General features: G+C 61.6%; 55 protein-coding genes (1 of these 55 only partly in view). 25 read left to right on the top strand and 30 right to left on the bottom strand.

All coding sequences use genetic code 11. The features are described from left to right. On the top strand, window positions 1-328 hold a 328-nt coding region (locus ACWTU7_RS17425), incomplete at its 5' end, for a hypothetical protein (protein ID WP_455846529.1). A 692-nt stretch (window positions 329-1,020) separates the two neighbouring features. Here the strand turns inward: ACWTU7_RS17425 and ACWTU7_RS17430 are convergent. Continuing rightward, window positions 1,021-1,320, bottom strand: a complete 300-nt coding sequence (locus ACWTU7_RS17430; protein WP_455839320.1) for a DUF1236 domain-containing protein — start codon at window positions 1,318-1,320, stop codon at window positions 1,021-1,023. A gap of 566 nt (window positions 1,321-1,886) precedes the next feature. Here ACWTU7_RS17430 and ACWTU7_RS17435 point away from each other — a divergent pair. After that, window positions 1,887-2,405 (top strand): hypothetical protein, encoded by a 519-nt coding sequence (locus ACWTU7_RS17435; RefSeq protein ID WP_455839321.1) that lies wholly within the window; start codon window positions 1,887-1,889, stop codon window positions 2,403-2,405. Between the two features lie 1,694 nt (window positions 2,406-4,099). Here the strand turns inward: ACWTU7_RS17435 and ACWTU7_RS17440 are convergent. Both ACWTU7_RS17440 and ACWTU7_RS17445 read right to left on the bottom strand, forming a co-directional pair. Beyond that, complete coding sequence (locus ACWTU7_RS17440; protein WP_455839322.1) at window positions 4,100-4,402, bottom strand: DUF982 domain-containing protein; 303 nt, start codon at window positions 4,400-4,402, stop codon at window positions 4,100-4,102. Between the two features lie 436 nt (window positions 4,403-4,838). Then, on the bottom strand, window positions 4,839-5,135 hold the full coding sequence (locus ACWTU7_RS17445) for a hypothetical protein (RefSeq protein ID WP_455839323.1): 297 nt from the start codon (window positions 5,133-5,135) through the stop codon (window positions 4,839-4,841). Between the two features lie 816 nt (window positions 5,136-5,951). Here ACWTU7_RS17445 and ACWTU7_RS17450 point away from each other — a divergent pair. Then, window positions 5,952-6,701, top strand: coding sequence for a DUF1236 domain-containing protein (locus tag ACWTU7_RS17450; protein WP_455839324.1), 750 nt, complete (start codon window positions 5,952-5,954; stop codon window positions 6,699-6,701). A 1,248-nt stretch (window positions 6,702-7,949) separates the two neighbouring features. After that, entirely contained in the window at window positions 7,950-8,105 is a 156-nt protein-coding gene (locus ACWTU7_RS17455; protein WP_455839325.1) for a hypothetical protein, read from the top strand. A 33-nt stretch (window positions 8,106-8,138) separates the two neighbouring features. Here the strand turns inward: ACWTU7_RS17455 and ACWTU7_RS17460 are convergent, their stop codons facing one another. The 3 genes from ACWTU7_RS17460 to ACWTU7_RS17470 form a co-directional block, all read right to left on the bottom strand. Beyond that, window positions 8,139-8,813, bottom strand: a complete 675-nt coding sequence (locus ACWTU7_RS17460) for a LuxR C-terminal-related transcriptional regulator (protein ID WP_455839326.1) — start codon at window positions 8,811-8,813, stop codon at window positions 8,139-8,141. Further along, entirely contained in the window at window positions 8,813-10,216 is a 1,404-nt protein-coding gene (locus tag ACWTU7_RS17465; protein ID WP_455839445.1) for a sensor histidine kinase, read from the bottom strand. The genes ACWTU7_RS17460 and ACWTU7_RS17465 overlap by 1 nt, the downstream gene beginning before the upstream one ends. Window positions 10,217-10,484: 268 nt before the next feature. Then, window positions 10,485-10,676 (bottom strand): DUF3606 domain-containing protein, encoded by a 192-nt coding sequence (locus ACWTU7_RS17470; RefSeq protein WP_029353282.1) that lies wholly within the window; start codon window positions 10,674-10,676, stop codon window positions 10,485-10,487. Window positions 10,677-10,977: 301 nt separating this feature from the next. Here ACWTU7_RS17470 and ACWTU7_RS17475 point away from each other — a divergent pair, with 301 nt between their 5' ends. Beyond that, window positions 10,978-11,277 carry a DUF1236 domain-containing protein gene (locus ACWTU7_RS17475; protein ID WP_455839327.1) on the top strand — a complete coding sequence of 100 codons (300 nt, stop codon included), beginning with the start codon at window positions 10,978-10,980 and terminating at the stop codon, window positions 11,275-11,277. Window positions 11,278-11,349: 72 nt separating this feature from the next. After that, on the top strand, window positions 11,350-11,793 hold the full coding sequence (locus ACWTU7_RS17480) for a hypothetical protein (RefSeq protein ID WP_455839328.1): 444 nt from the start codon (window positions 11,350-11,352) through the stop codon (window positions 11,791-11,793). Window positions 11,794-11,894: 101 nt separating this feature from the next. Here ACWTU7_RS17480 and ACWTU7_RS17485 read toward each other — a convergent pair whose 3' ends face one another. Further along, window positions 11,895-13,067, bottom strand: coding sequence for an amidohydrolase (locus tag ACWTU7_RS17485; RefSeq protein ID WP_455839329.1), 1,173 nt, complete (start codon window positions 13,065-13,067; stop codon window positions 11,895-11,897). A 110-nt stretch (window positions 13,068-13,177) separates the two neighbouring features. Here ACWTU7_RS17485 and ACWTU7_RS17490 point away from each other — a divergent pair, with 110 nt between their 5' ends. Both ACWTU7_RS17490 and ACWTU7_RS17495 read left to right on the top strand, forming a co-directional pair. Beyond that, on the top strand, window positions 13,178-14,047 hold the full coding sequence (locus ACWTU7_RS17490; protein WP_455839330.1) for an AraC family transcriptional regulator: 870 nt from the start codon (window positions 13,178-13,180) through the stop codon (window positions 14,045-14,047). Between the two features lie 20 nt (window positions 14,048-14,067). Beyond that, entirely contained in the window at window positions 14,068-14,502 is a 435-nt protein-coding gene (locus ACWTU7_RS17495; protein WP_029353291.1) for a cupin domain-containing protein, read from the top strand. Window positions 14,503-14,530: 28 nt separating this feature from the next. Here ACWTU7_RS17495 and ACWTU7_RS17500 read toward each other — a convergent pair whose 3' ends face one another. From ACWTU7_RS17500 to ACWTU7_RS17510, 3 genes are read right to left on the bottom strand one after another with little or no spacing between them, the layout of a single operon-like run. Beyond that, complete coding sequence (locus ACWTU7_RS17500) at window positions 14,531-15,088, bottom strand: nuclear transport factor 2 family protein (RefSeq protein WP_455839331.1); 558 nt, start codon at window positions 15,086-15,088, stop codon at window positions 14,531-14,533. Continuing rightward, on the bottom strand, window positions 15,085-16,065 hold the full coding sequence (locus tag ACWTU7_RS17505) for an alpha/beta hydrolase (protein ID WP_455839332.1): 981 nt from the start codon (window positions 16,063-16,065) through the stop codon (window positions 15,085-15,087). The genes ACWTU7_RS17500 and ACWTU7_RS17505 overlap by 4 nt, the downstream gene beginning before the upstream one ends. Before the next feature lie 52 nt (window positions 16,066-16,117). Beyond that, window positions 16,118-16,621, bottom strand: coding sequence for a nuclear transport factor 2 family protein (locus ACWTU7_RS17510; RefSeq protein WP_127210731.1), 504 nt, complete (start codon window positions 16,619-16,621; stop codon window positions 16,118-16,120). A 130-nt stretch (window positions 16,622-16,751) separates the two neighbouring features. Here ACWTU7_RS17510 and ACWTU7_RS17515 point away from each other — a divergent pair, with 130 nt between their 5' ends. Then, complete coding sequence (locus ACWTU7_RS17515; RefSeq protein ID WP_455839333.1) at window positions 16,752-17,660, top strand: LysR substrate-binding domain-containing protein; 909 nt, start codon at window positions 16,752-16,754, stop codon at window positions 17,658-17,660. A 49-nt stretch (window positions 17,661-17,709) separates the two neighbouring features. On the opposite strand, the gene ACWTU7_RS17520 is transcribed toward ACWTU7_RS17515, so the two are convergent. Continuing rightward, the gene (locus ACWTU7_RS17520) at window positions 17,710-18,165 is read right to left on the bottom strand and encodes a carboxymuconolactone decarboxylase family protein (protein WP_029353302.1); all 456 of its coding nucleotides are present in this window, start codon (window positions 18,163-18,165) and stop codon (window positions 17,710-17,712) included. A 211-nt stretch (window positions 18,166-18,376) separates the two neighbouring features. On the opposite strand from ACWTU7_RS17520, the gene ACWTU7_RS17525 reads away from it, so the two are divergent. Both ACWTU7_RS17525 and ACWTU7_RS17530 read left to right on the top strand, forming a co-directional pair. Further along, complete coding sequence (locus ACWTU7_RS17525) at window positions 18,377-19,198, top strand: copper homeostasis protein CutC (RefSeq protein WP_455839334.1); 822 nt, start codon at window positions 18,377-18,379, stop codon at window positions 19,196-19,198. Next, window positions 19,195-19,692 (top strand): GNAT family N-acetyltransferase, encoded by a 498-nt coding sequence (locus ACWTU7_RS17530; RefSeq protein ID WP_455839335.1) that lies wholly within the window; start codon window positions 19,195-19,197, stop codon window positions 19,690-19,692. The genes ACWTU7_RS17525 and ACWTU7_RS17530 overlap by 4 nt, the downstream gene beginning before the upstream one ends. 10 nt (window positions 19,693-19,702) lie before the next feature. Here ACWTU7_RS17530 and ACWTU7_RS17535 read toward each other — a convergent pair whose 3' ends face one another. From ACWTU7_RS17535 to ACWTU7_RS17555, 5 genes are all read right to left on the bottom strand, one after another. Next, entirely contained in the window at window positions 19,703-20,725 is a 1,023-nt protein-coding gene (locus ACWTU7_RS17535; protein WP_455839336.1) for an acyltransferase family protein, read from the bottom strand. 229 nt (window positions 20,726-20,954) lie between these two features. Next, complete coding sequence (locus ACWTU7_RS17540; RefSeq protein WP_135936907.1) at window positions 20,955-21,752, bottom strand: FAD binding domain-containing protein; 798 nt, start codon at window positions 21,750-21,752, stop codon at window positions 20,955-20,957. Between the two features lie 109 nt (window positions 21,753-21,861). Continuing rightward, on the bottom strand, window positions 21,862-24,213 hold the full coding sequence (locus ACWTU7_RS17545) for a xanthine dehydrogenase family protein molybdopterin-binding subunit (RefSeq protein ID WP_455839337.1): 2,352 nt from the start codon (window positions 24,211-24,213) through the stop codon (window positions 21,862-21,864). A gap of 178 nt (window positions 24,214-24,391) precedes the next feature. Further along, window positions 24,392-24,886, bottom strand: coding sequence for a (2Fe-2S)-binding protein (locus ACWTU7_RS17550; RefSeq protein ID WP_455839338.1), 495 nt, complete (start codon window positions 24,884-24,886; stop codon window positions 24,392-24,394). A gap of 258 nt (window positions 24,887-25,144) precedes the next feature. Further along, the gene (locus tag ACWTU7_RS17555; RefSeq protein WP_455839339.1) at window positions 25,145-25,576 is read right to left on the bottom strand and encodes a DUF6841 family protein; all 432 of its coding nucleotides are present in this window, start codon (window positions 25,574-25,576) and stop codon (window positions 25,145-25,147) included. A gap of 123 nt (window positions 25,577-25,699) precedes the next feature. Between ACWTU7_RS17555 and ACWTU7_RS17560 the strand changes: the two genes are divergently transcribed. The 4 genes from ACWTU7_RS17560 (at window position 25,700) to ACWTU7_RS17575 (ending at window position 29,883) form a co-directional block, all read left to right on the top strand. Then, complete coding sequence (locus ACWTU7_RS17560; protein ID WP_455839340.1) at window positions 25,700-26,935, top strand: FIST N-terminal domain-containing protein; 1,236 nt, start codon at window positions 25,700-25,702, stop codon at window positions 26,933-26,935. Window positions 26,936-26,944: 9 nt separating this feature from the next. Then, window positions 26,945-28,285, top strand: a complete 1,341-nt coding sequence (locus ACWTU7_RS17565; protein ID WP_455839341.1) for an ATP-binding response regulator — start codon at window positions 26,945-26,947, stop codon at window positions 28,283-28,285. A gap of 343 nt (window positions 28,286-28,628) precedes the next feature. Then, on the top strand, window positions 28,629-29,135 hold the full coding sequence (locus ACWTU7_RS17570; RefSeq protein WP_455839342.1) for a hypothetical protein: 507 nt from the start codon (window positions 28,629-28,631) through the stop codon (window positions 29,133-29,135). Window positions 29,136-29,202: 67 nt separating this feature from the next. Beyond that, complete coding sequence (locus tag ACWTU7_RS17575) at window positions 29,203-29,883, top strand: transposase (RefSeq protein ID WP_455839343.1); 681 nt, start codon at window positions 29,203-29,205, stop codon at window positions 29,881-29,883. A 738-nt stretch (window positions 29,884-30,621) separates the two neighbouring features. Here ACWTU7_RS17575 and ACWTU7_RS17580 read toward each other — a convergent pair. Next, window positions 30,622-31,305, bottom strand: coding sequence for a response regulator (locus ACWTU7_RS17580; RefSeq protein ID WP_023803603.1), 684 nt, complete (start codon window positions 31,303-31,305; stop codon window positions 30,622-30,624). A 155-nt stretch (window positions 31,306-31,460) separates the two neighbouring features. Between ACWTU7_RS17580 and maiA the strand changes: the two genes are divergently transcribed. Both maiA and ACWTU7_RS17590 read left to right on the top strand, forming a co-directional pair. Beyond that, on the top strand, window positions 31,461-32,111 hold the full coding sequence (gene maiA / locus ACWTU7_RS17585; protein WP_455839344.1) for a maleylacetoacetate isomerase: 651 nt from the start codon (window positions 31,461-31,463) through the stop codon (window positions 32,109-32,111). A gap of 30 nt (window positions 32,112-32,141) precedes the next feature. Continuing rightward, window positions 32,142-33,182: a zinc-dependent alcohol dehydrogenase family protein gene (locus tag ACWTU7_RS17590; RefSeq protein ID WP_455839345.1), complete on the top strand. Its 1,041-nt coding sequence runs from the start codon at window positions 32,142-32,144 to the stop codon at window positions 33,180-33,182. 173 nt (window positions 33,183-33,355) lie between these two features. Here the strand turns inward: ACWTU7_RS17590 and ACWTU7_RS17595 are convergent, their stop codons facing one another. Continuing rightward, window positions 33,356-34,219 (bottom strand): DMT family transporter, encoded by an 864-nt coding sequence (locus tag ACWTU7_RS17595; protein ID WP_455839346.1) that lies wholly within the window; start codon window positions 34,217-34,219, stop codon window positions 33,356-33,358. Between the two features lie 106 nt (window positions 34,220-34,325). On the opposite strand from ACWTU7_RS17595, the gene ACWTU7_RS17600 reads away from it, so the two are divergent. Beyond that, complete coding sequence (locus tag ACWTU7_RS17600) at window positions 34,326-35,729, top strand: aminotransferase-like domain-containing protein (RefSeq protein ID WP_455839347.1); 1,404 nt, start codon at window positions 34,326-34,328, stop codon at window positions 35,727-35,729. 35 nt (window positions 35,730-35,764) lie between these two features. Here the strand turns inward: ACWTU7_RS17600 and ACWTU7_RS17605 are convergent, their stop codons facing one another. The 3 genes from ACWTU7_RS17605 to ACWTU7_RS17615 all read right to left on the bottom strand — a co-directional run bounded on the left by ACWTU7_RS17605 (window position 35,765) and on the right by ACWTU7_RS17615 (window position 38,331). After that, window positions 35,765-36,265, bottom strand: coding sequence for a MaoC family dehydratase (locus ACWTU7_RS17605; RefSeq protein WP_095521987.1), 501 nt, complete (start codon window positions 36,263-36,265; stop codon window positions 35,765-35,767). A gap of 246 nt (window positions 36,266-36,511) precedes the next feature. Beyond that, entirely contained in the window at window positions 36,512-36,940 is a 429-nt protein-coding gene (locus tag ACWTU7_RS17610; RefSeq protein ID WP_095521986.1) for a phasin family protein, read from the bottom strand. Window positions 36,941-37,035: 95 nt separating this feature from the next. Beyond that, window positions 37,036-38,331, bottom strand: coding sequence for a DUF445 domain-containing protein (locus ACWTU7_RS17615; RefSeq protein ID WP_455839348.1), 1,296 nt, complete (start codon window positions 38,329-38,331; stop codon window positions 37,036-37,038). A 198-nt stretch (window positions 38,332-38,529) separates the two neighbouring features. On the opposite strand from ACWTU7_RS17615, the gene rirA reads away from it, so the two are divergent. Next, the gene (gene rirA / locus ACWTU7_RS17620; protein WP_027156154.1) at window positions 38,530-38,991 is read left to right on the top strand and encodes an iron-responsive transcriptional regulator RirA; all 462 of its coding nucleotides are present in this window, start codon (window positions 38,530-38,532) and stop codon (window positions 38,989-38,991) included. Window positions 38,992-39,147: 156 nt separating this feature from the next. On the opposite strand, the gene ACWTU7_RS17625 is transcribed toward rirA, so the two are convergent. The 5 genes from ACWTU7_RS17625 to hemP form a co-directional block, all read right to left on the bottom strand. Further along, the gene (locus ACWTU7_RS17625; RefSeq protein ID WP_455839349.1) at window positions 39,148-39,936 is read right to left on the bottom strand and encodes a heme ABC transporter ATP-binding protein; all 789 of its coding nucleotides are present in this window, start codon (window positions 39,934-39,936) and stop codon (window positions 39,148-39,150) included. A 64-nt stretch (window positions 39,937-40,000) separates the two neighbouring features. Next, window positions 40,001-41,101: a FecCD family ABC transporter permease gene (locus ACWTU7_RS17630; RefSeq protein ID WP_455839350.1), complete on the bottom strand. Its 1,101-nt coding sequence runs from the start codon at window positions 41,099-41,101 to the stop codon at window positions 40,001-40,003. 11 nt (window positions 41,102-41,112) lie between these two features. Next, a complete protein-coding gene (locus tag ACWTU7_RS17635; RefSeq protein ID WP_455846530.1) occupies window positions 41,113-41,985 on the bottom strand; it encodes a heme/hemin ABC transporter substrate-binding protein in 873 nt (290 codons plus the stop codon). Window positions 41,986-42,032: 47 nt separating this feature from the next. Beyond that, entirely contained in the window at window positions 42,033-43,130 is a 1,098-nt protein-coding gene (locus tag ACWTU7_RS17640; RefSeq protein ID WP_455839352.1) for a hemin-degrading factor, read from the bottom strand. A 56-nt stretch (window positions 43,131-43,186) separates the two neighbouring features. Further along, window positions 43,187-43,393: a hemin uptake protein HemP gene (gene hemP / locus ACWTU7_RS17645; protein WP_095494491.1), complete on the bottom strand. Its 207-nt coding sequence runs from the start codon at window positions 43,391-43,393 to the stop codon at window positions 43,187-43,189. A gap of 209 nt (window positions 43,394-43,602) precedes the next feature. On the opposite strand from hemP, the gene ACWTU7_RS17650 reads away from it, so the two are divergent. The 4 genes from ACWTU7_RS17650 (at window position 43,603) to ACWTU7_RS17665 (ending at window position 47,773) form a co-directional block, all read left to right on the top strand. Continuing rightward, on the top strand, window positions 43,603-45,837 hold the full coding sequence (locus ACWTU7_RS17650; protein ID WP_455839353.1) for a TonB-dependent hemoglobin/transferrin/lactoferrin family receptor: 2,235 nt from the start codon (window positions 43,603-43,605) through the stop codon (window positions 45,835-45,837). A 5-nt stretch (window positions 45,838-45,842) separates the two neighbouring features. Beyond that, entirely contained in the window at window positions 45,843-46,286 is a 444-nt protein-coding gene (locus ACWTU7_RS17655) for a hypothetical protein (protein WP_029353355.1), read from the top strand. A gap of 138 nt (window positions 46,287-46,424) precedes the next feature. Further along, window positions 46,425-47,390 (top strand): TonB family protein, encoded by a 966-nt coding sequence (locus ACWTU7_RS17660; RefSeq protein WP_455839354.1) that lies wholly within the window; start codon window positions 46,425-46,427, stop codon window positions 47,388-47,390. Between the two features lie 68 nt (window positions 47,391-47,458). Further along, the gene (locus ACWTU7_RS17665; RefSeq protein WP_455839355.1) at window positions 47,459-47,773 is read left to right on the top strand and encodes an antibiotic biosynthesis monooxygenase family protein; all 315 of its coding nucleotides are present in this window, start codon (window positions 47,459-47,461) and stop codon (window positions 47,771-47,773) included. A gap of 33 nt (window positions 47,774-47,806) precedes the next feature. Here ACWTU7_RS17665 and putA read toward each other — a convergent pair whose 3' ends face one another. Beyond that, window positions 47,807-51,418: a bifunctional proline dehydrogenase/L-glutamate gamma-semialdehyde dehydrogenase PutA gene (gene putA / locus ACWTU7_RS17670; protein WP_455839356.1), complete on the bottom strand. Its 3,612-nt coding sequence runs from the start codon at window positions 51,416-51,418 to the stop codon at window positions 47,807-47,809. A 162-nt stretch (window positions 51,419-51,580) separates the two neighbouring features. Here putA and ACWTU7_RS17675 point away from each other — a divergent pair, with 162 nt between their 5' ends. Continuing rightward, on the top strand, window positions 51,581-52,033 hold the full coding sequence (locus ACWTU7_RS17675; RefSeq protein ID WP_352952073.1) for an Lrp/AsnC family transcriptional regulator: 453 nt from the start codon (window positions 51,581-51,583) through the stop codon (window positions 52,031-52,033). A 212-nt stretch (window positions 52,034-52,245) separates the two neighbouring features. Here the strand turns inward: ACWTU7_RS17675 and ACWTU7_RS17680 are convergent, their stop codons facing one another. Next, window positions 52,246-53,448, bottom strand: coding sequence for a cytochrome-c peroxidase (locus tag ACWTU7_RS17680; protein ID WP_455839357.1), 1,203 nt, complete (start codon window positions 53,446-53,448; stop codon window positions 52,246-52,248). A gap of 13 nt (window positions 53,449-53,461) precedes the next feature. Further along, complete coding sequence (locus ACWTU7_RS17685; RefSeq protein WP_455839358.1) at window positions 53,462-53,911, bottom strand: FixH family protein; 450 nt, start codon at window positions 53,909-53,911, stop codon at window positions 53,462-53,464. 210 nt (window positions 53,912-54,121) lie between these two features. On the opposite strand from ACWTU7_RS17685, the gene ACWTU7_RS17690 reads away from it, so the two are divergent. Continuing rightward, complete coding sequence (locus ACWTU7_RS17690; RefSeq protein ID WP_455839359.1) at window positions 54,122-55,042, top strand: sugar kinase; 921 nt, start codon at window positions 54,122-54,124, stop codon at window positions 55,040-55,042. 167 nt (window positions 55,043-55,209) lie between these two features. Here the strand turns inward: ACWTU7_RS17690 and ACWTU7_RS17695 are convergent, their stop codons facing one another. Next, window positions 55,210-56,028, bottom strand: partial view of a class I SAM-dependent methyltransferase gene (locus ACWTU7_RS17695; protein WP_455839360.1) — the 3' portion only. The gene runs 216 nt beyond the window's last position; the window shows 819 of its 1,035 coding nt (coding positions 217-1,035); its start codon lies off the right edge, out of view; the stop codon is at window positions 55,210-55,212.

The raw sequence follows: 56,028 nt of genomic DNA on the forward strand, positions 1-56,028 counted from the left end.
TCCGGATGTATTCGACTGGATTGCCGACTGTGCTGGCATGGCCTGCGGGATCACAATCGCAAGGTGGACAAAACGGCACCGGGTGAGAAACCCGCCGAAACGACCCGGCGAATATCCCGATCGCGAGATCGATTGTCAGAAGGCCATGGAGCCAAGCTTTCAGGCGATCGTCGATTGCATGCTGGAAGCGGGCTGGGCCCGTGGAGAGATCATGCGCTCGCTACGCCGGCTGATCTCCGCAGACAACATGACGCAAAAGGAAAATGCCAAGGTCGAGGCGCAGCTTGCGATCGCACGCGCAATGAGCCGCGCCGGCCGGCCTCTCTAGGATCAGCACCTCAATGAATTGCCTACAGACAATGACCGAAATGGCGGCGAACCTGACTGTCCGCAATCAGACAGAGCGTTGAAGGCCGCCACGTTTGGCCGGAAATCGTGTTGGTCAGGGTTTCAGGGAGGAATTCTCGATGACTCACTCTTTTCCCACAGTCACGGTAGAAACAGTCGCCGAAGTCTACGTTCTTTCCATAGGCAAGGCCCGCTTCCTATCGATCGGACAGGCAATCTGCGCCCTTCGGAAACTCATGCCGGCTTGCAACGCGACCGACCACGAGTTGGAGGAGATATTGGCGGCAGCGTGCGTGATTCACAGCGTGCCCGTAGCGTTCGACGCCAAAACAGCCGATGGCGCATGGCTCCATTCGTAGGGCCGGAGATGCCCGCGCAAGCGCAGTGGCATGCCCGCATCGGTCGGATCTCCAAGGGATTGTTCGCTAAACCGCGAGATGACGACCGAAGGGGAAAGAAAGCCATCTGCTGCCGAAACTGCCGGAGAGACATTAGGGTAAGCTGATTGCGTGGGCTGTGTTAATCGGCCTCGGCTTGACTGTAGGCGTGGCATGTGTTCCGAGTTGTTGCTTTCTTTCTCGCCGTCATCACCGGCAACTTCGCTCCATAAGCTGATCAAAAAAAGCCCGCCGCACCTTTCGGCGCGGCGGGCTTTCCTCCCAGTCGCTTAGGTCATTCAATAATTTTGATGATCTTGCGAGTGCCCGGGTCAACGACAACGGTCCGGTTGTCGACGACAACGGTGCGGTATTTGGTGTTGGGTACTTCATGGAGCTCGACCGTCTCGGGCAGGGTTGAGCCGATATTGAGCTCCACTCCAGGGATTTTCACTGAGGCGAGCGGCTGCTTTTTCACGTACTCCCTGATGACCGTCTCCTGTTCAGGCTCGATGATTACGTCCTGAGCGGCAGCAGCACCAATGCCTGCCAGCAGTAAAAATCCCGCGGCTGCAGTGGAAAGATGCATTCTCATGATGGCCTCCTTTATATGAGCTAGGTTCCGCTGAACGCGTCTTCGCGCCAGGCTCACCAAACCTCAGGCAGCCGCAAATGTTCCTTTTGCGGACTTTGGTCTGAAGCGCGAAGGGACGTAAGTCTCGCCTGTTTTGGCGTAATAGGCCGGACATCGCGCCACCCGGAACCGCCCCTGCGCATAGTCGTTGCTCGCTGCAAGTTCACGGGAGGAGCCCATGGAAAATAGTGTCCACCAAGCCCGCTGGTTACTCGCTCCTAGTCTTCGCAGTTTCGATCACATTCCTGGCGATTGGAATAATCGTTTAGCTAGGATCGTTAGCTGGGGACCGACCGGACTTGACGATGGCCGGAACGACGAAATGAGATTTGCGCAGCTAAGTCCCTTCCCGCGCTGATAAAGGACCACCCGCCATTCCTCGATGCGCGGGTGGTCCGCGGAAAAGAACGGCTGACCAAGTCCGCCGACCTTGTGACAAAAATCGCCTTTCCTGCACGCGACTTTTCATCGGATTGCGGTTTAAAGACAGAATGAAAACCTGCGTGACGCAGTGAGGAGGGCTTCAGATGCTTAATCTCCCCAAAGATTATGTTGGTCGTGTCGTTAATATCGATGCCGAGTTACTTAATTGCGTTCAAATTACCAACCTTGACACAAATACCCCAAAGCTGGTCAACAAGCATACGTCGCCCAAGACAATAAAGGTCTTGAATTGGGACAAGCACGGAGGCCTCGTTGCCACTCGATGGTTCCATTTGGAAGACGGCAGAGACAGGCCCATTCTCTTCCCAGGGGTCCAAATGGCCGTTAGTGCAGTGACAGACTTTGCCGATATGGGGGGCGACGACGGGTCGAGGTTTCTCGAAATCTGGAAGCATACCGTGCCAGGACAAGAATGGTGGGAGGCTAGGAATACCAATCCAGAACGGTGGAACGCGGTTAGTTTTTCAGGGTTCCATGGCACCACGAAGCAGTATGACGTTGCTTACGCGCTGGCACCTGGTGAGCGAATTAACATATGGGGTACTCCCGACATTTATAAACCTTTCTTCGCGCTCAATTGGGCGCGGCTTGATCCCCTGTAGGCTCGGGGCTGGCAAAGCAACAGGGCGGCTTCCTTGCTCGGCAACATGCTGGCGGGGCAAGTCTGTTCGATCGACATGAGAACCAGTTTGAGGGCGAAGCGCTTGCGAAGGATGATTGAGACGGTCGAAAAGCTGAGCCGGTAATAGCGTAAGCAAAGCCCGCGCCCACTCCTCCGAGCGCGGGCCGACCGGATTGCAGCCCGATCTGCAGGGGGCTAAATCTTGGGGGGTTGGCCCACTGATCCTACACAACCGTTAGCACAAGCTTATGTTCCGCTTGACGAACACTCCCGCAAACCGAGGCGGAATTCCGGTTATTCTCCCCCAAAAATCCTGCAGCGACGCGTGGCGGAGTCCTCCAGTCCAAGCCACGGCGGGTGAAAATGCGCGTTCCGCATTCGTCAATGATCATTTGCGTCCGGTAGCCGTCGAACTTGAGCTCATGAAGCCAGACGCCGCTTTGGGAGGCTTCTCCACCAAAGTCGGCATTAATGGCGGGACGACCTTCAAACGGCATGCATTGACCCGCAAAACCGCGATTCAATTAGCATACGCTTAATTAGTTCTCATTTTAACGAATCGTTGACCGCGCTGTCCCAGAATAGGACGGCGCGGTCAAACCCAACCGGACTGCGCAGGCGGCTCCGGCAATTCAGCACCCCGCCTCACATTGCCGGAGCCGCTACCACACTGCTCTAAAATACCAGCAATGGTTGAATCAACTGTTACCGCACGTGCTTTCCAGTGCGCTTTCCCAGTCGCTAGACTTTGATGGAACAGGGCCTCGCCTCGTCCGGGCCCCTGCCCTCACGGTCGACGTTGAGACAGTCCATCTGGCGAAGAAAGCATGGACGGCCACGATGACATCAGCAACGCTTGGGCCGCCCTCAAGCCCGTGCGTAAGGCTATTGAACAGCCATGCCCCTGCCGGCGTGCTGCCGAGCGAAGAGCCGTCCTGTTGCTTTACCGCCCCGAGCCGATCCACGAGGGCGAGGGCTCTTGCAAAGGCCATAATTGAGACGGTCGAAAGGCTGAGCCGGTAAGCGCAAGCAGAAGCCGGCGCTACTCCTCTGGGCGGGCCGACCGGATGCAGCCCGATCTCCAGCAGGCTAAGCATTGGGGGTAGACCCACTGGTCCCACACACCGTTAGCGGACGGTAATGTTCCGCTTGAGGAACACTCCCCACCAGCATCCAAATGGCGGGGTAACGACGGTCCTGTCGACGTCGCGGACGACGACGCGGGAATGCTTCGCGCGCGCCGGCATCGTCCCAGTCACCCGCCTTGGTCAAGGGGACGCCATCCTGCTCGTCGCCATAAATGGCGAACTCCATGCTGATCGTTCTCGCGAGGTCAGCATCAATGCCCGACGAGGTCAGATTGCGAATGTCCCGCGCTGTGCCTCCCCCGCCGCTACACACTCGGCAGCCCGCAGAGGCCGGGGCCTGTTTCGTCTCCTCGATATTGGGATTCGCGCGGGGCCTGTCCGACCCAGCGTGGCCCCGCTCTCCGGGCTCTGACCTAGAAAGACCCATCTGTCGAATCGGACAGGTCCTCGAATGCGCGAATTTCCTCAATCCGTGCCTCAAGCGCCGCCCTTGTCGCAGTAACGGCACCACTACCGGCCAGGAACTGCTTGGCGGATTGTCCATGCCGGCGATTTTCACAAGGGCGTCGGCAAGGACCTACATGGGTTACGCCGTCACGCCACCGCGACCGGTTTTCGGTGCCGTCATCCAGGGCATAGCTGCAGAGACCTCCTCGAGGATCTTGGCCGATCTCGCGAAGCCGGCGAAAGCCTCGCGTGCAACTGAAATGGGAACTTGGCCATCGTAGGCGCGCTGGCAAGCTCGGAACGCCGTGTCAAAGATTGGCCCTCTGCGATTCTTCGGCCATTCCTGCAGGAACTCGAAAGCATCAGCCAAGCATTCGATTTCCTCCACCATGAACTCCCCTCTCTTGACGAAAACAGGCCGGTCGAAAGTCCTGTCGTTCATTAGAACCTCCATTCAACTGAACGAGTGTTTGAGCTTCCACGAGAGCCGTGAGCGACGGCTGCGGGGAAATATGTGAAGAGCGCTTTTTGCTGTCAAGGAAGGACCAATTCGGGACTGAAGCAAAACGCATCGCAGGCTGGGACCGCATGCGCAATGTTGCTGTGTACCGCTGCAACCTGTAGCCGAGGATGCTCTGAACTCCATTGCTCCCGATGAAACCCGAACTCTCGCAAAGACCACCCGGCGGCACAATTCGCGGCCACGGAAAGACGCGACAGCAGAAAGCCCGCGCCCTCCGGGAGAGGACGCGGGCTGGTCGGGGCCACCGATCTCGCAGCATTTGTATGAGGGACAATACTACGCTGCTGGCACTAAACTTTTGTCGCAGGACAGTGTTCCACCCTCTAAGGAAAAAACCGCAGGTTTGTGTTCGCCGCTATAGAAACTCCTCCCAACGAAGGACCGCGTACACTGCCCCGCCCACCATCGAGAGTATAGAAAGAACCAGGAGCAAGGCGACCGGGTATGGCTCGCCGACGACGTCGTCAGCTTCGTCTTGTTTCTCGTTCAAATTCTCGTTTCGATCGCCCTTCCTGATAACGCTGCGGCCAAGCCCATTTTTCCCCAGAGTCTCTTTCGAAATCTTGGTAGCTATATCCCATGCGATCAGCGGATCATCGGGCAGATGCCTCTGAAGCCATTCAGGGAGACTGCGGCCAGTGTTCTTGTCCATATCGCGAACAAGTCTTCTGCTTCAACTCTGTCCCAACTTGCTAATGTATAATTTTAGCTTTCGGCAGTTTTTACGGCAAGATGGTCCGGTCCGACCATTTCGGCTGCTTTCGGTTTCAAGGCTCGGTAGCAACGCCCTGGTCCTTGGACCGCTTCAGCAGCGCACGCGACGCCCGCACCAAGCGTTGTGACAGGGCCAGTGTGTAGCGAAGGTCCTCAATGAGCGCCCTTCCGCGTTCGGCGGTCTGCCGAACGCGCGCCGCATGGATTTTGTTGGTTTCCCAAATAGGTTCTTCCACGGTGTCTGACTCCCAGGGCTGCGTCGTGGAATGGAGCGCTGGCCATTTGCATTGTCTGCGTAAGAACATGCTGTGCTGAATGCAATAAGTTCCAGCACCGACAAAAAAAGCCCGCCGTACCTGCAGGTGCGACGGGGCGATCAAGCGGTCACCAAGCACGGCTTGGGGGCTGGGATGTGCCCGGTGCGCGCGGACCGAAAAAAATCATACGCGTGCCGGCTGCCCGGCGTCTACCAACCGGCGGTTGGAAGAGATTCGTCCGGCAGCGAGCGCGGATTTTTCAATCTCCGCCCCCTACCAGGACCTCGCGTCGGCCGAATAAGGGAACCCGCACCTCTGCTGTAACAAAAGACACGAGCCCATTCGGCGCGCGCCATGGCTCAGTACGGCGCGCGCATGAACGCGGCCTGTTTGTTCCAACAGCTCCGATCGCTTCCGCCCGGTCAATTCGCCTGGAACAAAACTTTCCAGAGGTGGTTTTCCCTGTGAAGGGACAGACTTTTCGAAGGAGACGTCTCGTGAAAAAAGTTCTGATCACCAGTATGCTGGCCATCGGCGTTGGCTGTGGAGCAGCGCTCGCTCAGGAACAGCAGCCGGCCCAAACCCAGTCGGGCGCCGACACCAATTGCCCGGCCGGCTCGGCCGGTTGCCCGGAAGGTGCGATGGGCGAACAGTCCCAAGGTAAGGCCGGCGCCACCACCGAGGAGCAAGCTCAAGGCAAGGCGAAGATGCAGACCGATGAGCAAGCCCAGGGCAAAGCCGGCGCAACCACCGAGCAGCAGACCCAAGGCGAGGCTGGCGCCACAACCGACCAACAGGCGCAGGACAAGGCCAAGGTCCAGACCGAGCAGCAGACCCAGGGCGAGGCTGGCGCCACAACCGACCAACAGGCGCAGGACAAGGCCAAGGTCCAGACCGAGCAGCAGACCCAGGGCGAGGCCGGTGCCACCACCGAGCAGCAGACTCAGGGCACGACCTCTACTCAGGATGAGACTTCGACCGGCGCGATCAGCAATGTGACCGTTGAACAGAAAACGGAAATCACCCAAATCCTGAAGCAGGAAAGTGTCGAACCGGTCGCCAGCGTCGATTTTGACATCTCAGTGGGTGTCGAGGTTCCGCGGCAGAAGGTTAAGCTGCGTCGTCTGCCACCGCGAATCGTCGAGATCGTCCCGGCTTACGAATCCTATGAGTATTTCGTGTTGGCCGATGGCCGAATCGTCATCGTCGACCCGGGTACGCTTAGGATCGTACTTATTCTGACCTAACGCCCCTTCTTCGGCGTAAAGGAGGGGTCCGCTGCCCCCACGGCGGTCCCCTTCAACATGCATCGGTTGAAGTTGGAGAGGAGTCTCCATTTACCGAACGGCGGCTATTTACCTCGCCAGTACACCCCGCCGTTCAAGCTGGCGGGGCTTTTGCGGTTGAGGACCCTCCCCAGCCCTAACCTCATGGATCACCCTCGACGGCGCCCTTCTTGTCGAAAAGGTCTGAGCTAGGCCTTGTCGAAAGGGCCTGAGATAGGGCTTCAGTCCGTCCGCTGGTAGACTATGGGCCGGCATCGGCAGTGCTTTGGTCCGGGACCGCTATCGCAAAAGCCTGAGATGAGAGAGTTTTCAGGAACCGAGCTCCTGCAGGCGCCGTTGCGATGCCAACCCGTGACAGGAGGCTGCAATGGACCCCAGCATTCACCAGGCACGCTGGCTGCTGTTTCCGGTATTTGGCTTGGTGTTCGGGGTCGCGGCCGTCGGGCTTATTATCGGCTGATGGGCCCGATCAATGAAGGCAATACACTTGCGCAATAATGAGTCCCTTCCTGCGCTAGCGAGACCCACCGGTTTCTCCGCGTGAGACTGGTGGGTCTTGACACCGCCTGATGATGGGGAAAGCGTGATAGATGGTGCAGAGTACAGAGGATTGGCTCGGGCGAATTCGAAACAGGTGGAAATGCAACGCAGACCGTGACGGTCAGAGGATATTCTAGCGTGCTATTGGCAAATTCATTGACCACAGACGCGATACGGCCGCAACGCCTGAGGCTTCGTGAGGCAAGAGTTCTCGCCATGATGAATGTGCGGCCTTCGTGCTCTCAATCGCAGCGCAGGCTCAAATCTCTTCGAAGGCTTCGCGTCGCCATCTGCCTCACCGCATGCACCTTGATTCTCGTCGTGAGCCCCTACCGTGTGGCACAGGACGGCCTGTCCCTGACACTTAGCCCGCAGGCCGCCCAGGCCCAAGGGAACGCTGGGAACTCCGGGAACTCTGGGAACTCCGGGAATTCCGGGAACTCTGGAAACTCCGGGAACGCTGGAAACTCCGGGAACGCTGGAAACTCCGGGAACGCTGGAAACTCCGGGAACGCTGGAACTCCCGGGAGCTCGAACTCCAATGCCAACGCGGGCAAGGGCAAATCAAAATCGTCAAAAGGCAATCCCCCTGCAAATCCAGTTGCCGCGGTAAACCCCGCCAACAAGCCAAAAGTTTATGTTAACGCGACCACTGGAGACCGGATCGAAGTGCGCGGGCCAAGTGTGGGTGTAGTGCATTCCAACGGGCTCAGCGAGCGCATCGACGATGGCCATTATGAAATGCGGGATGCGATGGGCCGCACCATCATTCGGCGGCAGGCAACGAACTCCGATCGGGCAAGACTGCTCGGCATGATCGAGTGATGGCGAGTTCACAGGCCGCAGGGCTACCTTGCTTCACGCAGGATGGCGGGCAGGCGGATGCTGATGCTCGGTCGCGTCGCGCAGTGTCATCGCGGCTTCGGTCCGGTTGCTCACATTGAGCTTGGCGAGAATTCGCGTCATGTGATGCTTTATGGTTTTCTCGTGCAGGTTCAGCTGAAGACCGATCCGCTTGTTGCTCAATCCCGCGGCAACGAGCGTCAGGATCTCTCTTTCGCGGCTGGTGAGTTCGGCCAGCACGTCGGGTTTCGCGGTCGCGGTTGACTGGGTAGACAAGTCGACCAGCACGCGCGCCGACAATTGCGGGCAAACATACCGTTCGCCCATAGCCACCGTGCGCAGTATGGCGGCCAGGGTTCTCGACCCGACCCCCTTCAGGACATAGCCTCTTGCGCCGCTCTGCAAGGCGGTCATGACATGCTGGTTTTCCTCCGAAACGGTCAGCATCACGATTTTCAGATCCGGATGCCGCTCCAGAGCCGGTTCGATCGCACTGAGGCCCCCTCCAGGCACCGAGATGTCCATCAGGAGAATATCGAGCTGCTGGTCTTCCGATATCCGCAAGGCATCGTCTCTACTGCTGCCTTGGGCAACGATCTCGAACCCGCCGATCTGCTCGAGAGTGCGCACGACGCCCTCCCTGAACAGCGGATGGTCGTCGATGATGGCGAGCTTTATGGCGGCTGCCATCACGCCTGTCCTATGTCAATTATGTTGAGAACCATTTTCACCACCGTGCCATTCTGTGAAGATGTTACACCAAATTGGCCGCCGAGGCTTTCTACCCGCTCACGCAGCCCGATGAGCCCCAGCCTTTCAGGGTGGATGATCTTCGGGTCGAAACCTGGGCCGGTGTCGGAAACCTCGATAGAAACGCGCTCCCCGTCGAAATGTTTCGCGACCGATTGACCGGCACCCCCGGCGTGGCGGAAGCCGTTGTTCAGCGCCTCCTGAATGAAGCGAAAGATGCAGATCTTGGCCGCTGGTGACAAGGGTGCGTGCCCCCCGGTCATGGACAGCATCACTTTGACGCCGGTTCGCTCTTCGTGCGCTCGCACGGCAAGCTCGAGGATTTCCGTCAACTCGGCATTCTCGACATGCGGCAGCATGAGGCCCTTGCTGACATTCCTGATTTCTCGCATCGCATCGTCCAAATTCGCTTTGACCACCTGCAATTCGCGTGCGCGCGCCGCCGACGGCGTGGCAGGATCGGCTAGCACGGGGCTGTCAATCCCTAGCGCAGCGAGGGCAACCAGTTGCGCCGGCCCGTCGTGCAGGTCCGCGCCGATCCGCCTGAGGTAACGTTCGTTGAGTGCCGTGGCGCGCTGCGAAGCACGCTGCACCCGCAATCTCAACATTCTGTTTTGAGCAACCAGATCGGAAAGTTCGGCAATGCGCCGCTTCAAGGAGTGGCTCTGGGAACGAATCGTGCGGCTGCCACGAAAAACGATCGCCGAAAGCCCAAGGAAAAAAAGTGCGGTAACGGCAGCGACATCGAACCAGGTCCGAACGAGTGCCTGCCGGAGGTCCTTTTCAAAATCGGTGGCGATCTCGTGGAATTCCAAAACAGCTACGACTTCGCCCGACCACGGCTGAAGCATCGGATTATAGATTTCAAGAAGATGCAAGCCGCTGTCCCTCTCAGCCTGGTTATCATAGTGCCTGTCCAATTCAGCAACTATGTCGCCTGCGAATGCGGCCCGGAGATTGTCGCTGAGTGGAAAGCGCTTCCCGACCAAATTTTTATTGGTTGAATAGAGGATGGTACCGTCGCGGCGCCAGAGCTTGAAGGATTCGAGCCTTGTGCCGAGTGCGCCTTGCCCCAGCGTCTCATCCAGCGCGTGGGCAACGCTCTCCTCCAGCACCTCGCTCCTGCGCATGTCGGGGAGCAGCGGCGCGATAACGCTGTCGACGTAAAGAGCGGTCGCAGAAGCCGAGTTCCGGGTGACCGCTGCTTCTATCTGGCTTGTAACTGAAATTCCCACCACGATCATCGCCGACAGCGAGAACAGCCCGCCGGCGAGCAGAAATTGGGTGGCCAGCGACAGTGCATTCCATCGATCGATCAGTCTTGTCGCTCTGTATCGCGCCATGTCCCCAACGGCCCGGTAGGCGGCGCGTCGCGCCAGCGGCACGATTCGAGAGAACCGGCCAATCTGTTGTCGAACGACGCTTAGCGACGCCATCTTTGATCTGCAACCGATCAATCGCAAGGGAACTTAGGGCTTACAGACGGGACGGAAACCGCAGCCAGCGGTTTTTTTGCGTAAGCGCCACGGTCTCGTCGAGCGAGGCGGCAAGTCGTGACGCGGCAACGCCAACGCTTTCGATCTCCCCCAGGCACAAGATGCGGCGTATTTTTCACTTCCGGTCGCGCAATTCTCTTACCGCTTGAGTAAGGGTCATTCGATCGTTACCGTTCTTTTTGATCAGCTTACTGACCTGGCTGGGCGAAACGCCGTTTTCTCGCGCGAAATGTTCCACCTCGTAGTACTCGTCGACTGACAGGCGGTCGTGGTCGAGGAAGTCTCGATTGCACTTGTTGTCGGCCATTTCCTTTCTCCTGGCGAAGCCTAACACGGGGCTGAATGTCGGTTGGAAACAGGCTGGAGGGTGGTGGACACTCCTCTCCATGAGCTCCTCCTGTGAACTTGCGGCGAACGAGTGCGAGCGGTCGCGGTTCCGGGCGGCTCGATAGCCGGACCCATTGCGCGCGGCAGGTCAGACTTAAGTCCAACGGCAAGGCTTCTCGGATCGGACCGAAGCCCAGCCAAGGAACGTTTGCAGCGGTCTCATGTTTGAGTGAGCCTAGCGCGAAGATGGATGCCAAGAGAGCTCACAGAAGGAGGCAACTATGCAGATGCGTCTTCCCATTGCAGCCGCGGGATTTCTGCTATTGGCAGGTATCGGCGCCGCTGCCGCTCAGGACGTGATCATCGCGCCTGAGCAGGAGACGGTCATCAGGGAATATGTGAAAAAGCAGCCGCTCGCATCCGTGGAACTCCCTGGGGTGGAACTCAATATCGGTTCAACGCTGCCCGAGACGGTCGAGCTTCACGAAGTTCCCGACACCGAATACCGCTATGTCGTCGTCGACAACCGGACCGTTGTCGTTGATCCCGGCACACGTAAGATCGTCAAGATCATTCAGTGACCTGAACGCGAGGGTAGGAGACGCCCGCCGCTTCGAATGAGCGGCGGGCGATTATGCTATGGGCTGTGTCAAATGCGAACAATCAGCAGACTTTTCGATTCCCGCGACCAGGCAGCGCGTGCAGTTGCCGCGCTTCAGGCGGCAGGAGTTTCTCACGAACAGATCAGCGTCATCGGACCATACGACGACGAAATCAGCGCTGTCCTGCGCGGTCCGGGCGGTGTCGCATTTGGCGCGGTCGCTGGTCTGTTAATCGGCCTGGGTGCTTTTGGAGCCATCGGCATTGATCCTGTCGGAGCCGTGGCTGGCATGGTCCTCGTCGGTGGGGCCTGCGGCGGCCTTGCTGGTGGGCTTCTCCAGGCATCTGCCGATGTTGCCAAAAAGCCGGCTGAGCCGAACGTTGAACAAGGCGTCATCTTTGTGATGGCGCAGGTCGATGAAAAACAGGCCGATACCGCGCAGGCAGCGCTAGAAAATCCCGTTCGGGTAACGCAACTCGTGGCCACAGTCGGGTGAGACGCGTCGGCTTGGTGTCGCGCATGATTATTTCCCGGCCTATCGCCCACGAAGCGCGTCAGAGAATTTCTCGCTGAGCCGTCAGTTTTCCCTCTGACGGTTCAGGAGGCGGGAAACGTCTGCTCAACCAGATTGACGTAGTAGCGCAGCACGGTCGGCACGATCTCGTCATTGAAGACGTAGCGGTCGCCGTGCAGGCCCTCGCCGGGCCCGACATCGCCGACGCCGACCCACGCGTAGCAGCCGCCTGCCTCACGGATCATGAAGGCGAAATCTTCGCAGCCGAGGCTCGGGCTGAACTCGGTCGAAACGTTCTCGCTGCCGACGGTGGCGGCGGCTGCCGCGATGGCGCGCGCCGTCGCGTCGGCCGTGTTGATGAGCGGCGGATAGCCCTTGTGGTAGTCGAGCGTGGCTTTGAGCGCATGGGCTGCGGCAATGCCCCCAGCGATCTCGCCGATCAGCTTCTCGCAATGATCGGAATGACCGGGCTCGAAAAACCGGCAGGTGCCTTGCAGCCAGACCTTCCCAGGCACGATGTTGCCGACATTGCCGCCATGGATTTGGGTGAGGCTGACGACCAGCGCGCTTTGCGGATCGACCGAGCGGCTGACAATGCGCTGGACGGCCTGGACAAAGGCGCCCGCGGCCAGGATCGGGTCGTCGCCGAGCTGCGGCATGGCGGCATGTGCGCCAAGACCCTCGAAGGTCACCTCGAAATTGTCGACGGCGGCCATCTGCGCTCCAACGCGAGCGGCGATGGTCCCCAGTCTGACGCCCGGCCAGTTGTGGACGGCATAGATCGCCTCGACTGGGAAACGCCTAAACAGGCCGTCTTCGATCATGCGCAAGCTGCCGCCTTCATTTTCTTCGGCTGGCTGGAAGATGAAGTAGACAATGCCGTCGAAGGCGCGGGATTGGCTGAGCAGCCTGGCGGCGCCGAGCAACATGGCTGTGTGGCCGTCATGGCCGCAGGCGTGCATCGCGCCCTCATTCCTGGAGGCATAGGGCAAGCCGGTCCTCTCGACGACCGGAAGCGCGTCCAGCTCGGCGCGGAGACCGATGGCGCGCGTGCCCGTGCCGTTGCGCAGGACGCCGACAACCCCGGTTCCGCCGATCCCTTCATGCACCTCATCGAAGCCGAAGGCGCGCAGTTTCTCGGCAATGAAACGTGCCGTTTCGTTCTCATCGAATCCGAGTTCGGGATTGGAATGGATATGGTGTCGCCAGGCTATGACCTCTGGTGTCATAGCGGCGATGGGGTCATTATGCAGCATGATGCTCCTTCCAAGCCGGCAAAGGCGGTCATGGTTTGATCCGGGATCACGATTAGAAGGTCGCGCAAGAGGCGTCTTGAACCAGATTGACCGCAGCGGGGACGAAATACGTGGACGCGACAGAGATCGGGAAATACTGGCGCCATCCCTGCTTCCCGGACCTTGGCCTGTTCAAGGCGCGCTTCACGCAGCACCGTTATGAGCTGCACACGCACCCAACCTATGTGATCGCACTGATTACTTCTGGCTGCGAACGTATTCGCATCGGGCGCCACAGCGTTCTCGCCCCGGCAGGCGCAATTGCCGTCGTCAATCCCGAGGAGTGGCATGATGGCGAACAAGGTGCCGATGAAGGCTGGGCCTACCGGACGTTTTATCCCTCGGTGCCGCTGCTGACGGCCGTCACCCGCGAGTTGGGCGGGGCTGACGCTCCGGTTTTTTCACGCGCGATCATCGAAGACGGCAACCTCGCCGCAGCGTTGGCGGCGGCGCATGAGGGCTCGACGTCCCAGGACTCGACGCAGGCTGAGGCGTCGCTGCTCGTCGCCTTGAGGCATCTCATCGTTCGGCATGGCGATTGGGGCGGGCGAACCGAAGAGGTCGAAAGTTCGGGATCGCGACAAAGGTTCTCGATCTACGAGGACGTTATTGAATGCGAACTTGGCTCGCAGCTCGACCTACAGCGGCTTGCCGACGCCGCGTGTGTCACCCGGTTCCAGGTCATCCGGGATTTCAAGAAGGCGATTGGCCTGACGCCCGCGGCCTATATCCGCGACCGGAGATTGCGTCGCGCCAGCACCTTGATAGAACAGGGGCTCGGCCTCGCCGATGCCGCCATCGCGGCAGGTTTCGCCGACCAGAGCCATTTTTCCCGCACGTTCCGGGCTATGCGCGGCATGACGCCTGGCATGTTCAGGAGAGGAGGCTGGGTGCTCCCGAAAGGAGACGCTTGCGCGCGGAAATTTGCTGCGCGATGGTGAAGTTGGGCTTGGGGGGAATCATGCGAAACATCCTGATATCGACGACGCTGCTGCTCGCGGCAGCCCTGTCCGCAACCGCCGCGCACGCGCTGGACGCCAGCGAGACCCCGGTTGTCGTGACCCCGCTTGCCTCGCGCACCGAGACGGCGTCCGGCCAGCCGATCACGCTGCCTCAGAAAAACGTGCAGGTCCTGGTTTCGTCCTATGAGATCGCGCCGGGCGCGACGTTACCGGTCCACAAGCACCCGTTTCCCCGCTATGCCTATGTTGAGGGTGGAACGCTTCAGGTCACCAATGTCGAGACCGGCAAGAGCACCACGTACAAGTCAGGCGATTTCATCATCGAAATGATCGGGCAGTGGCATCAGGCCACCAATGTCGGCGCCGATCCAGTCAAGCTGCTGGTCATCGACCAGGTCGAAGAAGGCACCAAAAACACGGTGTTGCGCCAGTAGCTGGCAACAGTGGCTACCAGCCGGCTGCTCACTTCGCCGCCGCGTTCACCCGATCAGCGGCGGCGGCCAGCACGGCGCGGTCGCCCTCCTCGTACAGGCGGCGGATAGCGATGGCGCTGACGCGCCAGCCTTCGGGCGTCCGCACCAGCCGGTGTAGATAGCTGGCGCCAACTGTCCAGAACCGGGTGTCGAACCAGTGGGTGGCGCGGACGTGGCTGCGCGCAACCGCATCGTTGCCCGCACCTTCGACAACGATGTTGGTGATGAGGTGCTGGGTGGCGTCGAAGCCCGGCAGAAGGCCTTGCCACTGAGCAATCAGCGCGTCGCGGTCGGTGGTCGCAACCTCGCCACCGAAAAGGCTCGTATAATCGGTTGTGACGCGGGCCGCGAGATAGGATCTGACCCGGTTCCATTCGCGCAAATCGGCATAGAGGCCGATTCCCGCCACTGCCTCCGCGATGGCGGTCTTGTCTTCGATTGTCAGCGCAGCCGTGGACTGCTTGCTCAAGGCCGGCAAGGAGGTAGCTGCAAGCGTCGCGGCGAAGACTGCCGAGGCCACGACCTGCCGGCGGGTAACGGGGCTCATTGTCCCGCCTCCCCTGCATCGCCTAGTGTGGCGCTGAAGTGCGCGGCAACGGCGTCGCTCGCGGCCTTCACCGGCGCAGCGCGGTCGTAGAAGTCGAACTGGGTGACGTTGTCGAGCCACAGCTCCTGCTTCTGCCCGGTCAGCCGCGCGTAAAATTTGTGCGCGCCCTGTGGGATGGCAGCCGCCTCGCTGTGCACCATCAGAAAGGGCTGATGCAGGCGCGGAGCAGCCCGGATCGCATCGAATGTCAGCCAGCCGCGCCAGAAGGCCGGATCGGCCTCGTTGCGCCAGGCCGGGATCATCCCGCGATCGGCCTCGGTGTAGTAAGGCACCTTGAACATGATCGCACGCTCGTCGGTCGGGCTGGCGGCGGGCAGCAAGGCCTGCTTGCCGGTGCGGCGATACGCAGCCTCGGCCGCATCGCCCGCGGCTTCAAGCCTCGCGACGCCTTCCTTGCCGCCATAGATTTGCTCGACCACCTCGGCATCATGCAGCCACGGCGCAACGAGGGCGATCGACTTGATCGCGGCATCTTCAGCGGCGGCAGTGACCATGTAGCCGGAGCTGGCGCAAATGCCGAGCCCGCCGATGCGATCCTTGCCGATCTCGGGCCGGGTCGCGAGATAGGCGACCGCCGCTTCGATGTCGGCGATCTTGGCGCCGGGATCCTCATGTTGGCGCCGGGCGCCGCCGCTCTCGCCCCAACCGCGAAAGTCGAAGGTCAAGGCTGCGAATCCGCGGTCGGCCATCTCGCGGGCGTAGCGGGCCGGCATCTGTTCCTTTACCGTCATCCAGGCGCCGGTCACGACCAGCGCGGGCCGAGGTCTCGCCGGGTCCAGATCCTCGGGAAGATAAAGGTCGCCGACGATCTGCTCACCGTGCGAAGTGAAAGTGACGCGCTCGACCCGCGGTGCGGCGAAGGCGCTGGAGCCGAGCGCAACGGCGGTTGCTGCGGCTAATGTCAGGGTTTTCAGCATCGCAAATCTCCTTTGCTTGGCGCGGGAGCGGCAGGTTGAGGAAAGCCGCCGTCTAGCGGTCATCCGCCAGTCGGCCGGGCAGTGGCTTCAGCGGGTAGTGCGTCCAGTAGAAGGCGTCCGACTGGTACATGTCGGTCAAAAAATTCTGCGCCTCGGCGATCTTTCCGTCCTTGATGCGAAACATCAGGGCGTAGAGCTGGTCGATCTCGGGACCTGAGCCGACGTTCGACCAGCCGCGATGGATGTCGACGACGAGGTCGCCCTGCGCCTGGAAGAAGATCGGCTCGGCCCTGAATTTGCCATCGGCCAGGCCACGGAAGAAGGCGACCACTTCCTCCGGCCCGCGCTTGTCGCCGGCCAGCGGATGATGGCCCGGAATCCGCCAGACGATGTCTGGCGCGAGGAAGGGCCGGACGGCCTCCGGGTTCCCGGTCGCATAAGCTGCGTAATAGTCCTTGATCAGCTGGATGTTGCGGTCTTCCTGCGGACCGCCATTCGCGGGAGCGGCAGACACCGCCAGGAGAGCGCCAGCGGCAAGCGAAGCGAGCCTGGTCATCGATCCTGTCTCCTTGCCTTTCGAGTTGCCTTTCGAGCCGTCGCAACGGCGAGGCTAAACCCAGCATGAGGCTTTTTCTTCGCCGGAAAAACCCGTATAGTTCGACAAGGCTATTTGGAATAACCTCATAATGCGCCTCGACCAGTTCAGTGGCATCGTCGCCTTCGTGAAGGTTGCCGAGGCCAGGAGCTTCACCCGCGCCGCCTCCGAACTCGGCGTCGCTCCGGCCTCTTTGAGTGAGGCGGTCAAGGGGCTCGAGGAGCGTCTGGGGGTGCGGCTTCTCAACCGCACGACCCGCAGCGTTGGCCTGACCGAAGCCGGCGCCCACTACCTTGACCACGTGCGCCCAGCGGCCGAAGAGATCCGGGCGGCTGGCGCGGCGCTGCGCGAGACCCGCGATCGCCCCGCCGGCACACTGCGCCTGAGCCTGCCATGGATCGCCGCACCACTGCTGATCGAGCCGCTGATGGGGCCGTTCATGGACGCTTACCCGGAAGTGCGGCTTAGCCTGATCTTCGACGACAATTTCGTCGATATCGCCGCTCATGGCTTCGATGCCGGTCTGCGGATCGGCGAGCTTCTCGAGAAGGATATGATCGGCGCGCGTCTGGGCGAGCCGCTGCAGACGGTCGTGTTGGGGAGCCCGGACTATCTGGCGCGTAACGGTACGCCGAAGCGGCCCGCCGACCTCGCCGCCCACCGCTGCATCGCCTTCGCCTTCACCCGCACCCGCGCCATCTCGCCCTGGGAGTTCGTCGTGGACGGACGCCAAGTCGAGTTCACGCCCGATGCACGTCTGGTCGTGAACACACTTCCGCTCTGCATCACCGCCGCCGCGCAAGGGCTTGGCCTAGCCTTTGCCGTCGAAGGCCTCGCTGCGCCGCTTCTCGCCTCAGGCGCGCTGGTCAAGGTGCTGGAGCCTTTCTGTCCCACCTACGAACCGCTCCACCTCTATTATCCCAGCCGCCGCCTCGTCCCGCCCAAGCTGCGGGCCTTCATCGACTTCGTGCGCGCGAACGCTCACAATTTGCGGATCTGATGCGCCGCCGCGAAACCAGCCACGGCGCATATCGGCGAGCCGGTCCTCCTCACCCCCAGGTGCCGACCATCTGCCTAGTGGCGGCGTTGAGGCGATTGAAGGCGTTGATTAGGGCAATCTGGACCACCAGGGCGGCAAGCGCCTTCTCGTCATAATGCCGGGCGGCCTCGTCCCAGATCGCGTCGGGCACCGGGTCGGGCCGGTCGCAGAGCCGGGTTGTTGCCTCGGCAAGCGCAAGAGCCGCGCGTTCGGCGTCGGTGAAGTAAGGCGTCTCCCGCCAGGCGGACACGGTGAAGACGCGCTCATCCTTTTCGCCGGCCTTCTTCAATTCACGCGCATGCATGTCGATACAGACGCTGCATCCGTTGATCTGGCTGGCGCGCAAATGGACGAGCTTGCGCGTCACGTAGGGCAGGTCAGCCGATTCCGTCGACTTGTCCAGCGCGAGCAGCGCCTGGAGGGCACCGGGAATGAGAAGCACAGGGTTTTTCAGTCTTGCTTGCATCGTGGTCTCCTTGTTTTGCCGATCCCGATGCCAGTCATCCGGTGTCGGCGCCCTGTCTGCCAAAATCAATAACTAGATAGCTATGGATTTATCCATAACTCGGCAGTTATGAATGTGTCAAGCAGGAAATTGGCGGCAATGCAAGCGGCAACGACCCGTCTCGTTGAGCCAATAGTTCCGGCTTTCGCTACAAGGAGCCCGATGCTAGGGCATGACCAACTCGAATTCGCCAACGGATCGCCCTGTGACCAACGCCGAACGCCCTCGCCAGCCGCTGATCGAAATCTGCGTCGAAGGCCTAGATGGCCTGCTCGCCGCGCAAGCCGCCGGCGCCGACCGGGTCGAGCTCTGCGCCAGCCTCTTCGAGGGCGGCATAACGCCGAGTCTTGGCACAGTGCGTGCCGCCCTTGAGCTGGCGACGATCCCATTCCACGTCATCGTGCGGCCCCGCGGCGGCGATTTTCTCTACAGTGAAGCCGAGTACCGTTCGATGCTCGCCGATGTGCGTGCGCTGAGCGAACTTGGCGTGGCTGGTGTCGTCGTCGGCTGCCTGAATGCCGACGGTACCATCGACGAAAAGCGCATGAGCGAATTGGTGCAGGCGGCAGGGCCTTTGAACGTCACCTGCCACCGTGCCTTCGACATGACACGCGATCCGGCCGAAGCGCTGGAAGCGCTGATCCGCAGCAAGGTCGGCCGCGTGCTGACCAGCGGCCAGCGCGATACCGCATTGGAGGGCGTGGCCCTGCTGGCTGGCCTCGTCCAGCAGGCCGGTAAGCGCATCATCATTCTTGGCTGCGGCGGCCTCAACCCCAGGAACATCGCCGAGGTGCGGGAAAGAACCGGACTGACGGAAATGCATTTCGCCGCGCTCAAGGACGTGCCGAGCGCGATGCGCTACCGCAATCCCCAGGTTGGCATGGGCGGCACCGACCTCGACCGCGAGTACCGCAACACCGTGACCGACGCGGCGCTGGTGGCGGCGACAATTGCGGCGGCGAGTAGCATGATCCCGAAGAAAGAAAACACGTGACGCAAGCACGCCTGACGATCGACCAGATCTCGCCGCAGGACGAGCCCGCCGTGCTCGCCCTCAACAACGAACACGCGGCCGAGTTGTCGTGGCTCGAACCCGAGCGCCTGTCCTTCCTGCTCGGCGAAGCGTTTTATGCGCGCCGCATCGGTGCGCTCGAAGCCTTCATCATGACCTTCGACCAGAACGCCCGCTACGACAGCCCGAACTTCCTGTGGTTCCGCGAGCGCTATCCGCGCTTCGTCTATGTCGACCGTGTCGTCGTTGCAGGAGAAGCGCGTGGTCGCGGCCATGCCCGCAGGCTCTATGAGGATCTGTTCGACCATGTATTGCATGCCGGCCAGACCATCGTCACTTGCGAGGTGAATGCCGAGCCGCCCAATCCGGCTTCAGACGCCTTTCATGCCGCGCTTGGCTTTGTCGAGGTCGGCGACGCGGTGATCCACGGCGGCAAGAAGGCGGTCCGCTACTATACCAGGCAGATCACCGGCTGAGGCGACAGCCCTACCAATTGCGGTTCAGCCAGCCACGGGCAGGCTTTTCGACGATGTAATAGCTGCACAAAGCGCAGGCGAACGCCCCGGCCAGCATCAGCAGCGGCGCACTGCCCTGTGAATAGACGAATTTGTAGAACGGCTGCTGCCACAGATAGAGCGAATACGACCACAGTCCCAGCGTCGCCATCGGCCAGCAGGACAAAAATCCGGTCAGGTACCGTGTGCTGAAATCGAGCGAGTTGACGGCGAGCGCCAACAGCGGCACCGCGACCAGATAATGGATCGGCGTCGGCACCGCATCCATGAACAGAAGAACCGCCCCGACGGACGCCGCGACGGCGACATGCGACCCCTTGAACAAGGCTGGCAGCCTGTCGTCGGCCTTGAGCAGGCATATCACCGCCGACAGCAGGATCGAGGCGATGTGCACATCCGTCCGCCAATAGGTGGTCTCGTAGTCCATTGCGAAGACCCAGTACGAAATCGCGCCGTTCGCCATGGCGAGCACCGACAGCGTGCTGAGCAGCATGACGACGCGGGCACGCCCTGAAACGAAAAAACTGATCAGCGCCAGGATGACATAGGCATGTTCTTCGACGCATAGCGACCAGATATGGTCGAGCGCGCCGGCGCGGCTGACGAGAATCCCGGCATAATTGTAGGTGAATGTCAGCGCCGTCAGCGCCGCCTTCCATTTGAAGGCGACAAACGTGCCGGACAACGCAACCATCGAAGCGACGACGAAAACCAGCAGCGCCGGATAGATGCGGGAGAACCGGCGCTTGAAGAACGCCTTGAGAGGATAGCGTTCGACAAAGAGAATCTCGGCCATGAGCCGGCCGCTGAGCACGAAGAAGAACTCGACGCCCATGACACCGAGGTTGATTCCGGGAATGGGAAAGAAGTGGCCGATCAGCACCAGTGCGATCGACAGGCCGCGCCATCCGTCGAGATAGGCCAGCCTTGTTCTCGACGACGTGTCGGCGGCGGACCGAGACACGACAAGCTGCGCCGCGGAGATATCCGTCATGCCGGTCCTTTCGCATTTGAATGATGCGAAAGGGCTGCAGGCCTGTAACCGTGCGCTCCGAGCCCCGGCTCGCATTCCTCCATGCATATTGCAGTGCAATAGAGCGCTGTGCAAGTGCGAGATGGCCACACTTGGCCTGTACGGCCGTAATGCCCGAGAGCGACGAAAAAGGGGCCGCGAAGGCCCCTTCCCCAAAGATGACAAACCCAAGACCCGGCGATCGGTATCTTCAGGCGTTGGCGGCAGCCACCGCGCGCTTGGCCATCACCACGATCAGATTGGCGCGATAATCGGCCGAGGCATGGATGTCAGTCATCAAATCATTCGCCGGCACTTTCACTCCGTTGAGGGCAGCGGCGTCGAAATTCGTGGCAAGTGCCGCCTCGATTTCCTTGGAACGAAAAACGCCGTTGTCGCCGGCCCCGGTGACGGCGACGCGGACTCCGTCCGCGCCCTTGGCCACGAACACACCGACGATCGCATAGCGCGATGCCGGATTGCGGAATTTTTCATAGGCCGCCTTGGCCGGCGCGGTGAAGGTCACCGCGGTGACGATCTCGCCGTCCTCCAGCGCCGTCTCGAACAGGCCGGTGAAGAACGCGTCGGCAGCGATCTCGCGCCTGTTGGTGACGATAGTGGCGTCAAGCGCAAGAAGTGCTGCCGGATAATCGGCCGCCGGGTCATTATTGGCGATCGAGCCGCCGATCGTGCCCTTGTAGCGTACGGCCGGATCGCCGATCAGAGAAGCCATGTGGGCCAAAGCCGGACAGGCCGTCTTCAGCCTCTCGTCGCGGGCGACGTCGTAATGCGTGGTGCCGGCGCGGATGGTGATGGTGCTGCCCGACACCTCGATGCCTTTCAATTCCTCGATATGCGAAAGGTCGACGAGATCGGACGGTGCGGCAAGCCGCGTCTTCATCGCCGGGATCAGCGTCATGCCGCCCGACAGCAGCTTCGCATCGCCGCTCTCTAGCAGCTTGACGGCATCAGCGACCGAGGCGGCGCGGTGATAATTGACTGAGTACATGGGATTCTCCGCTAAAGTGAATTAGTGAACGGTGAATGGTGAATCGGAAGCTTCGTGAACTCGACGCCAATCTAACTATTCACTATTGACCATTCACTATTCACCCCTTTCAGTGTTTCGTCGTCGCCCGGATCGCTGCCCAGACCGTGGACGGCGATGCCGGCATGGCGATATCGGTGATGCCGATGGCGTCGGTGATGGCGTTGATCACTGCCGGCGGTGAGCCGATGGCGCCGGCCTCGCCGCAGCCCTTGATGCCGAGCGGATTTCCCGGGCACGGCGTGTTCGAGGTCGAGACCTTGAACGACGGCAGGTCGTCGGCTCGCGGCATCGTGTAGTCCATATAGCTCGCAGTCAAAAGCTGCCCGCTGGCGTCGTAGCGGGTGCCCTCCAGCAAGGCCTGGCCGATGCCTTGGGCGACGCCGCCATGCACCTGGCCTTCGACGATCATTGGATTGATGATGTTGCCGAAATCGTCGGCGGCGACGAACTGGACGATCTCGGTGACGCCGGTTTCCGGATCGATCTCGACCTCGCAGACATAGCAGCCGGCGGGGAAAGTGAAGTTCGACGGATCGTAGAATGAAGTCTCCTTCAGCCCCGGCTCCATGCCGCCCGGCAGGTTGTGGGCGGTGTAGGCGGCAAGCGCCATCTGAAACCACGGCACTTGTCTGTCGGTGCCGGTGACCTTCAATGCACCGTTTTCGATGACGATGTCGCCCTCGTCGGCCTCGAGCAGATGGGCGGCGATCTTCTTGGCCTTGGCCTCGACCTTGTCGAGCGCCTTGGCGACAGCCGACATGCCGACGGCGCCCGAGCGCGAGCCATAGGTGCCCATGCCCATCTGGACCTTGTCGGTATCACCATGGACGATCGAAACACTGTCGATCGGCACGCCGAAGCGCTGGTTGACCAGTTGTGCGAAAGTCGTCTCATGGCCCTGGCCATGGCTGTGCGAGCCGGTCAATACTTCGATCGTTCCGGCGGCGTTGACGCGTACCTCGGCTGATTCCCACAGGCCGACGCCGGCACCGAGCGAGCCGACCGCCGCCGACGGCGCCAGCCCGCAGGCCTCGATATAGCAGCTCATGCCGATGCCGCGCAGCTTGCCATTCGCCCTGGCGGCCGCCTTGCGCTGGGCAAAACCGGCATAATCGGCAGCCTCCATCGCCGCGTCCAGCGAAGCGGCATAATCGCCGGCGTCATAGTTCATGATGACCGGTGTCTGGTGCGGGAACGATGTGATGAAGTTCTTTCGGCGAAGCTCCGCCGGCGACACGCCCATCTCACGAGCGGCGGTCTCCATGGTGCGTTCGAGCAGATAGGTGGCCTCGGGCCGCCCTGCCCCGCGATATGCGTCGACCGGTGCGGTGTTGGTATAGACGGCGCGCACATTGGCGTGGATCGCCGGAATATCGTACTGGCCCGACAACAGCGTCGCGTAGAGATAGGTCGGCACGCAGGACGAGAACAGCGACATGTAGGCGCCGAGGTTGGCGATGGTGTCGACCTTCAGCGCGGTGATCCTGTTGTCCTTGTCGAAAGCCATTTCGACCGTCGAGACATGGTCGCGGCCATGGGCGTCGGTGAGAAAGCTCTCGGTGCGGTCGGCGACCCATTTGACCGGCACGCCGGTCTTCTTCGAAGCCCACAGGCAGATGATTTCTTCCGGATAGATATAGATTTTCGAGCCGAAGCCGCCGCCGACATCCGGCGCGATGACGCGCAGCTTGTTTTCGGGCGCGACATTGTAGAAGGCGCTCATCACCAGGCGCGCGAGATGCGGGTTCTGCGAGGTCGTCCAGCACGTGTAGTGGTCCTCGGCCTTGTCGTAATAACCAAGTGCTGCACGCGGCTCCATGGCGTTGGGCACCAACCGGTTGTTGACGATCGTCATGCGGGTGACGTGGGCAGCGGCCTTGATCGCCGCGTTGGTCGCCGTGCTATCGCCGAGCTCCCAGTCGAAAATCAGGTTGCCGTCGGCTTCCGGATGGATCTGTGGTGCGCTCCTTTCGAGCGCCTTCGGAGCATCGACGACCGCCTTCAGTTCTTCGTAGATGATGTCGACCGCTTCGGCCGCGTCGCGCGCCTGCCCCTTGGTTTCGGCAACCACGACGACCACCGCGTCGCCGACATAGCGGACCCTGTCGAAGGCCAGTGGCGACCACGCCCCCATCTTCATCGGCGAGCCGTCCTTGGAATGGATCATCCAGCCGCAGATGAGATTGCCGATGCCGTCGGCCTTGAGTTCCTTGCCGGTCAGCACACCGATGACGCCTGGCATGGCCTGGGCCTTTTTGACATCGATCTTCTTGATCTCAGCATGCGCGTGCGGGCTGCGCACGAAGGCCGCATGCTTCATGCCGGGAACCACCATGTCTTCGACATAGCGGCCGGCGCCGGTGATGAACCGCTTGTCTTCCTTGCGCGCTACCCGAGCGCCAACACCTTCAATGCCCATCGCAGAAATTCCTCCGAATTGCTGGAGCAGTAAGTAGTAAGTAGTAAGTAGTAAGTGGTGAGTGGTGAGTGGTGAGTGGTGAGTGGTGAGTGGTGGCGAGTGGTGAATGGTGAATGGAATTTCAGATAGACAGCCGATCCAGATATCTACTGACTACTCACTACTCACTACTGACTTCTCACGCCGCTTGCTTGGCCTTACCCTTCGCCGACATCGTCTCCGATGCGGCGAGGATCGCCTTCACGATGTTGTGGTAGCCGGTGCAGCGGCAGATGTTGCCTTCGAGCTCGGCCCGCACCGTGGCCTCGTCGAGGCCTTCGGGGTGCCGGTTGACCATGTCGGTCGCCGTCATGATCATGCCCGGCGTGCAGAAACCGCACTGCAGTCCGTGATGCTCCTTGAACGCCGCCTGCACTGGATGCAGGTCGGCTCCGTCCGCCAAGCCTTCGATCGTCGCGATGGTCGACCCGGAGGCTTGCACCGCAAGCATTGTGCAGGACTTTACCGCCTTGCCGTCGACATGGACCACACAGGCGCCGCATTGCGAAGTGTCGCAACCGACATGCGTGCCGGTGAGTCCAAGATTCTCCCGCAAGAAATGAACCAGCAACGTGCGGTCTTCGGTGAGGCCACCGACCCGCTTTCCGTTCACCGTCAACGATATGTCCGACATGAAACCTCCCTGGGTAATTTACCTTGGTCGTCTTGTCGCCGATGCCGCGTGAGTGCTCCCGGCTGCCGCTCTTCCCCTCCCGTATAACGTGCGGAAAAAGCAGCTTGCAATCCCGAAGTCGTGAGAATGCAGTTCGCCCGAAAATCCGCCTATTGTACTTTCGGTCACGCAAAGGCCGGAACGGCGGAGCGAAGCGAAACCACGATCGCTGTGGCGATGCCGCCTTGCGGCCACGGACGGCTAGCGCGGCAAGCCGATTCAGCCGACGCCGTGTTTTCTGAGAACCTCCTGCTCGTCGCCTGACACCCACCCAAATATTTTCGGCTCTCCGTCCAGCTTCTGCACGAGGTAGTGGACGTCGAAATCTATCGTGACGTCCGGTTGGCCTTTGCGCGCATAGATCGACGTCCAGGCGACGCGAGCAACGCAGTGATGCTCGTCTATCGGCGAGATGCGAACATCCCGTATCCGCATCTCCTTCGTGCCGATCGCTCGATAATGAGCATAACCTTGCTCCATAACTTGCTTGAGCTGGTCGTCGTTCTTCCCGACCATGACGCCGGCAGGCGACGCCGCAATGAAGGCGGAGGCATAGACCGATGTGACTTCGTCCATGTCGGCATCGCCTGCGAGAGATTTCCGGAAAAGCTGCTCGTACCGTTCGAACAGCTTCCTGACCTGCGCTTCCATGGATCACGCTCCCTTCCGGTGTGGTTTTGGATTCGAAGTTTCTCAGCGCTGATGCCGTCAAAATAGCAGAAACTTCAAATCCATCGTGTTGGCTCATTGCCAAAGCAGCACTTGAAGACAACAATGATGTCGACGCCGGCGCGCCAGACGCGCACAAAAAGAGCGTCGGAGGAATCGAGGAGGAAGCCGCTGGCCAGTTCACGGACGCGCTATGCATGCGGCCTATCGGTGCTCACCACGGATGAGCCCGACGCCAATGTGTTCACCCAGGCGGTTGCGGTCGAAGCCGCAGCCATCGATGCCGGCTTCGCCCTGCTGTTTTTCTCCCAGAGCCTTGTCGATGCGGCGGCCCTGTCGGACGCGCTGAAGATCAACGCGCCGGCACTTGCCTATGCCGGCTGCTCCACCGCCGGCGAAATCACGCCGCGCGGTCTGGAGGAAGGCCAGATCCTCGCCTTGCTGCTTCCGTCAGCATCGTTTTCGGTCGCGAGCACCATGGTCGACAGTCTCTCTTCGTCGGGCATGGACAGGATCACCAGTGAAGTCGGGGCGCTGCGGCGCTCGCTGCAAGGCCGCGTCGGGTACGAACGGTCCAACACCACCTTCGCGCTCTGCTTCATCGACGGGCTGTCCTATGCCGAGGAAGCGGTGACCTCCGCCATCCATTGGGGGCTCGACGATATTCCACTGATCGGCGGGTCGGCCGGGGATGATCTGAAATTCGAGACGACGCGGCTGATCTCGAACGGCAAGGTTACCTCCGACAGCGCGATCATCGTGCTGATCACCACGGAAATTCCTTTCCACGTGTTCAAGACCGACAATTTCGTTCCCACCGACGAGAAGCTGGTGGTGACCGCGTCCGATCCCGATCACCGCACCGTACGCGAATTCAACGCCACCAATGCCGCGGAGGAATATGCCGCTTCGGTCGGCGTCATCCGGCAGATGCTGACGCCACTGAGTTTTGCCTCGCACCCGGTGGTGGTGAAAGTGGGCGGCGAGTTTTACTGCCGCTCGATCCAGAAAATGCACGCGGACGGCTCGCTGTCGTTCTTCTGCGCCATCGACGATGGCGTCGTCCTTTCCATTGCCCAGCCCAAGAACATGGTTGAATCGACACGTGCCGCCTTCAGGGATGTCGAGGAAAGGCTTGGCGGCATCGACATGATCCTCGGTTTCGACTGCGTGCTGCGCAGGCTCGACGCGCTCAACCGCCAGGTCTTTCGGGAGATTTCGGAACTCTACAAGGTCAACAACGTCATCGGCTTCGGCACCTATGGCGAACAGTACCGGTCGATGCATCTGAACCAGACGTTCACCGGCATCGCCTTCGGAGAGCGGCAGGCGGCGGAGTAGGAGGTTCTTATGCCGCTCAGGAACATCAACGACCTGGAGAAGCTGAAGAAGATTAACGCAGCCCTTGTCAGCCGCGTCGAGCGCTCGATGGACCAGCAGGGCAATGCGTTCTCGCTGTTCCAGACCGCGATTTCGCTCGAGAATCGAGTGCGTACGCGCACCGAGGAACTGCACTCGACACTGCGTAGATTGGAACAATCAAACATCGATCTCAGTGCCGCCAAGGAAAACGCCGAACTGGCGAACCTGTCCAAGACCAGGTTCCTGGCGGCCGCCAGCCACGACGTGCTGCAACCGTTGAACGCCGCGCATCTCTCCGTCTCGGCGCTGGCCGAAGTGCAGACCAGCGACGAGGGCAAAAAATTGGTCCGGCAGGTCGAGCGGTCGCTGGAGACGATGGAGGACCTGCTCCGCACCCTGCTCGACATTTCCAAGCTCGACGCCGGCGTCGTGCAGCCCGATATCGGCGATGTCAGCCTGGAGATGCTGTTTTCGTCGCTGCGCTCGGATTTCCTGCCGGTCGCCGAAATGAAGGGCCTGACGCTAAAATTCCGGCCGGTCAACGCCGTCGTGCGTTCGGACCGCACCTTGCTGCGCCGCATCCTGCAGAACATCCTTTCCAACGCGCTGCGCTACACCCGCTCCGGCGGCGTGCTGGTCGGCACCAGGCATCGCGGCGACACGATCCGCATCGATGTCGCCGATACCGGCTGCGGTATCCCCGACGACCAGCGCGAGGCTGTCTTCGAGGAATTCCACCGCGGCACGATCCCGACCGATGCCGGGCTTGCCGGCGGCGGGCTGGGATTGGGCCTGGCCATCGTGCGCCGTATCGCCGCCGCACTCGGCCATCCCGTGACGTTTTCGTCGAAGGTCGGACATGGCACGATTTTCCATATCGACGTTCCGGTCGGGATCGGCGCCAGCGTCGATGCCATTGCCGGCACCGCCGACATGGAGCGGCCGCGCGGCTACGGTCTGTTCGGCACAAAGGTGCTTCTGGTCGAGAACGACGTCGAGGTGCTGCAGGCGATGACATCCCTGCTCGAGCGCTGGCAATGTCTGGTGCGCCCCGCCACCTCGACCGATGCTGCGCTCGACATGCTTGGCGATACGGCCTGGGTGCCGGACATCGTCATAGCCGACCAGCATCTCGACGGCGGCGACCTCGGCACCACGACCATCGCCGAAGTCCGCGATTATCTCAGCCGCGCCGTGCCGGCGCTGATCGTCACCGCCGACGGTTCGGAGACCGTTGCGAAAGCCGCCCGTGCGGCCGGCATCGAGCTGATGCGCAAGCCGCTGAAACCGGCGCAATTACGCGCGCTGTTGGCGCATCTCTTGGCTTGATTCCTTCTCTCCCAAAAACACTCGCAGAAGACCGCGAGCGACAAGAAAAATCGTGCACTGTCACCGTATTCGCCAGCGAATAAACCTGACCTCTCACCCGAGCCCGATAAGATTGGCACCCCGCCACCCACCCCTCCCCCAGCAAGCGCCGACGTTGAAATTGGCTCCTAAAGCATTCGATCCAAAATCGAATACGGTTCCGATAACCCGTTTCAATCAAGAGGATGATCTCTGTCCGATTTCAGCGCACAGTGTGCCGATCCCAAGTTATGCTGCATGGCTCTGAGCTCGGCTGAAATCGAATCGAGAGAGAGAGAGAGAGAGAGAGAGAGAGAGGAACAAAGTGGATGATTTTGCCGATAAGCAAGAAAAGTGGAAAGACTACTTTTTACCTAGGGCGGAAAGCGGCGATCCAGATGCCCAACTCGCTGTCGGTTTGGATTTTGCAGCCGGGAGATATTTACCTAAAGACCTGGGTCAGTCAGAGTTTTGGCTCCGCAAAGCGTCCGAAAAATTGGGCGAGAGGCCTCTCTTTCAATGGATGAAGATACTTGTACTAGCGCGTGACCCACTCGTGCACACGCTGTTCGCCGAGAAAAATGACTGGAGATTGGGTGCCATTTACTACTTGTATGGATTTTACTTGGCTTCAGAAGGTAGGACTAACGAAGCGAAAACAATCCTCGAGAAAGGAATGAATAAAGGGAGCCTGTTCTCTGAAGCGCTTTATTACAGGTATAAATACGCATGGCCTGTGCGAATTATAATGTTTCCAAGGATTATAATTACCGCGATAAAGAGCTTTTTTGTAGCGCGAGCGAACAAGGATGATGATCGCGTTTTGCGTTAATTTCATCATTTGAATTACGGTGAATAACGGTGACAGTGCATTTTTGCGTTTGCACAGCCGTGACCGCATGGCTCGCCTTGCCCGCATTGTCATTCCCGGTATGCCGCACCACGTGACGCAGCGAGGGAACGGGCGCGCCAAAGTGTTTTTCACACCCGAGGACTATGCGCTTTACAAGAGACTGCTGGTCGAGCATTGCCGGCTCGCCGATGTCGGCATCTGGGCGTGGTGCCTGATGCCGAACCACGTGCACCTGATCCTAACGCCGACCGACGCGGATGGCCTGCGGCGCGCGCTCGCCAAAGTGCATCGAGCCTATGCCGGGACCATCCACGTGCGGCAAAAGAGAACCGGGCATTTCTGGCAAGGCCGCTTCGGCGCCGTCGCCATGGACGAGGATCATCTGTTGTCGGCAGTGCGCTATGTCGGGCTGAACCCGGTGCGCGCGGGACTGGTGAAGCAGGCGACGGATTGGCCCTGGTCAAGCGCTCGGGGGCATCTGACGGATGAGCCCGACGGCGTTACGGATCTGAGGCCGATGAAGGACCGGCTACCATCGTCGACAGGGCTGTTCGATTTGCTCGACACGGATGTTGCGGCCTTCGACGCGCTGCGTAAGGCCGAGAGCATCGGTCGGCCGCTGGGCAATGGCGCATTTATGGATCGGATTGCCAAGCAAATCGGCAAAGCCGTGAAGCCAGGAAAACGAGGCAGGCGACGAGAGAAAAATGGTGCACTGTCACCGTAATACAACCGTAATACCGAGAGCATCGGTCGACCGTTGGGCAATGATGCGTTTCTGGACCGGATTGCCAAGCAAATCGGCAAAGCCGTGAAACCAGGAAAACGAGGCAGGCGACGAAAGAAAAATGGTGCACTGTCACCGTAATTGAATGGTGCACTGTCACCGTAATCCAAAATGGTGCACTGTCACCGCAATTGCTTTTTCGGTACTGGGTATGAAATTCAGAAATCAGACAGATGAAAATTTTGTCGATTGCCTCCACAGATTTAGTTTGCCATTTGAAGTAACAAATGGAGATCGGTTTAGCGCCATATATGGCGAGCTTATAGCCAATTATGGAAAAGTCTTTGATCTTAGGCCGGTCGTAGCGCGAGAGATTGATGGGTTTCAATCGGCGGCATATAGAACTCGAGGATTTTCTTATTTCATCGCATTCTACACGATGTATAGAGAAGTAATTGGCAACTCGGTTTATGTGTTGACCGAATTGCACGGACAAATATCCAAGCCGGACACTTTATTTAAACTCCCCAGCTCCATCGGATTGGCGATGCCTCATGCGCACTACGGTGGGGTAGATCACGTATGCTTTACGCCGAATCTCAGATTTCTGACAATTCGCGACCAGAATGACATAATTGTAGGCTATGGCGATGCAATTCCCTGTCTGAAGAAGTTTCGAGAATCCTATCCGGAGTTTGTCGTAGCCTAAGCGCTATATGACGACGGAGCGACGCCCGTTCAAAACCCCGCCTGGCCGCGAAACAGCTCGGCACTGTCGAGCTTCGAAACCTCGATGACGGCTTGCGTGCGGCTGTAGACGTTGAGCTTGCGCAGGATCTCGGAAACATGCGCCTTGACAGTGGTTTCGCCGACCTGCAGCTCGTAGGCGATCTGCTTGTTTAGCAAGCCCTGGCGCAGCATCTGCAGCACCCGCAATTGCTGCGGCGTGAGTTTGGCAAGGCGTTGCACCATCTCGGCGCGGTCGGTGCTGTCGGCGTCCGGCGGCTGGCCTTCATAGGTTTCGGGCACGTAGATCGCGCCTTCCATCACGGAGCGGATGGCGGCGGCCAGATCGCTCTTGCGCGCCGATTTCGGGATGAAGCCGGCAGCGCCATAGGACAACGCCTCGGAAATGATCTTGGGCTCCTCATGCCCCGAAACGATGACCACCGGCAGGCGCGGATAGCGGGTCCGAAGCTGCAGCAGCCCGTCGAAGCCATGCACATCAGGCATGCTGAGGTCGAGCAGCGCGAGATCGAATGGCTTCGCATCCGCCAGTAGCTCAAATGCCTCGGTGATCGAACGCGCCTCGACAGTGTCGACGTCCGGATAGGCCATTTGCACAGCGCTGTGCAGCGCCTCGCGAAACAGCGGGTGGTCGTCGATGATCAGAAACCGGGCGCGATCGTTGACTGCGGTCATGGCATTCGTTCAGTTCAGGCAGGATAGAATAGCCCAGCGACCATGGCCAGATTATTGGCAAATAGTACATCGCCATCCTGGCCGAAAGGGCGCAGACGGCAATTTCCGGACCACCATGCCTTGCCCGGTCGGCCAAATCGGCCGAATGTGCAGAAATGAGCGACCTCGTCCTTCACAACTACTACCGCTCCTCCACCTCCTACCGGGTGCGGATCGCGCTGGAGATGAAGGGACTGACCTACCAGTACGTGCCGCATCATCTGCGCCACGGCGAGCATCTGGAGCCCGCCTACCTCGCGGTCAATCCGCAAGGGCTGGTGCCGGCGCTGATCCTCGGCGACGGCACGCTGTTGACGCAATCGCTGGCGATCATCGAATTTCTCGACGAGACCAGGCCCGAACCGCCGCTTTTGCCGCAGGACGCACTTGGCCGGGCCCGCGTCAGGATGCTGGCCCAGATGATCGCCTGCGACATCCATCCGGTGAACAATCTACGCGTGCTGACCTCGCTGCGCACCCTGTTCGGCGCCGGCGACGAGGACGTTGCCAACTGGTTCCGGCACTGGGTGAACGAAGGTTTCCAGCCGCTTGAAAAGATTCTGGCTTCCTCGTCCGAAACCGGGACATTCTGCCACGGCGACACGCCGGGGCTGGCTGACATCTGCCTGGTGGCTCAGGTCACCAGCAATGCGCGTTTCGGCGTCGACATGACGCCCTACCCGACGATCACACGAATCCACGCCGCCTGCATGGCGTTGCCGGCCTTCCGAAAGGCCGCACCCGAGAACCAGATCGATGCCGAGTAGAGGCAGGTGGATTAGCATGAGGAATTGCCGATGAAAGCCGTTGTCTTCCAAAAGTTCGGCGAAGCGCCGACGATCCAGACCGTTCCCGATCCGGAGCCGGCACTGGGCGGCGTCGTCATCAAGGTCGAGGCGACCGGTCTCTGCCGCAGCGACTGGCATGGCTGGATGGGCCATGACGACGGCATCCGCCTGCCGCATGTGCCGGGCCACGAGCTTGCCGGCGTCGTGGTGGCTGCCGGCAAGCAGGTGACCCGCTGGAAGGCGGGCGAGCGCGTCACCGTGCCGTTCGCCGTCGGCTGCGGCCGCTGCTTCGAATGCAGCTCCGGCAACCATCAGGTCTGCGAGCATCAGTCCCAGCCCGGCTTCACCGCCTGGGGCTCGTTCGCCGAATATGTCGCCATCGACCATGCCGACACCAATCTGGTCCGCTTGCCGGACGAAATGGAATTCGCCACCGCCGCCAGCCTCGGCTGCCGCTTCGTCACCTCGTTCCGCGCCATTGTCGACCAGGGCCGGGTGACGCCCGGCGAATGGGTGGCCGTGCATGGCTGCGGCGGCGTCGGCCTGTCGGCGATCATGATCGCCAGCGCCATGGGCGCCAACGTGATTGCCATCGACCTTACCGACGAGAAGCTGGACTTCGCCAGTAAGATCGGCGCGGTGGCGACGATCAACGCGTCGAAGACGCCGAATGTGGTCAAGGCGGTGAAGCAGATCACCAATGGCGGCGCGCATATGTCAATGGACGCGCTCGGCCATTCCAGTACCTCATTCAACTCGATCGCGAATCTGCGCCGGCGCGGTCGCCATGTGCAGGTCGGCCTGATGCTCGGCGATCACGCCAGGCCGCAGATCCCGATGGACAAGGTGATTGCCTTCGAACTCGAAATCCGCGGCAGCCACGGCATGCAGGCCCACCGCTACCAGGCGATGATGGAGATGATCCGCACCGGCAAGCTGAAACCCGAGCTTCTGGTCGGCAAGAAGATCAGCCTCGACGAGGCGCCCGCGGCCTTGATGGCGATGGGCGGTTTCGAAGGCATCGGCATTGGCGTGGTGACGAAGTTCTAGCCAAGTCGGCTCTCCCTTCTCCCCTTCTTGTGGGAGAAGGTGGCCGCGAAGCGGTCGGATGAGGGGTGTTCCAACTTGGCACGTGGGCGTTCCGGCCAGCACCCCTCAACCGTCTTGGCGCTGCGCGCCAATCCACCTTCTCCCCCAAGGGGAGAAGGAAGAAGGGCCGGCGCCTACCGCGCATATTTCTTCGCACCGACCACGCAAAGCACGACGGCAGCAGTGACCGCTATCATGGCAGGACTGACCTTTTCGTGCAGCAGCATTGCCGCCAGCCCAAGGCCGAAGAAAGGCTGGAGAAGCTGCAACTGTCCGACCGCAGCGATGCCGCCTTGCGCCAGTCCGCGATACCAGAACACAAAACCGATCAGCATGCTGAACAGCGAGACATAGGCCAGGCCGATCCAGGCGGCCTTGCCGACGCTTTCGAGCGACTGCGGCATGGTGATGAGCGTCAGAGCCAGCATGACCGGCAGCGACAGCACCAGCGCCCACGAGATTACCTGCCAGCCGCCAAGCTTGCGGGACAGCGTGGCTCCTTCCGCATAGCCCAGTCCGCACAGGATGATTGCGGCCAGCATCAGCATGTCGCCAATCGGCGAGGCCGAAACGCCTTGCGTCACCGCAAAACCGGCAACAAGGGCGCTGCCAAGGCACGAAAACAGCCAGAAGGCCGGTTTGGGGCGATCGCCGCCGCGAATGACGCCGAAGATCGCCGTCGCCAGCGGCAACAGGCCGACGAAAATGATGGAATGGGCCGAGGTGATGTGCTTGAGCGCCAACGCGGTCAGCAGCGGAAAGCCGACCACGACGCCGAGCGCCACAATGGCCAGCGACAACAGATCTCGTCGCTCCGGGCGCTTCTGGCGAAAAATGAGCAGAAGCGCGAGGCCGAGTATGCCTGCCGTGGCAGCGCGGGCGACGGTTAGGAAAGCCGGATCGAAATCCATCACCGCCATGCGCGTTGCCGGAAGCGATCCGCTGAAAATCAGAACGCCCACAAATCCGTTGATCCAGCCACCCGCCGTCTTGTCCATCGCATGCTCCTGATGTTCTCGCCCTCTATCGGACCGGACGTATGGCGCTACCAGAGACAATGAGGTACAGTTTGATAAAACTGTCATGGTAGGTTGAGCAGTACGGATGGACGAGCAGGCGACGGCAAGTGAGGGCAGCGTGACGCTTGTCGAAAGTGTCATGTCGACGATCAGGCACAGGATCGCCGCGCGCAGCCTGACACCGGGAACACGACTGCCTTCGATCCGGGCTTTCGCGAGAACCATGCAGGTTTCCAAATCCACCGTGGTCGAAGCCTATGAGCGCCTTGCGGCGGAGGGAATCATCCGCTCGCGTCCAGGTTCGGGTTTTTATGCCGCCGGACCGCTGGCTCCCTTGTCACTGGCCGAGATCGGCCCCAGGCTTGACCGTGCTGTCGATCCGCTCTGGGTTTCGCGCCAGTCGCTGGAAGCCGGCGACGGCGTGCTCAAACCCGGCTGCGGCTGGCTGCCTGCCTCGTGGATGCCGGAGGCTGGATTGCGCCGGGCACTGCGGACAATGGCACGCGGCGATGATGTCACGCTGACGGATTACGGCACCCCGCTCGGGCTGGCGCCGCTGCGTCATCTGCTCGCACGGCGCATGGCAGAGCACGGCATCGAAGCCTCTCCCGACCAGATCATGCTGACGGAATCGGGCACCCAGGCCATCGACCTCCTCTGCCGGTTCCTGCTCGAGCCGGGCGACACGGTGCTGGTGGACGACCCCTGCTATTTCAACTTCCATGCCCTGTTGCGCGCTCACCGGGCCAACGTGGTCGGCGTTCCCTATACGCCGTCGGGGCCGGATATCGAGCTGTTTGCGCAGGCGCTGCTCGAGCACCGGCCGCGCCTCTACATCACTAATTCCGCGCTTCACAATCCAACGGGAGCAATTCTGTCGCCGGTCGTCGCCCATCGATTGCTCAAGCTCGCCGACCAATCGGATCTGACGATCATCGAAGACGATATCTTTGCCGACTTCGAACACACGCCCGCACCCAGGCTGGCGGCGTTCGACGGCCTTGGTCGCGCCGTCCATATCGGCAGCTTCTCCAAGACGCTTTCGGCGTCGGTGCGCTGCGGCTTCATCGCGGCTCCGCGCGACTGGATGGAAGGGCTGACCGACCTGAAGATCGCCACGTCCTTCGGCGGCGGACGGCTTGCCTCCGAACTGGTGCTGACGCTGCTGAAGGACGGCAGCTATCGCAAGCACGTGGATTTGCTGCGCACGCGGCTTTCACGCGCCATGGCTGAGACAAGCACCCGCCTGAAGGCAATCGGCATCACGCCGTGGATCGACCAGCCGGCCGGCATGTTTTTGTGGTGCAGCCTGCCGGAAGACGTGGATGCAGCTGAAATGGCCCGCCGCGCCTTGTCGGCCAATGTCGTTCTGGCGCCCGGCAATGCGTTCAGCCTGTCCCAAACTGCCAGCCGTTTCCTGCGCTTCAACGTCGCGCAGTCGGCAGACGAGAGAATTTTCAGGACGCTCGAAGTGGCGATGTCGCGTTGATTTTCGCTGTCACGAAAAATGCAGCGCTTCGCCCCTCACGCCCCTGCCCGCCTGCGCCGCCGCTCATAGAGCATAACCAGCGTTTCGGCGGTCAGCGCCGGCTTCTGCTCACCTTCGATCTCAACGATGTTGGCGGCCTTCATCAGATATTGGCCGGGGCCTTTGTCCTCCATGGACAAAAGCGTGATGCGCAGCCTGATGCGTGCGCCGGCCCTGACCGGCGCCAGGAACCGCACCTTGTCAAAACCATAGTTGAAGACGGCTTGCGTGTTTTCGGGCACGATGCCCATATCGAGCGCCAGCGCGCCGATGATCGACAGCGTTAGATAGCCATGCGCGATGGTGGCGCGAAACGGGCTCTGCCGCTTCGCCCGCTCTGGATCGACATGGATCCATTGGCGGTCGCCCGTGCATTCGGCGAACTGGTCGATGCGGCTCTGGTCGACCGTCGTCCAGTCCGACACGCCAAGCTCCTGCCCTGTCATCGTCCTGAGCTGTTCGTAGGTCGGCGGCGTCCTCAGCCGTGTTTGCGTCATTCCTGCTTTCCCGATCGCTTGCCCTGCCTCCGGACCACGAACCGGCCGCCTCTGTCAATTCGCTCCGCGCCTTCCGCTGCGGTATCCCAAACCGGATCGCGTCGGTGCCGGTGTCCAGCGCCGGAAACAGGTTCATCCGGGCAAGAGGACACTTGTGCGCCCCGCCGGGGCCAAGGACCAACAATACGGCTTTCAGGAGCCGGACATGACGGGAGAAAAATCCGCCTGCTTTGGTGTGGGAACAGCTTACTTCTTATCGTAGCTGCTGCGGATTTCCGCCATCGCCTCCTTGATGCGGTCGCGCAGGATCTCGACCGATTCGGTGCCGGATTTCCTGGTCAGTTCGGCCACCTCGCCGGCATTCTTCAATGCAGTCTCGAAGGATTTCCTGGCGAACGCGGCTTGCTTGGCCATCAACTCCCGAGGATCGCCCGGCGCCCTGTAGCTCTGCGCCATGTCGGCGATCTCGTGCAGTGTGTCCTGCAGCATCTCGCGCTGTCTGGAGAGCAGCGACGACGCTCCGGCGGCACTCGCCCTGGCTGATTTTTCCAGTGCCTCAAGGTTCTTGCGATGATGGTTGAGGATCGCCTCGACATCGACGTTCGGCAGCTTCAGGTCGCGGCCGAACCTGCCGAATATGTCCATGAAGGTGTCGGATTCCGGTCGCTTTGCCATGCTGGTTTCTCCCCTGTTGCTGCGAATGCGGCACCTGAAGGGAAGAATAGGGTACTGGAGCTTCGCGGTCCATTCGGAGGCGCAATAGTTGCGGCTCAGCCGACGATGAACAGCCGTTCCAGCGTATGGAGCACGATGCCGGCAAGGCCGCCGATGACCATGCCGTTGAAGCGGATATATTGCAGATCCCTGCCGATGTTCATCTCGATCAGCCTGGTGAGCTGGGCAAGGTCCCAGCGCTTGACCTGATCGGCGATGAATTTCGAGACGCCGCTCTTCTGGCTTTCGACGAAGGAAGACAGCGCCACGACGAACCCCTGGTTCATGTCGGCCCTGATCTGCGCGTCGCCGGCAAGATGGCGACCAACCTCGACGAACATGTTGGCGAGGTGGGCGCGAATCTTCGAATTCGGCGCCTTGGCGTCCTGCTCGATAACCACACTGAGGCTTTCCCACATATCGCCGGCCAGCGCCTTCAGCTCCGGCCGGGCGAGGAAATCGCGCTTCAGTTTCTCGGCGCGCTTGGCGTATTGCTTGGACGTCCTCAGCCGCTCGACGAAGGTCAGGACAAAACGGTCGAACTCGGCGCGCATCGGGTGATCGGGATCGGCCCTCACCTCGTCGAGCAGCGAACCGGCGGAGGCGACGATCTTCTTCAGCAGATAGGCGTCGGCGCGAAACAGATTGAACAGCGACGGCAGTTCCTCGCGGATCTTCTCGCGCATCGTTGCCAGCGCCTGCTCGTCGCTCAGGAAGCGGCCAACGACCTTGGTGAATTCGTCGAACAGTCTTTGGTGGCGGCGATCATCGGTCAGAGCCGACAGCAACTCGGCGGCGAGCGGCGCCAGCGGCACCTTTTCGATCTGCTCCAGCATGCGGCTGGTGACGAAGCCGCGCAGGCCGGATTGCTCGACCGCCGCCAGTGTCTGCGGCACCAGCCGGCCGACGAAATGCGACAGATCGGCGGCGCGGTTCTGGTCGGCCAGCCAGTCGGCGACGAGCGCGGAAAAGTCGACCTCGGCAAGCTTTTCGCGCACCGGCTCGGGCGCCAGGAAATTGACCTCGATGAAGCGGCCGAGATTGTCGGCGATGCGGTTCTGGTTCTCCGGGATGATCGCGGTGTGCGGGATCGGCAGGCCGAGCGGCCGTCTGAACAGCGCCACCACCGCATACCAGTCGGCCAGCCCGCCGATCGTCGCCGCCTCGGCGAAAGCGGCGACGAAGCCCAGCCAGGCAAAACGGCCCTCGAACGACTTGGCCACCGCAAAGATGAGGACGCATAGCGCGAGCGCTGCGGTGGCGACGAACTTGGTGCGCCGAAGCGCCGAAAGCTTGGCCTCCGCGTCGGCATCGAACCGGGCGGATGCCAAAGCCGGTGCTGATTGTGACATGGATGAACTGCTCCTGGTCGATCTCGCGGACTTAACTTAGTAATCCGCCCACCCGAATGCGCGCCATATTGGGATTATGGTTTGCACGACCGCCCACACAAACTTGACAAGAATGTTCATCTATCGTGCGGTGCTTGTCTGGAATTATTCCAAGGTATAGGCCATATTGGGCCTGAGCTACTGCTTCGTGAGGACAAAATGCGGTTGACACGCCAGACCAACTACGCCATGCGCATTCTGATGTATTGCGCTGCAAATACCGACCGGCTGAGCCGCATCCCAGAGATCGCTGCCGCCTACTCGGTGTCCGAACTCTTCCTTTTCAAGATCCTGCAGCCTTTGGTCGAGCATGGTCTGGTCGAGACGGTCCGCGGCAGGAATGGCGGTGTCAGGCTCGGCCGCCCGGCCGAATCGATCACACTGTTCGACGTCGTGCGCGTGACCGAAGAGAGCTTCGCCATGGCTGAATGCTTCGAGAACGACGCCGCCGAATGTCCGCTGGTCGACAGTTGCGCACTGAATTCAGCGCTGCGCGAGGCGCTCAACGCCTTCTTCGCCGTGCTCGAGCGCTATACGATCGCCGACATGGTGGCGGCGCGCCCGAATGTGCGGCACCTGCTCGGCATCGACATGCTGGTGCAACGAGCGCCGGCCGCCTGATCCGGGTCGCATCGCGGTTTGGCTAGGTCTGTTGAGATTCAGGTCAGGCCGAGCCGAAAATGGTGGGTTCCGAGAACCGGAACGGAGCGTACGTTTGGGTACGTGAGTACCGGAAGCGCAGGAAACCGCCATTTGCAGGCCGGCATCACCTGAATATCAATAGACCGACTGCGGTAGCACGAACGGCATGTCTCCGGCCGGCAGCACGCCGACCCTCAGCCGGCAATCGAACACTTTTTCGATCAGATCGTCGCTCAGCACGTCCTGCGGTGAGCCGGTGGCGGCAAGCCTGCCGCGATGCATGACGAAAATCCGGTCGGCATACATGGCCGTCAAATTGAGGTCGTGCAGGATGGCGACCACGCCGCCGCCCCTTGTGGCGAATTCGCGGGCGATATTCATGATGATCAATTGGTGCTTGATGTCGAGGCTGGAAACCGGCTCGTCGAGGAAGAGATAGCGCGGTTTGCCGTCGAGGACCGGCGCCCAGACCTGGCAGAGCACACGGGCCAACTGCACGCGTTGCTGCTCGCCGCCCGAAAGCTCCTGGTACAACCGGCCGGCAAAGCCGTCGAGATCGACGCGCGCCAGCGCCCGTTCGGGCAGGCGCTCGTCCTCGCCGGGCAGCGCGCCCGAGCGCCCGCCGAGCAGGCCGAGCCTGACGATCTCGCGCACAGTGAACGGAAAGGACAGCGTCGTCGCCTGAGGCAGCACGGCGCGCATCGTCGCTGCCTCGACCGGCTTCATCACCGACAGGTCGCGGCCGTTGATGGTGACCTCTCCCGAATAGGCAAGATCGCCGGACAATGCCCTCAATAAGGTCGTCTTGCCGGAACCATTGGGACCGACGATGGCCGCGATTTCGCCGGGCCGCATGTCGAAATCGACATTGGCGACGATCCGCTTGCCGCCGATCGCCACCGAGACATCCCGTGCTTCGATCATGCAAACCCCTCTCGACAGACCGCTTCGAAATTCGCTCTGGGGAGTCATATGGTGGTGCGGTCTCTCACAGGTCGACGACCCCACGCTTACGCAGCAGGATCCAGAGGAAGAACGGAGCGCCGGCGATCGCGGTGACGATGCCGATCGGCAGCTCGGCCGGCGCCACGATGGTGCGGGCGACGGCGTCGGCCAGAAGCAGCAGGCAAGCGCCGAGCAGGGCCGACGCTGGCAGCAAATAACGATTGTCCGGGCCGATAAACAGGCGCAGCAAATGCGGCACGACGATGCCGACAAATCCGATGCCGCCGCTGACGGCCACAGATGCCCCAACTGCCGCCGAAACGCCGATGATGGCGGTGTATTTCAGCCGCTGCACCGGGATGCCGAGATGGCCGGCGGTGGCTTCGCCCAGCGCCAGCGCGTTGAGGCCGCGCGCCAGAAACGGCATCGCCGCCAGCGCCAGCACTATGATCGGTCCGACGGAGCCGATCTTCTGCCAGGTCGCGCCGGCGAGCGAGCCAAGCTGCCAGAAGGTCAAGTCGCGCAACTGCCGGTCGTCGGCCATGAAGATCAGGATACCGGTCAGCGCCATGGCAAGGGCCGCCAGCGCAATGCCGGCGAGCAGCATGGTGGCGACCGAGGTTTGGCCGTGCCGGGTGGCGACCTGATAAAGCACCAATGTCGTCGCCAGCCCGCCGCAGAACGCCGCCAGCGGCAGAGCGAGTGTGCCCAGCTCCGAGGTTATCGGTGCCAGCGCCGTGGCGCCAAGCACGATGACGGCCACCGCGCCGAGGCTCGATCCAGCCGAAACGCCGATGAGACCGGGGTCTGCCAGCGGATTGCGGAACAGCCCTTGCATGACCGCGCCGGAGACGGCAAGTGCGGCGCCGATCAGCACACCGAGGATGACGCGCGGCAGGCGGATGTCGTAGACGATCAGGCGGTCGCGGGCGCTCAGCGCCGCATTGCCGGGTGCTGCACCCAATAGCCAGTCGCCGACGACGCTGACGGCCGAGGCATCGGATGCGCCTGAGGTCAGCGACAGCAGCACGGCAATGGCAAGCCCCAGGCACAAAAGCAGGATGACGATGCGCGCGCGCCCCGAACGGTCGCCGTCGGATGCTGTCGCCATAGTGCCCGCACCAGCGATCGATTGATCCACCATTGGGTGCCCGCTCAGTCCGCGGCCTGCCCGCCATAAAGCGAGGCGGCAAGGTCATGGATGACGTCGGCCGTGCGCGGCCCGAAGCCGAGCAGATAGCCGCCATCCATGCGGACCACCTTGCGCGCGGCACCCGCCGGTGTCGACAGGATGGACGGGTTCACGAACAATTCGTCATCCGATGCGGCAGGACCGGCATTGTTCATCATCAGGATCACGTCGGGCCTGGCGGTGATAACAGCCTCGTCGGACAATTGCTTGTAGCCGGAGAAGCCGTCAACCGCGTTGACACCGCCGGAAAGCCTGATAATGCCGTCGGCGGCAGTGTCGCTGCCGGAAGCGAGGATCTTGCCGCCCTGCATCGACAGCACGAACAGGACGCGCTTGCGGTCGTTGATCGAAGCGGTCTGCTCTTCGGCGGCCTTCAACTTGGCATCGATCTCGGCTGCCAGCGCATCGGCCTTGGCGTCCACGCCAAGCGCCTTACCGACGATGCGGATCTTTTCGAGAATGCCTTCATGGTCGTAGCGCTCGGGCACCTCGATGAACGGAATGCTCGTTTTCTTCAGCACGTCGACGGCTTGCTTAGGCCCACTGCCGTGCAGCGCCAGGATGCCCGACGGATTGACCGACAGAACACCTTCCGGCGACAGTTGGCGCATGTAACCGACGTCAGGCAGCTTGAGCGCCGCCTCGGGATAACGGCTGGTCGAATCGCGAGCGACCAGCCGATCCTGTTCGCCGAGCGCAAAGACGATCTCGGTAATCGAACCGCCGATTGCCGCTATCCTCGACGGGTCCGCGAAGACCTCCGTGCCTTCGGCGGCACGGGCCGGCAGCAATGCGGCAAAGGCCAGGGAAAGGCCGATCGTGGCCCCAAGCGCCATTCTGAAAACACCCGCCGGTTTAAGCAAAGGACCCATTTTCGTTGTCCTCAGGCTGCGGTCGGGCTTGGAATGCGCGGCAGGTTCTCTGCCAGAAACCGCCAGTCCTCGCGCTCGCTTTCACCTTCATGGCGTTTGCCGAAGAACTGGATGATCATCTTGCCGTCGGCGCCATAGGCTTCGAGAGACGTGACATGGCCGTCCTTGGTCGGCTTGCGCACGGCCCAGACCTCTTGGATGTGATCGGTTCGCAGATGCAGGTGAAAGGTTTCGTCCAGCACGTTGATCCAAGGCCCCATCGGCTTGATCGACTTGATCGGGCCCGAATGGATCTGGATGCAGCCGCGATTGCCGACAAAGCACATGATCGGCATTTCGCCCTCGGCGGCATGATGGAACATGGCGCTGACGGCATCGTTGTCCAACAGCCAGGCGTAATCCTGGCCGACCATGCGCATCGCCTGGCGGCGGTCGAGCTTCAGCGTCTTCAGCATGCCGAAGAACTGATGCACGTCCGTCAGGCGGCTCCAGCGGTCGCGCAGATCGTCGACATCAGCGGAAGCGTCGGAAGGCCCGGTCTCGCTCTCGAGCCCGCCTTCTGAAATCGCAACCCCTTCTGAAATCGCGACCCCCTCTGAAATCGCAACCATTGACTCCTGGTTCGGCGATTCGAGTTCGGCCACCAGCTTCTGATAGGCATAGAGGTTGGACGCGGGCCGCAGATGCACCTTGTGCACCGCCTCGCCTGCCGCATCGAAGAACTGCAGGCTGCGCCTGATATCGCCGCCGTCGCGTTTTTCGACGGCAAAGCCGTGCGCCCAGACTTTCGGGAAGATGCGCAGATCGATATTTTCGCCAAGCACCATGGCATTGTGGTTGCCGGTAACGACCTTGTCGTAGACGCCGATCTTCTCGTGCACCGCGCTTTCGTTACGGGTCAGCGCCATAACCTCGCCGACGGCTTCGAGGCCGGTCAGAAGGTCGTTGACGCGCGGCTCGACGCGGACGACTCCGTCGCCGCAATGCGCAGCGACCAGCTCGGCTTCCGAAATGCCAAGCTGGGCGGCGAGATCACGCTCGCGCGTCTTCGGATTGTCTGCCCGCGCCCGCCGGATCTCGTGCGGAGCGGGTTTTACGCGCTGGTCCATGTCTTAAACACCTGCTTGTCTTAACACTTACTCGCCTTACAGCCACTCGCTTGCAGCTACTTGTTGAGGATCAGCTTGCCCTGGCGGGTAATCTTCAACCGATAGAGCGCACCATGGTGCTCGATGCCGATCTCATGCTCGCCCTGGAACAGTGTGTTGCTGGACAGGGTCCTCACGGTCAACGGGACCCGATCGAAACGAGCCGAATTGTCGTCGGAACGGCGGACGCGATAGCGAAAGTCATTGGGATTGTGCGTGTTCATCTGGTTCGATCCCTTTCCTGGGCCGGGCTTGGTCGGCTGGCCCGACGCTTGCGTGAAATGCCGATTCATTTCTTGACTTGAATAATCATGTTTATTAGTCAGTGCAATACCGGACTAAGTTAGTCAAGATTTAAGACGCCGGACACGATGAAAAATGCCAGCAAGCGCCACGCCAGCCAGCATCGAATCTGGAATTTTGGAGTTGGGGCATGGGGTTGGCGAATTGGGGACGGCTGGGTCTGGCGAATGGCAGCCCAGGTAGGGCGCATCGAAGTCCGGCGCATCGATCAATGGCAAAGGGCATGGCGGCATTGCTGGCGGGTGCTGCGGCGATCGCTCTGCTCACGCCATCGGCAAACGCTCAACAGGCCGCCCAGCCGACAGCAGACCAGCAGCAGGCCGAACAAGCGCAGATGCCTGAAGAGGCTGCCCCGGCAGGCGCAACGCTGCTCGACCAGATCCTGGTCATCAGCCGCACCGGCGAGACGGCGATCGATTCCCTGGCTTCGGTCAGCCATGTCGATCAGGAGCAATTGGAACGCCGCATGGCGACTACGCCAAACGAAATGCTGTTGGGTGTGCCGGGTGTAGCGGTCCAGGCAGACGCAAGGCGCGTCAGCTCCAGCATCAATATCCGTGGCTTGCAGGATTTCGGCCGCGTCGCGGTGATCGTCGACGGTGCGCGGCAAAATTTCCAGCGCTCCGACCACGGCACGCAATCGACCTTCTACATCGACCCCGAGCTCATCAAATCCGTCGACGTGATCCGCGGTCCGGTCGCCAACACCTACGGCTCGGGCGCCATCGGCGGCGTCGCCTTGTTTGAGACCAAGGACGCGGAAGACTATCTTCGCGACGGCGAGACATGGGCCGCGTCCGCGACCGGGCGCTACGAGAGCAACGGCGAAGGCTGGACGACCAGCGCCGCCGGCGCCTACCGTTTCAACGAAAACTGGGATGTCCTCGGCAACATCGTCTATCGCGACTATGACGACTACAAGGATGGCGGCGGCGATACGGTGAACGGCACCGGCTTCGACGTTTTAAGCGGTCTTCTCAAGACGACCATCCGCCCTAGTGAAAACAGCGAACTAAAACTGGGCTGGAATGGCACGAGCGACGGCTGGAACGAGGTCAGCGGCGGCACGCCGGTGAATGACGTCGACCTGGAGGCGAATACTTTCACGGCGCGCTACAACATCACCGATGAGGACAAGAGCTGGCTCGATCTTCACGTCAACGCTTCCTACAACAGGACCAATTTGGAGATGACGAGCCTTGTTCCGCAAAACCGGTTTGATCCGGTCACCGGTCTTCCCATCGTCCTGCCGGTGGGTTCGATGTCGACCTTCGATATCGGCACTTCGGGTATCGACATCTGGAACACCTCGCGTTTCGAGACCGCCGGCATTGCGCACGAGCTGACCTACGGTGGCGACTGGGTTGGCGACGACGTCGAGACGGGTGGCGCCGCAGGCGGCGCCAGTTTCTACACCCCTTCGGGCAAGCGAAACGTTTCCGGCGCCTACATCCAGGACAAGCTCACCTGGGACTGGCTCGAAGTCATCGCCGGGCTGCGTTACGACAGCTACAAGCTCGAAAGCGATGTCGGCGAAACTTCCGGCGACCGGCTGTCGCCGCGCATCACCGTCGGCGTCTCGCCGTTCGAAACCGCCAGCCTTTCGGGGCTGCAATTTTACGGCACCTATGCGGAGGGATATCGCTCTCCGTCGCTGTCGGAAACCCTCATCAGTGGCAATCATCCGGCAGGCGTCAGCTTTCCGTTTCTCCCCAATCCCGATCTGAAACCTGAAATCGGCAAGACCGTCGAATTCGGTGTCAACCACAAGCTGGACGACATCCTCGAAGCCGGCGACGCGTTTCGTTTCAAGGCGGCCTACTTCAACAACGATGTCGAAGACTACATCGACGGCGTCACCCTGTCGGCATTCGACCCGACCAGCGGCTGCCCATTCGGCCCCGGCATCCCGATCTGCTTCCAGTACCAGAACTTTGCAGAAGCCAAGATTCGCGGCTTTGAAATGGAAGGCGTGTATGACGCCAGCTGGGGTTTCGCCGGGCTTTCGGCGTCGATCATCGATGGCCACACCATCTCTTATGACGGCGAGCGGGCAGACCTCGTCACCGTGCCGTCTTCCCAAGTCACGGCGCAGCTCGGCTTCCGCTTTCTGGAGGACAAGCTAACCGTCGGCGGCGAGGTGCAGTACAATGGCAAGCCGAAGGGCAACCCAGTGGCCAAGGACTACACGCTGGTCAATGCCTTCGCCAGCTACCAGGCGACCGACAATTTCAAGGTCGACTTCCGCGCCGACAATTTGTTCGACGTCAAATACACCAACCCGTTGAATGCATCGGCCACGAGTGTAATTTACGAGCCCGGCGTCACGCTCAAGCTGGCGGCGACAATGCGATTTGGAGGCTGACGACAATGATAAGCTTGACGGCATCGCTTCGCCTGCTGACCTCGGTGCTGGCGATGCCGCTTGTGATGGGTCCGGCGTGGGCGCAAGAGTCCGCGCCGGTCCCTGCTCTCACGCTTGAGCTCAATGGTGCGCAGGCCTCCGAAAAGGGCTGCCGTTTGACGTTCGTGGTCAACAACACTCTCGGCGCCGACCTCTCGAAAGCAGCGTTCGAGATCGCGCTGTTCAACGAGGCCGGCGTCGTCGACCGGCTGACCGTGCTCGACTTCAAGGACCTGCCGGCGGGCAAGACCAAGGTGACGCGTTTCGATCTTGCCGGCGCCGATTGCGCCAAGGTCAGCCGTGTGCTGATCAACAGCTCGACCGAATGTGCGGGCACCGGCATCGAGCCGGGCGCTTGCATGCGTGGACTGAAGACCGAAACCAAGACCGGTATCGCCTTCGGGGTCTGAGAAGACAGTGGGACTGGAGCCCGCACTCGCTCGAAACCCGTCGCATGGTCTCAGGCCGGCTCCGTTCTGTGGCCGCTAGATGCCAACGATCTTGATTTGACAAGTCCGCGCCGGTCGCGGCAGGTCTCGTCGCGAGCCATGCAGGAAATCAGTCCCCTCCCCGACGCCAATGGCGAACTGGCGATTGCGCCGACCGAACCGCTTGCGCCGGTTCGGCCGGCAGCCATGAGCCGCAAATGGACGGCGGCGATCATCGCCTCCTGCCTGTTTCATGCCGCGGTGGCGGCCGCTTTTCTCATCACACCTGCCGGCACATTCGATTCGAAGGACGCAATCCAGTTGGAAGGCACCGATCAAACCGGCGCCAACGTAGTCGGCAGCGCCTTGGGTGGTCAGGTTCCGGGCGCGATGAACGTTACCTTGGTGCCCGACCCGCAGCCGGCCAAACCTGAGGTCAAGCCCGAGCCGCCTGTCGACCGGCCCGCCAGGGAAATGGCCGCGCAGCCCCACGCCCCCTTGCCGCAAATTGTCGAACAACCCACCGCCGCGCCAGACACACCGATGGACGACACCCCACGCCTGGACGAACCGGGCGTGGCTCCGAAGGTTGAAACGCCGGCAGAGCCGGCTGCTCCGGCCGATAGCACCGAGGCGCCTCCTACCGATGTCGGACAACCGCCGATCCCGACCGCAAGGCCAAGCGCGACAGCAGGTCTTGGCGGAGCGGGCGAAACGAACGATGCCCGCGGCGCGGCGGATAGCGAGGAACGCGACGCGGTGACTTCCAGCACGGGCAAAAAGCAGGCAGTGGCAGGCAATGCGATAGAATCCCGCTACAGCGGTGAAGTCCAGAAGAAGCTTGCCCGCGCCAACCGTCGTGTTTCGAAATCGATACAAGCAAGCGCTCGCAACAACGCCAGGGTCGTATTCGTCGTCATGGCCGACGGCAGCATCAGCGACATACAGCTTGCCGAAAGCTCAGGTTCTGCGGAACTTGATCAATTCGCTTTGACGCTAGTGCGCAAGCAAGCACCGTTCCCTCCCATTCCAACCGAAACTGGCAAGTCAAGTTGGGTATTTAAAGCGCGGATCGGTCCATTTTAACAGCCTGCGCCTCAGCGCTTCAGGCAATCCAACAAGCATCATAATCGCAATCCCGAAAGGAACCACCAATGTACATCGCCATGAACCGCTTCAAGATACAAAACGGCTCTGAGGACGCTTTTGAGGACGTCTGGAAAAACCGTGATTCGAGCCTTTCGGAGATGAAAGGTTTCAAGGAATTTCATCTGCTGCGCGGTCCGGTCAACGAGGCCGAAGGCTACACGCTGTTTGCCTCGCACACCGTGTGGGCGAGCCATGAGGATTTCGTCGCCTGGACCAAATCCGAGAATTTTCGCGCCGCGCACCGCAACGCCGGCTCCAGCAAGGTGCACTATCTCGGTCATCCGCAGTTCGAGGGCTTTTCGGTCGTCGAGGGCGCGTGAGGTGACCTCGCCTAACAGATAGAAGCAGCCGCCTTAAGCCGCGGCCAGCAGGCTGGCATTGCCACCAGCAGCCGTAGTGTCGACGCAGACGGCGCGCTCATGCGCATAGGCCGCCGGGTTGAGCACTTCGCTGACCAGCGGCACGATCGGGCCGGCGCGGTCGGCGATCACCTTGCGCACGATGCGCGCGGCCTCCGGCGTGCCGGAAAAGGCGACGAGGTCGACACGCAGCGCGCGTGCCTCGACCGGGTCGGGCCGACCGTCGATGGCCGCCAGCGGCAGGCCCTTGCCGGTCAGTGACAACAGGGCCGCCGGCGCATCGGGCGCGACGGCCAGCACCGCATTGCCGGCCGCCAGCGCCTGGATGGTCTGGGCAAGCAGCGTGTCGGCATCCGGTCCGAGGCAGAGCACGCGGCCGCGCGGCGACAGCGACAACGTGTTGGCCTCGCCGGTCGGGCCGGGCAAATCGACCTGGCCGAAATCGATGCCGGCGGCGGCACCGATGGCCGCCGCACCTTTGCCGCGCAAATGTTTCCTCAGCACCGCAATGCGGTCCGCCCGCGTCGACCAGCCGCCCAGCGTCCGGTCGGGCAGATTGTCGGCGAGTTCGGTCGCCGTCACCTTGCGGCCGTCAAGAATAGGCGTGCCCGCCTCCGGCCCCTTGCGGAACCGCCTGAGATAGTGCGGTCCGCCGGCCTTCGGCCCAGTGCCGGAAAGCCCTTCGCCGCCGAACGGCTGCGAGCCGACCACGGCGCCGATCTGGTTGCGGTTAACATAGATGTTGCCGGCATGGATGCCGTCGACGAAATGCTGGGCGCGGCCTTCGATGCGGGTGTGCAGGCCGAAAGTCAGACCATAACCCTTGCGGTTGATCGCGGCGATGACCCCGTCGATATCGTCGGCGTCGAAAGTGGCGACGTGCAGCACCGGTCCGAACACCTCGCGCTCGATGTCCTCGATGCCCTTGACCCGAAAGACATGCGGTGCGACGAAGCGGCCATCCTTCGGCGCTTCGAGCTTGGCGATCAGCCGGCCCTGCAGGCCCATGTCAGTGCAATAGTCGCGGATCGATTTTTGTGCCTCCTCGTCGATGACCGGGCCGACATCGGTCGAAATCCGCCAGGGATCGCCGAGGCTGAGCGTTTCCATCGCGCCCTTCAGCATTTCCAGCATCTTCTTCTCGACGTCCTTCTGCACATAGAGCACGCGCAGCGCCGAGCAGCGCTGGCCGGCACTCTGGAAGGCCGAGGCAAGGATGTCGCGTACTGCTTGTTCGGGAAGCGCGGTGGAATCGACGATCATGGCATTCAACCCGCCGGTCTCGGCGATCAGCATGGCGTCGGGCGCGGCGGTCTCGGCCAACTGCTTTTCGATCAGCTTGGCGACCTCGGTCGAGCCGGTGAAGCAGACGCCGGCAATGCGCGGATCTGATGTCAGTGGGCCGCCGACCGAGGGGCCATCGCCGGGCAGAAGCTGGATGACGTCTTCCGGCACGCCGGCTTCGCGCAGCAATTCGACGGCGCGGAAGGCGATCAGCGGCGTCTGCTCGGCCGGCTTGGCGATGACCGAATTGCCGGTGACGAGAGCTGCCGCAATCTGGCCGGTGAAGATGGCGAGCGGAAAATTCCATGGCGAGATACACGCGATCACACCGCGCGCCTCGGTTCCAGGTTCGGCATTGGCCGCCTCGGTTGCGTAATAGCGCAGGAAATCGACCGCCTCGCGCACTTCGGCGACGCCGTCGGCCAGTGATTTGCCGGCCTCGCGGGCGGCGAGCGCGAAGAATTCGACGGCATTGGCCTCATAGAGGTCGGCGGCGCGGTTGAGGATGGTGGCGCGCTCGGCGACGGCGCGCCTCGCCCATGCCGGCTGCGCCTCCACCGCGATGCGCACGGCGGTCGCGACCTGCTTGGCGGTGGCCTCGCTGACCCTACCGACCACTTCGTCCGGCTTTGCCGGATTGACCACCGGACGCTGCTTGCCGTAGCCGGCGGCCCGGGTGATCGGTTTGGCGTGCCAGCGGTCCGGCCCGGCAAACTCGGCCTTCGCCTTGTCGATCGCGGCCAGCGTCACCGGATCGGTGATGTCGAACCCCTTCGAATTGCGGCGGCCAGCACCGAAGATGGCCGACGGGCTGGGGATCGCCGGATTGGTGGCCGGACCCTGTTTCTCGACGGTTTCGAGTGGGTCTCGAGCGATATCCTCCGGCTCGACCTCCTCATCGGTGAGCTGGTGGACGAAGGAGGAGTTTGCGCCATTTTCGAGCAGCCGGCGGACCAGATAGGCAAGCAGGTCGGAATGCGCGCCGACCGGCGCATAGATGCGGCAGCGCGTACCCTCGGCCCGCCGCACCGTCTCATGTAACGCCTCGCCCATGCCGTGCAGGCGCTGGAACTCGAATGAGTCACGATCCCCAGCCATCGACAGGATGGCGGCGACGGTGTGGGCGTTGTGGGTGGCGAATTGCGGATAGATGCGGTCGGTCATCGACAGCAGCTTCTTCGCGCAGGCGAGGTAGGACACGTCGGTGTTGGCCTTGCGGGTGAAGACCGGATATCCGTCGAGCCCGAGCGTCTGCGCCCGCTTGATCTCGGTGTCCCAATAGGCGCCCTTGACCAGCCGCACCATGATGGTGCGGTCGTACTTCTTCGCCAGCGCATAGAGCCAATCGATGACGAAGGCGGCGCGCGGACCATAGGCCTGGACGACGACGCCAAAACCGTTCCAGCCGGCAAGCTCCGGCTCGGCCAGCACCCGCTCGATGATTTCGAGCGACAGGTCGAGGCGGTCGGCCTCCTCGGCGTCGATGTTGAGGCCCATGCGCGAATGGCGCGCCGCCAGCGCCAGCGACAAAAGCCGCTCGGCCATCACAGGCAGCATCTTTTCCTTTTGCGTCACTTCATAGCGCGGGTGCAGCGCCGAGAGCTTGACCGAGATGCCGTGATTCTGGCGGATGTCGGGACCATTGGCGCCGGCATCGAGCGAGGAGATGGCGTCGGCATAGGCCTTGAGATAGCGCAACGCGTCCGCCTCGGTGCGAGCCGCTTCGCCCAGCATATCGAAGGAATAGAAATAGCCTTTCTGGGTCATCGGCCGGCCGCGCTTGACGGCCTCGGCAATCGTGCGGCCGAGCACGAACTGCTCGCCCATCTCGCGCATGGCGGCGGCGACCGCCTTGCGGATGACCGGCTCGCCCAGCCGGCGCACCATGGCGCGCAGCGTGCCTTCGATGCCGCCCTCGCCCTCGTCGAGCACCCGGCCGGTCAGCATCAGCGCCCAGGTCGACGCATTGACGAAGATCGAGCTCGAGCCCCCTGAATGCGCTGACCAGTCGTGCGGCGCGATCTTGTCGGCGATGAGGTCGTCCATCGTTTCGGTGTCGGGCACCCGCAGCAGCGCTTCGGCCAGGCACATCAGCGCGACGCCCTCCTTGGTGGAAAGGCCATAGGCGGACAGAAAGACTTCCATCAGCCGCGGATCGGACGAGCCGCGCACCGCCCGCACCAGGTCGGCGGCGCGGGCCGAGATTGCCTTCCGCTCTTTCGTCGAAAGCCCTGTCGCCTCGGCCAGCCGCTTCACGGCCTCGTCTTCATCGGGCAAGTAATTGGCACGGATCTGCTGGCGGATGGCATCGAGCGCTGGCATGACGGTCCTATAGAGCAAGCATCAGGGAGCGGTCCGGCGGTCACCGGACCGAATGGCGCAAGCTAACACAAAGCTTGGTTTCGATCGGTCCAAAGAAATCGACAGGAGAGGCCGATTGGATTATCGTGTGGCCTGATTTTCTCCAATTTGACCACAAAATCGATGACAGAAGACCAATTAGACCGCATCGACAGGAACATCCTGTCGGCGCTGGGCAGCAATGGCCGGCTTTCCATGTCGGAACTCGCGGCCAAGGTCGGCCTGTCGAAGACGCCGGTGCAGGCACGGGTCAAGCGGCTGGAGAAGGACGGCATCATCCGCGGCTACCAGGCGATCATCGACCGTGAGCGAATGGGCGAAGGCCATGTCGCCTTCGTCCAGGTGAAATTGTCCGACACCCGCTCGGCCGCGCTCGACGCCTTCAACCGCGCCGTGCAGGCGGTGCCGGAGATCGAGCAATGCCACATGATGGCATCGAGCTTCGATTACCTCCTGAAAGTCCGCACCACCGACATCGCCGCCTATCGCCGCGTGCTCGGCGAGCGCATCTCCGCCCTGCCCCACGTCGCCCAGACTTCGACCTTTGTGGCGATGGAGACTGTCAAGGATCGGTAGTAGAGCGCTGCTGCGGTGAACGTCGGCGGGACAGCGCCCCCTTTGTCCTGCCGGACATCTCCCAGAACGACGGCTTCGGCGACAGCGCCCTTTTCTTCAATGTTGAAAATTGGCGAAAGCCGAGGGGACAGCCAATCTCCCCCTCGTGGGGGACGTCGGCAGGACAGAGGGGGCGCGAAGGATCGCTACCGAGCGGCCTTATTCCGAGTCCTTCACTCCGCCAATGTCTTCAAAAACGCCACCAGCGCGGCGCGCTCGCGGTCCGAAAGCTGCAGCGGATGGATCTCGGATATGCCCTCGACACTCGCCGGCGCCGTCGAATAATGCGCCACCACTTCTTCGAGCGACGAGAACTGCCCGGCATGCATGTAGGGCGGACGGGTGGCGGCACCGCGCAGCGACGGCGTCTTGTAGGCGCGGGCGAGTTCCGGTCCGGCCTTGACCATGAAGCGCAGCTCGCCGCAGGCGCTGGCATCGCCATCGCGAAACGCGCCGAAACAGTTGAACGGGTCGGCCTCGACCTGCGCCACCGCATCTATGCGGCCGCGATCCGCAGGCAGATTTGCAACCGGCGGCACGCCGGTGTTGTGAAAGCTGCCGTCGGTGAAACGCGGCCCGGTGTGGCACGTCACGCAATTGGCCTTGCCGATGAACAGTTTTAGCCCGAGGATTTCCTCGGGCGAAAAAGCATCGTCGCCTTGCGGCAACTGTATACCGGTAGCCAAGGCGGCAGCGAACCGGTCGAAGCGCGTCTGCGGCGGCGCGATCGACCGCTCGAAGGCGGCGATCGCCTTGCCGATATTGGCGAAGACGCGATTGACGCCCTCGGCCTGAGCTTCGGTCATCGTGCTCCACGCCGCCTTTTCGGCATCGCTGCCGAGCGGGCTGGCATTGGCCGGCACAGTCGAAAGGTCGGGCAGCGGCCCGAAGATGCGCTCATAGCGCTCGCCGAATCGCGCCTTGATATAATGCGCGTAGGCGGCGCGATTGCCGGCCTGCTCCAGCGGATTCTCCAGCGGCGCCAGCGCCTGCGCCCAAAGGCTGTCGCGCCGCCCGTCCCAGAAGAAGAATGGATCATGCGCGACGCCGGCCAGCGGCATGGTGCGCCGGTTGGTGCGGCCGACGCCGACCGCTTGCGGCAGGTCGTCCTGGAATTGCCGGTCGATCTTGTGGCAGGTCGAGCAGGAAACCTTGCCGTCGCCGCTCATCCCGACGTCGAAAAACAGCGTCGCGCCGAGGGCGGCGGCGGCCGGCACGTCGGCGAAGCGGTTGGTGGTGTCGGTTTTCGGCGGCGGTAGCGCCGACAGCGCCAGCGAGGCGATGGTCTTCTTTTCGGCATCGGAAAACTCCGGCTTGCCGCAGCCGGCAAGCACGCCCATCGCCAGCAGCGCGAAAAGACGCGAAAAGCGGTTCATCTTGCTCCAGCGCTCAGAGCAACACATTGAAGACCACCGTATCGGATCCCGCCGCCGCGGAAATGGCGAAATGCAATTGCCACAATCCGCTCATCGTGAATTTCACCCCATCGATGCGATAGCAGCCGTTGCCCAGATAGTCGGTCGCCTGCGGGCTGGTCGGCAGACCGTGCCTGTGCCGCGGCATGCCCCCGGAAATCGTGATCCCGGCGCCCTCCACCGGGGTTCCCGCACCTGTCTTCAGGGTCAGCAGCCAGGATTGCAGCTCGCCTTGCCTGATGACACCCCGCTCCGGCTCGAAACTGGCCACAAACAGCCCGTTCGTCGTCTTCTTCGAGCGGGCGACTTCGGAGCTCGCAAGGCGAGGCGCTTGCGGCGTGGTCAGATAGACGGCAGCGAGAATGCCGGCCAGCAAGGCAGCCAGGCCAAGACCTGCCAGAACATAACGCCATAACGATGCCAAACCGTTTCCTCTTCCGGAGATAACGTCTCGCTGGGCAGATTGCGTCCCGCCTTCCGCGTGAGAAAACGCCGTTGGCGCAAAAATCCGCCATGGCCAAGCATGGCGCTGCCGCTCGCAAAAAGCTACAGCACCGGGTCTTGGTTTTGTGCATGTCGTTATCCCAAAACCGCTGCGCAAGGTTTTGGGCGACATGCACCAGGAGAGAGATTCATGACAGGAAACGGCGTCGCCTCGATCGGTGAATGCATGCTCGAACTTTCAGGCCAGGCGGGGCCGAACTGGCGCATGGGTTTTGCCGGCGACACGTTCAATACGCTGTGGGCGGTGCATGCGCTGAGCGGCGATCGGCCGGCGACCTATGTGTCGGCCTTCGGCGACGACCCGTTCTCGCGCGACCAGATCGGTTTCTTCGCGCAAAACGGCATCGGCGTCGGCGCCAGCCCGATCATATCAGGCGCCCGGCCCGGCCTCTATGCGATCACGCTGACCGGAGCCGAACGCTCCTTCACCTACTGGCGCGGCGATGCGGCTGCAAGGCAGCTTGCCTCCGACCCGGCTGCTTTGGCGAAAAGCCTTGAAAATCAGGCGCTTGTTTACTTTTCCGGAATCACTTTGGCAATTCTGGATGGCGCTGCGCGCAAGACATTGCTGGCAGCGGTGGCCAAGGCACGCGCCGCCGGCTCGCTTGTCGCCTTCGATCCCAACTACCGGCCGCGGTTATGGCGCCAGGGCGAGGAAGCGCAGGCCGCGATCCTCGATGCGCTCGCAGTCACCGACCTAGCGCTACCGACCTTTCCCGACGAGCAGATGCTGTTCGGCGACGCGGCGCCGCAAGCAACCGCGGAACGGCTGCGAAAGCTGGTCGGCGAAGTCGTCGTCAAGAACGGCGAGGAGCCGGCGCTGATCGCCGCAAACGGAACCCTGCAACCCGTTCCTGCCGTGCATGTCGCCGCCCCCGTCGACACGACCGGCGCTGGCGATTCCTTCAATGGCGCCTATCTCGCCGCCCGGCTCGCCGGGCACGCTCCGACTGAGGCCGTGCTGCGCGCGCATCGCGTCGCCGCGGCCGTCGTGCAGGTGCGCGGCGCGCTTGCGCCATTCGAAACGTTAAGGGCGGCGTTCGAAGATTAATGCATGTCGCGCAAAACAGCGCAGCGGTTTTGCGATGACGACATGCATAAAAACAAGACCTTAAGGCGCGTTGCATGAATCCATTCAAACGCGACGCGCTCTAGGGTCAAACCGCAATCAGACTGGCTGCCGCCAATGGGCGACAACCTTGCAGCCCAACGCGGTCGCTATCCGCGCTTTTCGATGACGCCATATAGGACGTTGCGGTTCTCGCCAAAGAACACCTGCGCCTCGACGGTGTTGCGGTCGACGCTGGCGTTGATGATGTTCCACATATCGGCCTCCGACCGCAGCAGCAACACCCAGTTCATGAACGTCTCCCGGTAGCCGGCGTCAGGGTTGCCCTCTGCGTAGTTCGCGAAGAGGAATGTCCCGTTCGGCTTCAACATCTGCAGGCAGGTTTTCGTGAGCTTCACGGCGACGTTGTGCGCAAGGTAGTCGTAAAGGCCAGAGGCGTAGATGAAGTCGAACTTGCCAAGCTTGTGGCCCCGCGTGAGCATGGTTCGTACCGAACCGTCGATGGCCTCTACCGCGGTGCCCTGGAAGTCGCGCGTGATCAATCCAACGCTCTGAGGATCCTGATCGAGCGCAACCCAGCGCTTGAGATGGCCCTCCTGTAAGGCGGTCGAGCGATTGGCCTCCCTTAAATGGCCGGCCGCGATCGCCAGTACCTCGGCCTCCGGTCCATTCTTGGTCGCAATCTCATCGACATATCGGGTTAAAAGATCGCGTCGTTCCCGTGCCGCGATGCACGACGGTACATCCTTGGTATGGCTATAGAGCGCCTTGCCGATTTCCGAGGCGTTTGCCACGCTCTCGGCCACGTGCGGATCACAATAGATATAGTCGAGCAACTGCGCGTCGCCAGAATAACCTCTGGGCTTGTCATAGGACCACCGCGTGAGCGGATCCTCAAGAAAGTACTCCAGGACCGGGTGGTTCTGCACCACGGGTATCAATGCTTGCCAAACGTCTGGATGAACCTT

Source organism: Mesorhizobium sp. BHscii, from assembly GCF_053848065.1.

Bases quoted from the DNA above. Each gene is read 5' to 3' on its own strand.
- ACWTU7_RS17520 (WP_029353302.1), bottom strand. From the start codon at position 18,165: ATGCAAGCAAGACTGAAAAACCCTGTGCTTCTCATTCCCGGTGCCCTC.
- ACWTU7_RS17465 (WP_455839445.1), bottom strand. From the start codon at position 10,216: ATGGCGCGATACAGAGCGACAAGACTGATCGATCGATGGAATGCACTG.
- ACWTU7_RS17435 (WP_455839321.1), top strand. From the start codon at position 1,887: ATGCTTAATCTCCCCAAAGATTATGTTGGTCGTGTCGTTAATATCGAT.
- ACWTU7_RS17550 (WP_455839338.1), bottom strand. From the start codon at position 24,886: ATGTCGGACATATCGTTGACGGTGAACGGAAAGCGGGTCGGTGGCCTC.
- ACWTU7_RS17640 (WP_455839352.1), bottom strand. From the start codon at position 43,130: ATGGACCAGCGCGTAAAACCCGCTCCGCACGAGATCCGGCGGGCGCGG.
- ACWTU7_RS17505 (WP_455839332.1), bottom strand. From the start codon at position 16,065: ATGCTGAAAACCCTGACATTAGCCGCAGCAACCGCCGTTGCGCTCGGC.
- putA (WP_455839356.1), bottom strand. From the start codon at position 51,418: ATGCCAGCGCTCGATGCCATCCGCCAGCAGATCCGTGCCAATTACTTG.
- ACWTU7_RS17485 (WP_455839329.1), bottom strand. From the start codon at position 13,067: ATGCTGCATAATGACCCCATCGCCGCTATGACACCAGAGGTCATAGCC.
- ACWTU7_RS17560 (WP_455839340.1), top strand. From the start codon at position 25,700: ATGATGTCGACGCCGGCGCGCCAGACGCGCACAAAAAGAGCGTCGGAG.
- ACWTU7_RS17545 (WP_455839337.1), bottom strand. From the start codon at position 24,213: ATGGGCATTGAAGGTGTTGGCGCTCGGGTAGCGCGCAAGGAAGACAAG.
- hemP (WP_095494491.1), bottom strand. From the start codon at position 43,393: ATGAACACGCACAATCCCAATGACTTTCGCTATCGCGTCCGCCGTTCC.
- ACWTU7_RS17565 (WP_455839341.1), top strand. From the start codon at position 26,945: ATGCCGCTCAGGAACATCAACGACCTGGAGAAGCTGAAGAAGATTAAC.
- ACWTU7_RS17440 (WP_455839322.1), bottom strand. From the start codon at position 4,402: ATGAACGACAGGACTTTCGACCGGCCTGTTTTCGTCAAGAGAGGGGAG.
- ACWTU7_RS17625 (WP_455839349.1), bottom strand. From the start codon at position 39,936: ATGATCGAAGCACGGGATGTCTCGGTGGCGATCGGCGGCAAGCGGATC.
- ACWTU7_RS17555 (WP_455839339.1), bottom strand. From the start codon at position 25,576: ATGGAAGCGCAGGTCAGGAAGCTGTTCGAACGGTACGAGCAGCTTTTC.
- ACWTU7_RS17615 (WP_455839348.1), bottom strand. From the start codon at position 38,331: ATGTCACAATCAGCACCGGCTTTGGCATCCGCCCGGTTCGATGCCGAC.
- ACWTU7_RS17665 (WP_455839355.1), top strand. From the start codon at position 47,459: ATGTACATCGCCATGAACCGCTTCAAGATACAAAACGGCTCTGAGGAC.
- ACWTU7_RS17680 (WP_455839357.1), bottom strand. From the start codon at position 53,448: ATGAACCGCTTTTCGCGTCTTTTCGCGCTGCTGGCGATGGGCGTGCTT.
- ACWTU7_RS17650 (WP_455839353.1), top strand. From the start codon at position 43,603: ATGGGGTTGGCGAATTGGGGACGGCTGGGTCTGGCGAATGGCAGCCCA.
- ACWTU7_RS17660 (WP_455839354.1), top strand. From the start codon at position 46,425: ATGCAGGAAATCAGTCCCCTCCCCGACGCCAATGGCGAACTGGCGATT.
- ACWTU7_RS17690 (WP_455839359.1), top strand. From the start codon at position 54,122: ATGACAGGAAACGGCGTCGCCTCGATCGGTGAATGCATGCTCGAACTT.
- ACWTU7_RS17590 (WP_455839345.1), top strand. From the start codon at position 32,142: ATGAAAGCCGTTGTCTTCCAAAAGTTCGGCGAAGCGCCGACGATCCAG.
- ACWTU7_RS17475 (WP_455839327.1), top strand. From the start codon at position 10,978: ATGCAGATGCGTCTTCCCATTGCAGCCGCGGGATTTCTGCTATTGGCA.
- ACWTU7_RS17675 (WP_352952073.1), top strand. From the start codon at position 51,581: ATGACAGAAGACCAATTAGACCGCATCGACAGGAACATCCTGTCGGCG.
- ACWTU7_RS17535 (WP_455839336.1), bottom strand. From the start codon at position 20,725: ATGACGGATATCTCCGCGGCGCAGCTTGTCGTGTCTCGGTCCGCCGCC.
- ACWTU7_RS17595 (WP_455839346.1), bottom strand. From the start codon at position 34,219: ATGGACAAGACGGCGGGTGGCTGGATCAACGGATTTGTGGGCGTTCTG.
- ACWTU7_RS17635 (WP_455846530.1), bottom strand. From the start codon at position 41,985: ATGGCGCTTGGGGCCACGATCGGCCTTTCCCTGGCCTTTGCCGCATTG.
- ACWTU7_RS17580 (WP_023803603.1), bottom strand. From the start codon at position 31,305: ATGACCGCAGTCAACGATCGCGCCCGGTTTCTGATCATCGACGACCAC.
- ACWTU7_RS17630 (WP_455839350.1), bottom strand. From the start codon at position 41,101: ATGGTGGATCAATCGATCGCTGGTGCGGGCACTATGGCGACAGCATCC.
- ACWTU7_RS17480 (WP_455839328.1), top strand. From the start codon at position 11,350: ATGCGAACAATCAGCAGACTTTTCGATTCCCGCGACCAGGCAGCGCGT.
- ACWTU7_RS17495 (WP_029353291.1), top strand. From the start codon at position 14,068: ATGCGAAACATCCTGATATCGACGACGCTGCTGCTCGCGGCAGCCCTG.
- ACWTU7_RS17605 (WP_095521987.1), bottom strand. From the start codon at position 36,265: ATGACGCAAACACGGCTGAGGACGCCGCCGACCTACGAACAGCTCAGG.
- maiA (WP_455839344.1), top strand. From the start codon at position 31,461: ATGAGCGACCTCGTCCTTCACAACTACTACCGCTCCTCCACCTCCTAC.
- ACWTU7_RS17470 (WP_029353282.1), bottom strand. From the start codon at position 10,676: ATGGCCGACAACAAGTGCAATCGAGACTTCCTCGACCACGACCGCCTG.
- ACWTU7_RS17525 (WP_455839334.1), top strand. From the start codon at position 18,377: ATGACCAACTCGAATTCGCCAACGGATCGCCCTGTGACCAACGCCGAA.
- ACWTU7_RS17430 (WP_455839320.1), bottom strand. From the start codon at position 1,320: ATGAGAATGCATCTTTCCACTGCAGCCGCGGGATTTTTACTGCTGGCA.
- ACWTU7_RS17510 (WP_127210731.1), bottom strand. From the start codon at position 16,621: ATGACCAGGCTCGCTTCGCTTGCCGCTGGCGCTCTCCTGGCGGTGTCT.
- ACWTU7_RS17500 (WP_455839331.1), bottom strand. From the start codon at position 15,088: ATGAGCCCCGTTACCCGCCGGCAGGTCGTGGCCTCGGCAGTCTTCGCC.
- ACWTU7_RS17445 (WP_455839323.1), bottom strand. From the start codon at position 5,135: ATGGACAAGAACACTGGCCGCAGTCTCCCTGAATGGCTTCAGAGGCAT.
- rirA (WP_027156154.1), top strand. From the start codon at position 38,530: ATGCGGTTGACACGCCAGACCAACTACGCCATGCGCATTCTGATGTAT.
- ACWTU7_RS17575 (WP_455839343.1), top strand. From the start codon at position 29,203: ATGGCTCGCCTTGCCCGCATTGTCATTCCCGGTATGCCGCACCACGTG.
- ACWTU7_RS17610 (WP_095521986.1), bottom strand. From the start codon at position 36,940: ATGGCAAAGCGACCGGAATCCGACACCTTCATGGACATATTCGGCAGG.
- ACWTU7_RS17460 (WP_455839326.1), bottom strand. From the start codon at position 8,813: ATGGCAGCCGCCATAAAGCTCGCCATCATCGACGACCATCCGCTGTTC.
- ACWTU7_RS17540 (WP_135936907.1), bottom strand. From the start codon at position 21,752: ATGTACTCAGTCAATTATCACCGCGCCGCCTCGGTCGCTGATGCCGTC.
- ACWTU7_RS17655 (WP_029353355.1), top strand. From the start codon at position 45,843: ATGATAAGCTTGACGGCATCGCTTCGCCTGCTGACCTCGGTGCTGGCG.
- ACWTU7_RS17600 (WP_455839347.1), top strand. From the start codon at position 34,326: ATGGACGAGCAGGCGACGGCAAGTGAGGGCAGCGTGACGCTTGTCGAA.
- ACWTU7_RS17515 (WP_455839333.1), top strand. From the start codon at position 16,752: ATGCGCCTCGACCAGTTCAGTGGCATCGTCGCCTTCGTGAAGGTTGCC.